This is a genomic window from Paenibacillus sp., assembly GCF_048976745.1.
GTDB lineage: Bacteria > Bacillota > Bacilli > Paenibacillales > Paenibacillaceae > Paenibacillus.
The window spans coordinates 1-57,671 of record NZ_JBHGUU010000013.1 but is presented as its reverse complement, the minus strand read 5'-3'; the positions used below and the strand labels follow the sequence as shown (position 1 = coordinate 57,671).

The following is a 57,671-nucleotide window of genomic DNA, read 5'->3' as shown; positions in this document are numbered from 1 at the left end:
CGTCGGTGCTTCTTCCACCATGAGTTCCTGATTCGCACCAATCAGGGCATCCAGCCAACTGCTAACACTGTAACCGTTCAGAGGATAGGACTTTGGCTCAACCATCTGCCATACGCCATTTTCAAGCGTCAGGATCGAAGATGCTGCTGTACCGGATGTCTCCGCCGTTGTGTCATGTATCGTGATGGATTGAATATCCCCGGTTTGAATACCGAGCAACTTGGCTTGCTCTGCTTCTTCTTCGCGAAAATAATTTTGATTGGCTGCGTACACCCAGCCTACAATTAAAACGATGACCACCAGAATTGTTGGTACCCATTTTCTCATACCCGTCTGCGCCTCCACCATAAGAGTACACCGATTATAACAAAGATGAGTGGGAACGCTACTATAGCCACGAAGAAAATCGTTCTGGCCTGTTCGCCATTCAAATATGCCGTCTCATACCCGGCTTGTACCCGTGGGCGAATCGTCAATCCATTTTCTTTCTCACTCAAATAGTTCACTGTATTCAAAATAAAGTCCCGATTGCCGCCATTTGCAATTTCCGAATCCTGCATGAAAATGGACGAGCCCAGAATAACCGCCTTTGGTTTGCCATCTGTCGTATCGGCTGCATATCCTAATTCCACGGGTCCCTGAATGTCCTCTTCAGCATCATTGGTTGTTTCATTTTGCAATAAGCCGCCAATATTCGTCTCCCCATAACTGTCATTCGAAGAATGAATTAAAGGTGAAAGAGTATATTTATCCTGTTCTTTGCTGGTCAACGCAATCGACAGCGACAACATCGGGTACAATTGGCTCGCAGCAAGTTTATCCGTGATTGCATGTGTACCATACTCCGGCACCACCCATAGTGGTCCCATCGTACTGGCTTGTTGATTATCCACCATGACTGCATGCTCATCAACGACACCATAGTCTGCCATGAGGGCATCGATGTTTTTCCAACTGGATTTCATATCTTCTACAAATCCGAGGGATAATAACAGCTTGCCTCCATTACTCAGATAGGTGCGAATGGCCTTCATTTCTGCATCACTGAGATCACGTTGTGGACCTATAATGGCAAGCACATCTGCATCTTCCGGAACCTTCCCGGCCTGATTCAGCTGCAACTGTTCCGTTTGCACATTATTTTGTTCCAAGGAGGATTTCAGCGTAGTCATCTGATCAAGACTCAGCTCTTCATGTCCGGTCAAAAAGACCATTTTATGCATCTCGGTGGATGACATATTCATGAGCGCCTGTGTCAGTTTTTCCTCACCTGTGAATTGATACGATCCGTCACTGCCGTCACCTGTCGCGGTGAACAAACTGGCGATATCAATCACTTTGTGTTGATCGCCCTGCTCCAGCACAATGGAGCTGCCTGTTATGCCGTATTTGGATGCAAGTGCAGGTTCCTGCGTCAGATTATACTGTTTTAGCTTCAACTTGCTGTTACGTTTCGTATATTCCTCTACCATATCCGTGACCTCACGGTTCAGCACGGTGTTGTTGGCATTTTCAACGGTTAACACCAGAATGTTAACGTCATCCTTCACATCTTTGATCGCAGTAAGGGACTGGTCAGACAACGTGTATTGTTTGTTCGAGGTCAGATCGAGCTGGAAGCCGCCAAGTGAATTCAGGAACAGTGTTAGCAAAATAAAGATGCCAATCACCGCTACAGACAGCACGGTACTGTTGGTATGACTTAACCATTTTTTCATCTTCTCACCTCCACCGTTTCCGTTCCACAATTTGAATGCTTAACAGCAGAAACACACCTGAAAGTGTGACATAGTACAAAATATCCGGTCCACTAAGCACGCCTTTCATGAAGCTGTCAAACCGGTTAGTCAGGGCAAACGGATCCAGCCACTGCTGTAAAGCAGACCCTGTATTACCTGCGAATGAATCAAGCATCCACAAAACGAGCAAGATAATAAAACCCGCCACCGCAGACACCATCTGATGCTGGGATAGTGTGGAAGCAAATAGTCCAATCGCCATCATACTTCCACCCAGGAAGAATAAACCCAGCGCAGACATCCATACCGTTGTCATATCCAATGTTCCATAGAACGACATGATGAAAGGGTACACCAGACTGCATAGGATGAGCACGACCAGAATGGCCAGAGAAGCAAGATATTTGCCAAAAATAATTTCGGTTACACGTGCCGGAGAAGTCAGCAACAATTCATCCGTTCCCTGTCTGAATTCCTCTGCAACGAGTCGCATCGTTAACAAGGGCACAACAAACAGCAGCATGGATAACGTATCCCCCAGCACGAGTCGATAATCGACAATACTCGGCTGGTAATATACGAAACTGGAGTAGAACAGCAAACTGGTCATCAGTACATATACGGCAAAAGCAAAATAGGAGGTCGGAGACAGAAAGTAAGCTTGCAGCTCTTTGTTACATACCGCCATCATTCGTCTCATTTGGAGCCCTCCTCTTTGCGCGATTGGGGCGAAGTGTCCTCTGATGTTTCCGATGTACTCGACGAGTCGATGTCCGCAGTTACGTCCTGATCCATCTCTGTCCCAGCAACCCTATCCACATCTGGCGAATTTGTATCTGTATCTGTTGTCTCGGTTGTGGTCAGCTTCAAGAAAATCTGCTCCAGGCTGAGATTCTCCTTTTTCATCTCCAGGATGGGTAATCCTGCACCAGACAAAAGGTAGAATAGCTCCTCCCGAAAATCTTCCGAGTTTTCTCCAGTAAGCAGCATTTTAACCGTATTCGCTGAATTTGAAGTAAGTGAAGTATCTCTGGTTGTATTCACATCCGACGCCTGAATGACTTCACTCCGCACCTTCTCCCATGGTGTCAGCACATTATGTAATTGCTCCGCAGTGGCCTTCACTTCAATCGACACCTTGAACTGATCCCCCATTGCTGATCCAAAATGCTGAGGTGAACCATCCAACACGAGCTGTCCCTGATTAATGATCAACATTCGATTACAGAGCGTGCTCACCTCAGGCAAAATATGTGTACTGAGCAGCACCGTATGGTTCTCCCCCAGTTCGCGAATCAGATCTCTGATCTCGATAATCTGATTGGGATCAAGGCCCGATGTTGGCTCATCCAGGACCAGCAGATCCGGCTTATGAATAATGGCTCCTGCCAATCCAAGGCGTTGCTTATATCCTTTGGATAACCCACGTACCATTTGCCTTTCTCGACCCTGAAGTCCCAGTCTGCTAACCATCTCACTGACCCGCAACTTAACCTCACGTGCCGGGACATCTCGCAAATTGGCTACGAATTTAAGATAGGACTGCACCGTCATATCCGGATACAGTGGCGGAGTCTCAGGCAGATACCCAATCTTGGAACGAACACGCTGACCCTGCTCATGCACCGACACCCCATCGACCATAATGGAACCCGCGGTTGGATGCACATAACCCGTAATCATACGCATCGTTGTTGTTTTTCCGGCACCATTCGGACCGAGAAACCCAACAATCTCACCACGTTCCATGGTGAAATCCAGTTGATGTACGCCCCGTTGCCCTTCGTAAACTTTGCTGACCTGTTTCACTTCGAGCACATCCTTCATCCTTTCCCGTTAAAATACCCATGCACCATCGTTCAGGTTAGATGATAGACACGGGAAGTTCCTTGTATCTTACGTGAGCTATCCTAGCCTCAGCTTAATGTCACTTAAAAGCTAGCTTAAAAATATTTGTCCAAAATGTGAACAATCCGGTTAACACCCACACCCTGTACTTAAAGCCAACGTAACATAGAGTACAGGAGAATGTGCTCCTGACCAAAAGTCAGAGGGTGAATCGTGTGAAAGTATTATTCACGTTTTATATTCCAAGCGGGGGCGTGGATACGTTAAATCGACTGCGCACCGCTGTTCTGAAACGTCATGGCATTGAAGCGCATCTATTGTATCTCAACACAGGGTCAGGATTGCAGAACAACAGTGATACGCCCATTTTCACCGCGTCCAGTGACGAGGATATCCATCATTTAATTCATACTCAACATTATGACGCCATCATTGCCACTTCAGACATCGCTATGCCCGGCCGCTTGAGAGCGCTTGGTTATACAGGAAAAATCATTTTTGAAGCGCAGGGACTTGGAACACGCGATCAGGCACTGGAAACGATACAGATGGGTGTACCTTACCTTCAAGCCCATTGCGATGCTGCCGTTATACCTCCCACAGACCATCTGCTGGATATGTTCATTCATATCTGTCCTTGGCTTCATCGGTTTGTTATTCCCAATATGCTGGATACAAACACCTTCGCACCCATTTTGGTGGATACCCCACCCTATCCGGTGCTGGCTTGGGTAGGACGACTTGAACACAACAAAAACTGGCGTGAATATTTAATCATCTCCAGTAAAATCGTCAAAAAAAATCCGAAAGCCAGACTATGGTTATTCCACGATCCAACTTTGGCTAATCCAGAAGATGAGGTCATGTTCCGGCACATGCTGGTAGAATACGGGCTTGAGGATCGGATTGGCATCTTCATCAATGTTCCACATTCTCAGATGCCTGCATACTATTCCATGATTGCCGAATCAGGGGGGATCATGTTATCCACTTCCCTGCTTGAAGGATTCGGCTATGCCGTCGCTGAAGCCATCAGTTGTGGCTGCCCGGTGCTCAGCACAGATTCGGATGGTGTACGTTCATTTATCACACATAATAAGACTGGAAAGTTTTATCCGATTGGAAATGTAAAGGCGGCTGTAGCCGAAGCAAGGGAGCTCATGGATAACAAGAAACTGCGGGACTATATTCGCATTCAGGGCAGACAGCATATGAGCTTGTCTTTCTCACCCGATCGATATGCCATTTCTTTCCGTGAAATGATGACGGCACTGCGAATTTTCCATTGAGCAGAACAAAAAGGCAGTTCAGCAAAATTCTCTGAACTGCCTTAGCATGGTTTTTTAAGAAGTCTTAGTGACCCATCATCATCGCTGGATCAGGCTTGTCGCCATTTTGAAGTTCTTCTTCCGGCATCGGTTTTGGTTTGCGCAGAATCAGACTGAGCAAACATCCAAACAATGCAATACAAGCGGCCAGGAAGAACGTATCATTGAAACCAGCCACCAAACCATGAACGATGGCGGTCGGCTCTTTACTTGTTGTATTATCTGCAATTCTTGAGGTAAGGAAGCCCGTAAGTCCGGCAACGGCGAAGGACACAACCACTTGCTGTGCAGCAGCCGTGAGCGGTGTAACCCGTCCAACCAACTTACGCGGTGCAGCATTCAATACATGCGTATTGAGTGGCATCATGGACAAGCCCATACCCAGGCCCATCATAATCAGAGCCGTTATAATCAGGCCAAGACCTGTCTCTGCCGTGATGGAGGACAGAATAAACAATGCTCCCGAGATAATACCCAGACCCACGAAGGCCAGAGGTCTCGCACCGATTTTATCAAACAACCGGCCGCCAAGCGGCATACCCACTCCGGAAGCCAGAGCCTGTGGCAACAGAATCAATCCTGTTTCCAGTGCAGTGTATCCTTTGATCTGTTGCAAGTAGAGCGGGATCAGGATCATCGCACCGAACAGTGCTACTTGTGACACCCATGCGAGTACAATCCCCCGTGAAAAATCAGATGATTTGAATACCCGGAGTTCGAGCAATGGATTCTGATGACGAAGTTCTACAATAATGAATAAGATGAGCGCCACACCACCTACAATTACACCAGTCAGTGTTGTTGTAGATGTCCAGCTCGTTCCACCCTCGCTCACACCATAGGCAAGCATCGAAAACGCAATTGGTGCCAGGATCATACCAAGCAGATCCAGTGCAGGCGTACGTCCACGATCTGTATCAGGCAAGAACTTGATACATAGAATGAACGCTGCAATACCTATTGGCAAGTTAATCAGGAAGATCCAGTGCCAACTCAGTGATTCAATAAACCAACCGGACAATACCGGTCCCAGTGCAGGAGCAAGCAACATGGGAATTCCGAGCATGCCCATGATGGAACCTCTTCGTTCAGGAGGAGCCAGACGGAAGACCATTGCCATACCAATAGGAGCAACCATGCCTCCGCCAAGACCCTGAATGACACGGTAAATAATTAATTGCTCAGGTGATTGGGCAATCGAACATAATACAGAACCCAAGGTAAACATGGCAATCGTGAACAAAAATACTCTTTTGGCACCAAACCGGTCCGTTAACCAGCCTGCCAGTGGAATAACCGCAGACAATGCCAAGGTGTAACCCGTAACCGTCCATTGGATCGTCTTAAGATCCGTCTCGAAATATTGAACGAGATTCGGAATGGCCACATTTACAACCGTGCTGTCCAGAATAACCATAATCATTCCGACGATAATAGCCAGGAGTGGCAGTATGATCGTTTTGATTGAAAACTCTGCCGCCTCCTGGGGTACTGCTGTTTGTTCTTTCACGTTCTCCACACTCTTTTCCGGCAGGAGATCACAGATTTATCCATGCGTCTCACTCAGCCTTATATTGACGACTAATTTCAAACTATCGTTTTAAATTGTCGTTTTAAACTTTCGTTTAATACTGATCTAATTTTAATGAAAATACCTTTGCTGTCAAGCTATTTTTTCAGACATTCCTACTATGGATGCAATACAAAAAATGGAGCAGGCACTTCCCTGCTCCACACGTTTGATAATCATGATTATTCAATTATGTCCATATCAATCTGCAAGTTTCATCATCTGATATTCTGACAGTATGCCCAATGTCTGACCGTGAATACTCCTGCAATACATTCGAATAACCAGATGATTCGCTGAAGAGCTGTTACTGATAATTCTCAACTCATAAGGCTCGGAAGATACACCCAGATTACGAATGACCTGATTACCGCCCGCTCCCCCCGTATGTGACCTTATATGAAAAAGATGTCGGTACAGTTCTCCGTGAATACTGGCTCCGCCAACAAATACATCCGTCCCTTCCTCGCCCCCTACATAGGCCAACTCCACGTCCATGTACTTGACTGGAACCGATGTCTGCAACAAATTTTCATGAATATTGAGTAAATATACGGCCACTGTTGATCCCTCCTTCAGCGCATGAGCCTTTCTATACATAGGATATGCTCCCTCTCGTCCATTGCCATTTGCATTTACCCATTTTCGACCAATTACACGGAAATGCCCGACCTTCCGGTCCTCTTTTTTCATAGAATAAAAGCATGGAAGCTCGGTCGGTGCAGGCCGTGACAAGGAGGTAGCTATGAGAGTTCTGCTCGTTACGTATTGGGAGCTTACACATATGGGAGGTATATGGACATATGTTAAACAACTGGCTGACAGGTTAATCGCACTTGGTGTAGAGGTTGATATCATGGGTACAAATGGTGCCAATAACGAAGTATATGTTCGTAATCTGAACCGCGCTTTCTCCAAGGATACAGTGTGGCCCATGCTGCAAGCCAAACTCAATCCAATGGATCTGCCACAATTCACTGCCGATCCTCTTCTCGCTTTTTATGAACTGAATAGATATGCCTTCGAGATGGCCGCCGCTTATCTGGGGGTAGACCACTATGACGTGATTCATGCGCAAGATCCGGTAGCCGCCGTAGCGATAAAACGCATCTTGAACCGCAATATCCCACTGGTTACAAGCTATCATGGCGCTCTTGCACGCGAAGCCTTTTACGATGCTCAAAATTCCAACCCGCAGCTGACTCTCCCTTCTTATTTGCAATCCAAGCGTGGACGTTATTTTCTCTCATTGGAAAAGCGAAGTGCAGCACAGTCCGAGCTCATTCTTGTGTCAAGCCACTGGATCAAGAGTACCCTTACAGAACTTGCCGTTCCTGAATCAAAGTTCAGACAGATTCCCTATGCTGTGGATCTTCCAGCCTACCGTGCCTCAGCAGCTGTGAAGTTCCGCCAGCGACCGCCTGCGGGCAAGAAAGTCATTGCCTTTACTGGAAGGCTTGAATACATCAAGGGTGTTCATGTGTTAATCAAGGCTCTGGCCAGTCTGAAAAGTAAACGTTCCGACTGGGTATGCTGGATCGCTGGAGAAGGTAACCTGCTCGATGAATTGCGCGCACAGACTACGAGTGCCGGGATTGGAGCGGATGTTGTGTTCTGGGGCAAGCTGGACAATATTCCTTCATTCCTCCGCCATGCAGACATTTATGTCCAGCCCAGCCTGCAGGACACTCAGCCGTTCTCCGTTACCGAAGCGCAACTGGCGGGTGTACCTGTTATCGTCAGTGGTACAGCCGGCATGCCTGAGATGGTTGAACCTGGGCGTACGGGATGGGTTGTTCCTCCGCAGGATGTCGACTCGCTCCGTGAACTGTTGGATGCACTACTCGAGGATGATGTTACCCGGAGAACAGTGGGTGCGGCGGCGAGAGCCTGGGCTGAACAACACCGTTCACTGGAAGTGATGGGATTTCGTACATTTCAAGTCTACCAGGAAGCCATTTACAGAGGAGGACATCCAATATGACGTTACTTGTACCGAGCGATCTATACAATCGCTGGTTTTCGACTCCAGTTTCCACACCTCACATCAACGTGGATTACGCTGTAATGAACGAATTGATCCGGAAGCTGCCTAAGGGCTATGTATTTCCCGATCCTGCATCAATGGCGATCATGAATTCAAAAGATTAAGTCGTCCAATGATATGTCATCTTCATACAACCTGCCGGAATATAAACAAGGGCTGTCCCACATGTCATACAAATGACTGAGGACACCCCTTGTTCGTTGTAAAGGGTTCTAACGGACAGAGAACACGCTAGTGACTGGGATTTGTTAGGATTTGTTTTTCGTGGTAATTCCCCTAATAAGACGTGGCAGATTCGTTAGCACTTGGAGCTGGGGGGAACTCCATATTTTCCTAATCTGTCGCCAACCTGGAGTACATATTCAGATCGTTGAACGTTTCGCCTGCCCTCTCGTATGCTCGAAGGGTCCCTTCGTATGTGAAATTGAGCTTTTGTAATAGCTTGATGGAATTCACATGATCGGGGTCCACCTTTGCTTCTATTCGATTCAGCTTCATAGTCGAGAAGGCGTGAGCTAACAAAGAAGAGATCGCTTCCGTAGCATATCCTTTTCCCCAGTGTGATCTGGCAATGTCATACCCAATTTCTGCTTTAAGATTGTCAAAATCCAGCGAATTATAACCGCATGAACCTATAATTTCATTGGACTCTCGCACAATGATACAGAATCGAATAGCCTTGTTTTCCTGAGAAAGATCATTCAGAAGATTAATCATCGCTATAGCTTGATTCTCATCTGTAAAATGAGTGATATTCATAAATCTAGTCACATCTGGATCAGACCAAATTTTAAACAAACTGGCAGAATCCGATACGTTCATTTTTCGCAAATATAACCGTTCTGTGTGTAACTCTGTAATCAATACTTTTACCTCCATTAGTTTATTAATAGTTAGGTTTAAAATATTGATATCTGCGCATAGTCCAGTCCCTTCCGTGTATGAATCATTTTATTATACAGAGACTTCAGCAACCCATCTACCTTTCTGTCCAAGGATCGTCCATGGAACAAAAAAGAGCTCCCCACTTATAACACTTAAAAAGTGCTTCATAAGGGTGCTCTCCTGCCATTTTAAAAACTCATCCATTCAGCCCTCATTGCCAAATCCATCTACTTCCAATATCCACCCACCTGAAGCAAGTTGAACAGAATGGGCCGATGTTTCGCCTGAACCCGTTCCATCTCGGCAACCAGTGCCTTGAAATGGCGTTTGGTTCCCATCGACTCATGCAACCGATAGCACATCAGAGGTTCATTGTAGTAGAACAGCTCATACATCGGAAACAGTCTCATCCACATCTCATAGTCATGTGTATAGCGAAAATCGGTATCGAACAAGCCAAACCGCTCAAAGGCATTCATCTCCAACATGACCGTGCAGCCGTTGATCGGACAACCTTCAAGCAGTACCTGCAACATCTCCAGACGACTGCCGACTTCCGGCTGCACCGTATCCAACCATTCACTCTTCTCATTCACATAATGATAGGCACCATGACAGAATGAAGCCTTAACCTCTCGCATAAACTTCAGTTGTTTCTCCACCCGATCCAGCAGCATCACATCATCTGAACTGAGCCAGACGAAGTAATCGCCTGTTGCATGCTTGATACCCTCATTTAATGCTGTCGCGGTTCCACCGTTTTCTTTGCGAATATAGTGAATAGAATCCATGAATGGTTGTAATCGCTCCACGTGCTCCGTTGACCCATCATCCACCACGATCACTTCAATATGCGGATACGTCTGGTGAATGGCGCTGTGAACCGCCTGCTCGATATACGCACAATTATAAAAAGGAATGACGATCGATACTTTCGGCTCCATTCGGACCTCTCCTTCCTCTTACTGCCTTAGGTAAAATGCTGCACAAAGAGGGCGTTAATCAGCCATCTCTTGGCTTTCATAACTGCCCTCACTACGCTAGCTACCCGCCAAGTGCCGCTATTCGCTGTAACAGCGGTTCCCGATATCTGGACCATACCATGGATGCCTCTCTGCCGATGACATCAGCATGACGAAGTGAACCCATACCCCCATGCCAACGATACGCAGTAAGCGGCTCATTCAGGTATGGAAAACGATGACCGTTCAGAAGAATACGCAGCCAGAGATCCAAATCGTGCGTGTAAGGCAGAAGCTCATCGAACAGCCCCACTCCGCTAAAGAGATCCTTGCGAATCATGACCGTGCAGCCATTGACCGGATTGCCGTTAACAAACCGACGAAGTAAGTCCAGATCCGACATCGGTTCAGGTCCACCATGCATTTGCGTAACAGCTGAATGCTCGTTGATATAGTGGAAGTTCGTGTACGAGACGAGTACATTCTCGCGCTGCATAAACTCGAGCTGATAACGGATTTTATCCGGGTACAGATAATCATCCGAACTGAGCCAGGCTATATAATCACCAGAGGCATGACGGATGCCATGATTCAGTGCCGAAGCCGTCCCACCATTGCTTTTGCCAAGCACATTAATGTAAGGAAGATAGGGTTGAAGCAACTCTGCATGCCGGATGGAACCGTCATTCACAACAACGATCTCCACATCAGAATACGTCTGGTTCAGCGCACTCTGAATCGCCTGAGGTACATAGGGGCAGTTATAGAATGGAATGACAATGGATACTCTCGGATTCAACTTGTCGTCCTCCCTTGCTGAGCACGAACATCACTTAGGATATCCTGAAGCGATGTGGCAAATGGAATCATCGGCTGCCAGCCAAGCTTGCGCAGCAGTGATAATTCCTCCTGTTTTCCCGAACCGTCCGGACCAGAAGAGGCCCCATCCCAGCGAACAGGAACATCCGCTTCTGTCATGGACAACAGCAGATCTGCAATTTCGCCAAGACTGCGCTCGACTCCAGACACCACCGGGTATACTGTACCGCTGGACCCCTGTATCAGGAGGGTCGCATACGCTCTGACTGCATCCCGCACATCGAGAAAGTCACGGGTATTGTCCCGTCCGGACAGCCGGAAAGCCTCGGTTTTGCCACCCTGCTCACAGGCAACAACATGGCGCGCAAGCAGTGAACAGATGCCTGTGGAAGGACCCGCACCAACCAGGTTGCCCGGTTCGGCGAGCATGATCTGTTGTCCGAAGAGCGACATCCACGACAAGGACACCATCTCTTCCAGCGCTTTGCTGAGGCTGTATGGATGTGGAGGATGGGGAATCTGTCCAGGTTCCGGCGTATATTTTAACCTCGATCCTACAATAACGGTTCGTGCTGCCGGACAACTGCGAAGCGCATCCAGCAAATACAGCACGGCCATCACATTGGTCTCCAGGACCAGTAACGGATCAGACCATGAATCAGGCACTGAATTTTTGCCAGCGAGATGCAGCACATAGTCGGGCTGCACCTCGCTGATCAGATGACGCACTTGCTGTTTATCATTCAGATCACAGACATGGACCTGAATACCTTTACCAAACGAGTGCACATCCGGTCTCCGAACTACCGCTGCAACCACTGCACCAACTTCCTGAAAATAGGATACAGCATGTCGCCCGGTAAAACCGGAGGCGCCTGTAATCAGTACTTTCTTGCCTGTCAGCTCTGCTCCATCCATAATGCCAACTCCTTCAGCATTGTAGAATACTCCGGCAGGTCTGTCTTCACATCCTCGCGAGTGGACACCAGCGTACGGTCCTGCACTACACTGTCATTACGCACAATCGTCACATCCTGCTTATCCCAGGTCTGCTTGAACAACACAAGCAGGTCATGTTTGCTGACAGGTGCCGGATGAGCCAGATGGATCAGACCACTAACAGATGAGTCCAGGTAATGATCAACCCATTTCGCCAGCTCAAGCGTGGTCACACCGTTCCAGAATACACGTGTATACCCGCCAACTTCACCTGTGCTGGACATAAACCATTGCATCAGACCAATGCCACCCTGCCGAATTTCGGGTCCAATGATGGACGTACGGATCGTCAGATGACCTTCATCCTGAATTTCACCAAGTGCTTTGGTAATGGCGTATGCTGAAGTCCCATCCGTAACATCATCTTCCCGGTATGCTCCCCGTTCCCCGCTGAATACACAGTCCGTGCTGATATGAATCAAACGTGCACCAATCGTATCTGCAACCCGCCGCAGACGATGCGGCAGGAAACCGTTAATATGATATGCGGTAATTTTGTCCTCTTCTGCGAAGTTGTTCAACACACCTACAGCATTAATAATCACATCCGGGTGCACCGCTTCTACCAATCGGTCAACCATGAAGCTGTCGTTCACATCCAGGAGCAGACCATTGGGGTCCGTGACATCCCGAGATGTGTAGAAGACGCTGTGCACACCTTGACGGCGGAAATAGTCGACCAAAATATGGCCGGCCATTCCGTTTCCACCAAGTATCAGCAGTTTCATGACAGGAATCCTCCGCGTTTCAGAATTTCACGAATCTCCTCTTTGGTCATGAGTTGGTGTTCAGAGCTGAAACTGTTAAAGGAGACTGGCGGACAATGGGTATAATGCTCACGCAGACCCGGTATACCCAGGGTAGGAAGAATAACCAGGTACTGCTCATCGTAGACAACGGTAGTCATGCTCTCGAATTCACTCATCAATATTTCATGGATTTTCTCACCTGGACGAATGCCCCGTTCCACAATGCTCACATTCTCTACACCGGAATCCTCAATCAGCACTTCCGCGAGATCAACGATTTTGCAGGTTGGCATCGTCATGACAAAGATCTCTCCGCCGACACTTTCCACCGAAGCTTTGAACAGCAGGGTAATTGCATCCTTCAGTGTGAGAAAGAACCGTGTCATACTCATATCCGTGATGGAGACCTGCCCTTTCTGGCGGATCTGATTCTTGAACAGATGTACCACACTGCCGTTTGTTCCCAGGACATTCCCGCCCCGTACTGTAACAAACTTGGTATCACTGTGTAACAAGTTGGCATATACAATTAATTTCTCGCCGATCGCTTTGGTCATGCCGTAGAAGTTCGACGGATTGGCAGCCTTGTCAGTCGAGATATAGATGACTTTTTCCACCTTGTTCTCAATCGCAGCCTCAATTACGTTCTGTGTACCAATCACATTGGTTTTGAGTGCTTCGTACGGCTGATCTTCGCACACCGGAACATGCTTGAGCGCCGCCAGATGAAATACATAGTCCACATGCTGGCAAGCCGCCGTCAAGGCATCCTTGTCACGAATATCTCCAATCCGGAAATGAAGACGCGGGTCTTCGAATTCACGACTCATGGCCACTTGGCTGGACTCGTTCCGGGAATATACAATAATTTCTTTGGGCTGCTGGGGCAGCAGTTGAGCCACAAGTTCATAACCCCATGATCCCGTACCGCCAGTCACGAGTATACGCTTATTTTCAAACATGCATTTTCCCTCCAAGCAGAAATTTAACCACTTTACTGGATACATCTGTTGCTTTGTAACCTTGCGGGCAATCCCAATCGGCAGGCATCTTTGTCATGACTTTTACGCAATCAGCAATCCGTGCCGCATCCAGACCGGAGACTACATTGCTGCCGCAATCCACCGTTTCCGGCCGCTCCGTAGTTCGACGCATCGTTACGGTTGGCACACCCATAATGCAGCACTCCTCCTGTACGGTACCGCTATCCGTAAGTGCACAACGTGCATGACGTTCCAACATCACAAAGTCGAAGAACCCAAACGGTTCGTGAAACTCCACCAGCGGATTCATCTCCAGCTGCAGATGTTCTGCAATCCGGATCGCTGTACGCGGATGGATGCTGCAGATGACACGTAACCCGTGTTCCTCCGCGACTTGGTTCAGCCCTTTCATAATCTCCAGCAAATGAGGAGCATGATCCACATTCTCGGCTCGATGGGCTGTAACCAAAAAGTACTGCCCGGACTTCAACTTCAGCTTCTTGAGTATTTTGCTGGAATTTACCTGTGCGTCATAGTGCTGCATCACTTCATAGATGGGATTGCCCGTGAGCACGATGCGCCTGCTTGGTACCCCTTCGCTGACCAAATGTTTCTTGCTCTGTTCCGTGTAAGGCATATTCACGGTAGAGATGGCATCAATCACTTTGCGATTCTTCTCCTCAGGCACATCCAGGTCAAAGCAACGATTGCCTGCTTCCATATGAATAACAGGAACACCCATGCGCTCAGCCAATATTGCACATAATGCGCTATTGGTATCACCGAGCAGCAGCAATTTATCGGGCTTCTCCTGCAATATCAGATCTTCCATCTGCGTAAACATCGAGGACAGCTGTCGTCCAAGAGAGGCCGCTTCATCCTGAAGAACGTAATCCGGTGCGCGCAGGCCCATTTCCTTGAAAAAGAGACCACTGAGACTTTCCGTGAAGTTCTGTCCCGTGTGCACCAGAATATGGTTGGACGCGTACTGGTCCAGCTTGGAGATGATCAGGCTGAGCCGTATGATCTCAGGTCTCGTACCCAGCACCGTCATGATCTTCATCGTAATCCCTGCCTTCATCTTGTATTGGAACCCTTGCGCCCTACTCGGCTACGTCCCGTCTTGGCAGATTTGCGTCTGCGACTAGCCGATTTTCCCCTATGCGGACGCGGTCCCTTCGTTGTACGGGGTCTCCCCTTACGTCTGCCAGTTCCGGAAATACGTTTCAGCCCCTCGCGGTCTCGGCGAGAATGAGGTGTAAGTGACTTGCGACGACGTTTCCGCGTTTTGCCTCTCTGTTGAATCAGCTTGGCAACTGGGCCAGTACCTGAGGCAACAGGGGCATCGTGACCCAATGCGATCGGAGGTAATGAGGAATGTGGCAACGCCTGTATGACCGTCAGCGGGAATAACAGTGCCCGAACCGTAGCCGGCTCCAGAATCAGTACAGTGCGTAGTCCTCCCTCCCCATGGGTATACACAGGTCCATTCGGAGGTTGGATATAAGCAAACCATCCGGGAAAACGCAATAACCACTGTGTCACCATCGTATGCAGTTTCGTTCGGTAGGTTTCAATCCCGTAGAGCCTTTCCGCTTCTGTACGATTGCGCCACCCCGTATTCGAAGCCAGCTCTGAATCATTCAGCAAGGTTGTCGTCAAGGTGACAAGCGCTTCCGTATCGCCCGGTGGGGCCAGAAATGCACCACTGCCTACGGATTCCATTAATTCCTTCAGTCCACCCTGAGCGAAAGCAATGACCGGTTTGGCAAAATAGAGACCCTCCAGTGCGGTCATGCCAAATCCTTCTTTGACCATGCTTGGGATGACCACGATATCCATGGCGGTATACGCCAGAGATATGTTCTCTTCAAACGTAGTGAAGGTAAATCGGCGTGAATACCCTGATTTTTTCACCCGTGATACACACTCGTCGTAATACTTTTTATCCGATGGTGCCCCAATGATCCAGAAGCGACAGCGCGAATGCGCTTCACAGATCCTCAAGGCCATATCCACAAAAGGTTTCAACCCTTTGGCATCATATATAAATGAAGAAATATAACCGATACAAGTCTGCGAAGATTTGAAACCGAGTTCCTTGCGCTTGCGTTCGCGCAGCTGAACCCAGCGGTCCGGTGCAGGTAGCGCGGGTTCCCAGGTCGGGGAAATGATCGTCAATTTGTCACCCATACCAGCTGATTGGAATGGGGCCACCGCTGTCTCGGATATACCGATAATCCAGTCGGCGTAATGGCCAATCATCTGGATCGCCTCGGATGTATGTTCATTCGTATGAATGATCTCGGTAATCTTCCAGATGACCGGAATCTGAAGCGACTTTGCTGCTACAGCCGGCATCACATTGACGCAGGTGTTGGTTAACACCATATCGGGAGCAGTCTCCCGGATTAGGGAGACCGCCTCCTGATACGCTGGTGTATGGCGAAGATGCTCCGCATCATTTGCAATGCCCAGGTAAGGTGTGTACACACCGTGAAGCATCGGCAGAGTGCATATTTTGACCTGAATGCCGAATCTTCGTGCAAGCCCCGCAAGCTTCCCCTCCTGGGGAACAACGAGCACACATTCAAAGATCGTACCGATCTCTCTCATAAAATGAAGCAGCAGTTTCTCTGCACCTGTAATGCTGCGAGTATTGCACACATGTGAAAATAACAACATCTTTGGTTTCGTTGCCATGGCCGCACGGACCCTGTATGCGGATATCCGATACAGGGTACTGTGCACACCTCCTCCCGGCCAGAATTAAGGGAATATGATGGTTAACATTTCATTAATTCTTTTGCCATACGTGTGGTCTTTCAGTGTACGTTCGAGTCCACGAAGGGCAATCTCACGGCGTTCCTTCTCATGAGTAAGATAGTATTCCACCTTGTCGAGCAACTCCTGCGGCGAGGAATATGTCTCAATCTCCACACCCGGTTTGTAGAAACGCGCAATGTCATCCCGTGCGTCGGTCAACTGTAGCGTCGTGGACGCGGCAATTTCAAACGTTCTCGGGTTCGGTGAGGCTGGCGGGATTTTGAGGTGATTATTATTGACGGAATCATCTTCGTGGGATCGATGCAGGTTGATGACAATTTTGGTCCCATTGTACACATCATTGGTCTCCTGCGGACTCATCCAGCGGCCGAGTTCAATCTTCTCGCCGTAGGCAGTATAGTCAGGCAGACGGTCCCACCAGATTCCGTTAAATACGGTATTGTGTGACATCAACTGAGGCATGATCGGATTGAAGAAGTACACCCGGTTCCAGTAGGCCGAGCCGATAAAGCTGACATCCCGTTTTAACGGGGAAGGGGTTGTAATCGGAAAATAATGATTGGTGAATGCGGCAAATGGGAGGTAGTGAACCGACGCGCAGCCGTTTTGTCGATATAGATCGATACAGTTCAGTTCCAACGTGAAGATATGGTCAAAATGTTTTACGATATCAAGTGTCATGTCTGTATAGTACGGGTCATCGGTCAACCAGATCGCCGTCTGAATGCCAGCTTGGCGAATCGCATCGATATGCTCGATGGGAATATCCATTCCATCCAACACAAGCACCAGATCAGGACGCGTCTGCAATGCAATTTCAGAAACCGGTTGACGTGGATCAGTGAGGGTTACCTGAGCTACCATGCCCTGTAGCGTGGCCATGATGGCCTCATCCAACGGGGAGTAAGGGAAACCTTTACCCGAAGATACATACAGCACGTGAACTTGCCGGAACGGCAACGGTTCCTGTGCACAATTCACAATATAGTTGGCGCGACCGCGCAGATATCCCTCTTCCTTACCTGCGTCATATCCGGCATGTTGCCCATTTTTGCGCGCTTGATCAGCCAGGCTCAGTACGGGTGCATGAACCTTTGTGGTTTTACGGTGTTTGAGAGACATACCGCCACTCCTTTATTTTTTGGGATAGGTACTCTTTGGTGCTGTACTTCAGATGGGAATTACAAATATTCCAGCAACTGACCGATGCGGCGAGTGAACGTGTGCTGGTTCATCGTGGTGAGAAGTCCCCGCCACGCCATCACCTGTCGTTCTTCTTCATGCTTCAGATAATAGTGGATCTTGCGCTGCAGTTCTGCTGCGTTGGTGAACGTTTCGATGTCATATCCCGGCTTATAATAACGGGGTAAATCCGCACGTGCATCCGTAATCTGCATGGTGCCGCAGGCGCTAATCTCATACGTGCGTGGATTAATCGAGTGACCTTGCAGATGATGTGTGTTGCGATTGTCTTCCCCATTCTCACAAGTCCGGTGAATGTTAATGACAATCTTGGCGCCGTTGTAATAATCTACTGTCTCTCCGGGAGCAATCCATCCTTCGTGGATGAAACGGCCTAATACATCAAAGCGCGCCAGCCGGTTCCACTGACTACCTGCGATGAACACCTTTTTGTCCGCAAGAAAAGGAGCCAGCTCATCAAACAAGGCAATCCGGTTCCAGAATCCAGTACCGATAAAACAAATGTCGTGCTGATGCTGCGGTGCCGCACGGCGCGGCTGAAACATACCCGGATTCACCGCAAGTGGCATATAGATAACCCGGTTCGCTCCATGTCCTTGATAGAATGGCACAGCGGCCTCTTCATGCGTGAACACGACATCATAGTGTGGACACAGGGACACTGTATCTTCGGTGAAATACGGATCATCCACAAACCACACCGCTGTTCGAATACCGAGTGCACGTATGCCCTTCACCTGCTCCAGATGATCTGGGGGAAACACATGCAGACCATTCATGACGAGCACAACATCTGGCCGATGCTGACTGGCTTCCTGCAACATCGCTGCTGGCGATCCAACAACGCATTCACGTACAGACTGCTGCAGGGCCAGGGTGACACCTTCATCGATGGCATCGAACCCTTGCGGAATATACAGCACCTTCATGTCCCGCAGGGTCGGTTCAAACATCTGCACACGCTCCATCATGGCTTGACAGCCACCAAATCTGCGGCCTTCTGCATATCCGCCGCGGTAAGCTGTCTCCGCTTCAGTTAGCGGACGGTGTCTTTGTTTTGCCACATTCTTCACCCTGTCTTCCTTCAGGAGATCTCACTTCCAGACTCTCCCCGTGATTGGTCTTCCCTCTAAAGGATATGCCTCGGGGTCAGATGCATCATGGACGGGTGTCCTGCAAGGCGCAAAATTGGCGCTTGCCCTCCACATCCGCCTGTACGGGCATGTCCGCTTTTGCGGTGATACAAATAACCCGGAGGGATCTGTCCCCCGGGCTACATCATTTGTTAGAGGTTGTCATAAAGTTCGCTTTTGATTACGAAGGATGCCTAACGGCATCACCAGCATCGAATAGGGAATTCAGCCGTAATAAGCGGGAGGCTTACGAAGTATGTTTCCTTTGGAAACATTGTAGTTGCTCACGCAGTCTTCCTTGCGCTCCGCTACTCGGTTACTGTGCTTTGTACGCCAGCTGATGTCCGTCCTCGAATCCCTTGGCGAAACCCGCGTTGAATCCCTCGTTGTACGCCTCGTTGTATCCCTGGCTGTATGCACCGTCCGGATTCGGATCGGTAGGGGTAGCCGGGACGACTGGTTGTACGGGCTTCGGACTCCGGTGCCGCCGTACCGTACGTTTCTTTTTTTTGAGCCACGCTCTGCGTCCTTTAAGTGGGCGTTTGTGAAGAAGACGTTTGGCTCTGAGGGCACGCAGCTTGCGAATTTTGCGCAGACGGGCTCCACGAGTGACCAAAGCTCTTTTGGTTCTCAGTCGTATTTTCTTCTTTTTTAACATGTCATCATTCCTCCTGTATGTCCCGAACGATACGTATCGCACACCCGGGGTCTTTGAGCCATGGCAAGCCAGGCTCCCCATGCTGGATTCGGGCCAGCCTGATTCCCGTAACCATACGAGACATTTCTTCCTGATAGCGACTCAGCAGACGAATGTTCTCGGCCAGACTGCGGGCGGATACTTCCGAATGAGCGGTTACACTGGCTACACTGTCCAGAATGCGTGCCAGCGCCTGCTGACTGTGTGCAATGGATTCAATGAGGGCCAGTTTAGCTTCCTGCTCACGCCGCATCAGACTCATTTTCCCATGTCTCCCAGATCCATGCCGCCAAACATGCCACCGTCCAACCCGCCGCCATCTTCGCTGTCGTTCTGTACCATCACCGCTTTGAGGTTGTTGCACAGTCCGGTCTCCATCCGGGTTAACCCTTCCAGCAATTCCACCAGCTGATCATGCATTTTGAGTGGCTCGCCTACCTGATCCCCATGCGTCAGAAAGGTATCCCCATTCAAATGATTCAGTGTCCAGTTCCGTACCTTCTCGGCCTCAACCGCTTTTGCCTCCAGGATCAGGGCAATATTCCACTGCATCTTGGCTGCTGCGTCCAGCATCAGAATGAGGCTCTGTTCTCTACTCATGTTCCTTCACCCGCCTTCCGGGCTTATTCTTCCTCTTGAACCGCGATCTCCCGCATGACTTGGGTCAGCGTTTCGGCTACAGCCTCTTCCAGATCTGCAAGGCCTCCCAAGTAAGAGATAATGCTTTTGTTGATTTGCCCAGAGCTATCCAGCAGACCGTCAACGCCATCCAACTCCGGTTCGATATCTGGCAAATGATTGATGATTTCAGACATGCGTACAGCGACTTGGCGTTTGGCATCCAGCACACGTGCGATCTGCTGGTGAGAGTGTGCAATATGTGTGATGATTTCATCGATTTTGCTCTGCATGGTCCTCCTCCTTACCGTCACGGCCTGCTTCACCCATAGAAAAACCCGGCCTATCAGCATTTGCCTGTTACAGCATATGCCGGGCCGGGATCGTCAGTTACTACAGCTTGCGCCTATATCGTCAGATGACATAACTCCAGTCAGAAGAATACCGACTGAGGAATTGGCGAGTACGTTCCTGCTTGGGACGCACAAATACCTCTTCCGGGGTTCCTTCCTCTACAACGGAACCTCCATCCATGAAAACAACCCGATTGGCCACCTCACGGGCAAACCCCATTTCATGGGTGACGACAATCATGGTAATTCCCTCTTGAGCAATGGAGCGGATGACAGACAACACCTCACCCACAAGCTCGGGGTCCAGCGCTGAGGTCGGTTCATCAAACAAAATCACTTCGGGATTCAGTGCCAATGCTCTGGCGATACCCACCCGTTGCTGTTGTCCTCCGGACAGCATACTCGGATACTCATTGATTTTGGCAGACAATCCGACTTGTTCAAGCACACGCAAGGCACGAGTGCGGGCATCGGCTTTGGACATTTTCTGGGCAATAATTAAACCTTCCGTGACGTTATCCAGCACCGTCTTGTGTTTGAACAGATTATAATGCTGGAACACCATCGCTGTTTTTCGTCTCAATTGCACAATGTCATGTTTGCGTGCATGCTTGCAATCTACGGTTAACCCACTGATCTGAACCTCGCCCTCATCGGCACGTTCCAGAAAATTGACGCAGCGCAGCAACGTTGTTTTACCTGATCCACTCGGTCCAAGGATTGCAACGACATCGCCTTGTTCCACGGTTAGATCAATCCCCTTCAATACTTCCTGCTTGCCAAATGTTTTGTGTATGTTCGTTAATGTAATCATGACACGCCTCCTTTGCTGTACACGGCAACCCGACGCTCAAGCACAGCGGTGATCCGCTCGGCAATGATGGTCAGCCCCCAGTAGATGAACGCGGCGGCGATAAAGGCCTCCAGAAATTTCAGACTGACGGATGCCACCACATCCGCTTTACCAAGGATGTCCATCTGCGACACGGTAAAAGCGAGTGTTGATCCATGCAGGAAACCGACAAACATGCTGCACAGGTTAGGCAGTACCGCTCCGATTGCTTGAGGGATGATGATGCGCCTCAAAGCCTGGAATGTGCTCATACCCACAGCGTGAGCGGCTTCCATCTGGCCAATTTCCACAGCAAGAATGCCTGAACGGATAATCTCGGACATATAGGCACCCGCGGTGAGCGAGAAGGCAATCAGTACAAATACGAGAATGGGGATCGACGAGGATTGGAAAGCCCAACCGTAACGTTCCGCCAGCTTGTCGATGATCATCGGAATACCGTAATAGATGAGGAATAGATGCATCAGCATCGGCGTTCCACGCAGGAAAGAAACGTAGAAGTCAGCAATGCGGTGAATCCACCGCACACGATAAATACGGATCAGAGCCGTAGCCAGACCGATTCCGAAGCCTGCAATCAACGGAACAATCGTAATGACGAGTGTCAGTGGCAATGCCTTCAGGATTTGAAAAAAAGAGGTATAGATAAACTGGAGATCAATCGACATATGCTCACCCCGCTATTCGTTTCAATGCAAGTTCAAAAAGTCTGGTTTTCAGTACCGAGAAGATGGAATGAAGTTAGAAATGGAGTAGCGGAGCGTAGGGAAACCTACGTGAGCAACGGACATTTCGGCTGAATTTCATCTTCGATGCTGATGATGCCGCCAGGCATGATTCGTAATCAAAAGCGGACTTTTTGAACAACCTCTTTCAGGCGTTTGGCTCGAATTGCCGGTTTATGTACGACTCTTTTGCGTTCATGACGCTGGAGTCTGCGTTCGGCAACGGCAAATCCTTTTTCGAGTACAATGACAATGACATAATAGACCACAGACAGACTGATATACACCTCAAGTGCGTGGGACGTGGCGGAGATTAGTGTCTGCCCTCTGCCCACCATATCCATAACACCGATGGAGAAAGCCAGAGACGTATCTTTTAATGAACCGATTAACGTATTGGCCATGTTTGGAAAAGCAACAATCAGTGCCTGCGGAACGACAATCCGCCGAAAAGACTGGAATGTCGTCATCCCCGCAGCATAGGCTGCTTCCGTCTGACCTTTATCCACACTGCGCACCGCTCCGCGAAAGATCTCGGCAAAGGATGCCGCGTCACTAAGCGCATAGGTCACAATGACAAACAGCAACGGGTCGGTTCTCGACAGGTCGATGCCAATCGGTTTTAGCAACTCGGGAAGTCCGTAATACACAAGGAACAATTTGATCAGGATCGGTGTGCCCCGCATGAATGAGACGTACAGGGTGGCCAGCTGGCTTACTACCGGAATCCGATACAGCCGGGGAACGGCCAGAAGCACGCCGCCCACCAGTCCAAGCATGATGGAGCCACCCAGTACAATCAGTGTTATATGCAAATATCGTAGCAGTTCCGGGATGAAATCCAGAACCAATGACAGATCAAATGATTTTCCCATTACCGCTGCACACCTTTCTCAGACTACTCTTCAACCGTATAGTCAGCTCCAAGCCACTCTGTGCTCAGTTTGCCTAATGTTCCATCTTCTTTGATCGATTTGAGCGCTTCGTCCACTTTGGTTTTGAGCTCCTGCTCATCTTTGTTCAGAATGAAGTACACTTTGGAGTTGGAGAGGGCATCTCCCACCGTTTTCAACTGAGCATCAACCGCTTTATTCTGATAATCAATGGCAAACTGAGTGCTGATCGTTGCATCCACACGTCCTGTTTTGATCTGGGTAATGGTGTCCTCACCTGCGCCGGAATAGACGATATCAATCCCGTTACCGTTCGCTGCATTCCATTTCTCAGCAAGTACAGCCGCATTACTCGTAGCACCAACGATCAGTTTTTTACCCTTCAGATCCGCAATCGATTTTACTTCCTCATTTTTCTGACTTACGACAATTTTATTTGGGAAAATATTATAGGCTTCATCATTAAACAGGAACTTGGCCTGTCTCTCTTCGTTCACTTCCATCTGGTGCGCGATCAAGTCAATTTTTTTCGTTTCCAGACTCAGCAGCAGGTTTTTGAAATCCATGGTGCTGAATTCGAATTCATACTCAGGCAAACGTTTGTCGATCTCCCGAATCAGTTCCACATCATAACCTGTTAACTTGCCATTCTCATCAATGAAGCAGACATTCGGGAACTGTGTACCTGTTCCTACAATGATTTTTTTTACCTTTGTGTCGCCTGCTGCTGAAGCAGATTCTGACTCATTGCCTGCAGTACCTGTGCTGCATCCAGCCAGGACCGCCAACATTGTAATGAACAGCAGTGCTGTCCGGAATTTTTGAATCCCCCGTTTTTTAACCATTCCCAATCTCCTCCACAGGCTGTTATCACAGCAAATATGATGTGTACTCCCATTCCTCTATCTCATTAACAAACCATTCTTACTTGTATAGTCGGAATTAGGTTGAACAAAGAATATCATTACAAGTCATCTTTGAGCAATAACTTAACTAATAGGACATCCTGATATGGTTATAGAACTTCTCTATAGTACACGAAAAAGCCATCCCCAATATCCATTGGCGGACGGCTTCTTCATGTATGAATCTCGTTCCATTATATCCTGTTGGCGTTACACCACGTCGTGCTTTTCTCTCTCATCTATCTGCGACTTGCCCATTTAATTTTACGCGCAACTTCCACTCGCTGTAATTGCAAGAGACCGATCCGTTCCTCGAACTTCTTGCGTTCATCCATGGAATGAGCGGCATGAATCTGATGGCACAGACCTGTTAATTTGCTGTTAATATAATCAAAGCGTGTCCATAATTCCTCTTCAGGTGTGCGCTGCTGCTCCGTCGCCGTCTGAAATATTTTGAGTTGGTGGATTAAGGATTGCTGCCATTCCTGATCTTGAATTTGGATGGCAAAATGCAAAAGATCCAGATAGTCATCGATTTGCAACGAAACGCCGCAATCAGGTTTAGTGTTCATCGTCGTCTCTCCTTATTTCAGTACTTGGCTGGAATCAATTACTTCTATCTTACAGGAACAAGCCCACTGAAAGCGAGTGCTGAATGATTAAATTTTGGTATTTTTTTTATTTTTTTATGTTAAAACAGCTTTACATTTCCATTAGGGCCAATTCGGTTAACTGTTTGATATTGGTGCATATGAAATTGGCAATAAAAACCCGCATGAAGGAAGTATCACTTTCCTTAACACGGGTTTTTCGTCATGTTTTTATATAGTATGGATGCGTGTAAAATCAATCATGCTTACCATCGCGTTGCTGTCTGGTCATCAATAACATGATAAACGAGATGATGATAATGGAAACCGTCCATGCCCAGGCCATGGTCTGATTGCCTGAATCCACAGCGACATAGATTGCGGTGGGTACCGTTTGTGTTTTGCCCGGAATATTGCCTGCAATCATCAACGTGGCTCCGAATTCCCCAAGTGCCCGGGCAAAGCCCAGGATGAAGGCAGTCATCAAGGCTCTGCCTGCGAGCGGCAAGGAAATGTAACGAAAGACCTGCCACTCATTCGCCCCAATCGAACGTCCCGCATCTTCAAGATCCCGATCCACACCGCCGAATCCCGATTTCATGGTCTGATACACGAGTGGAAAAGCAACCACCACCGAAGCAATCACCGCAGCCCACCAGGTGAAAATAACCGGCGCGGAGAATAAGGCTTCAATCCATTGTCCAAACAGACTTTTACGTCCCAACATGACAAGTAACAGAAATCCAACCACCGTCGGAGGCAGTACAAGCGGTAGCATAAATGCCGTCTCCAGCAGAATCTTTCCCCGAAATGAAGTACGTGACATCTTCCAGGCTATCGCAATGCCCATTATGGCAGCGACTACACTGGATAACAGCGCAACCTGAAGCGACAGGCGCACTGGTGACCAGAATACGGACCAGTCTATGGCGTTCACATTCATTGCGGAATCGTGAAGCCGTATTTCGCGAAGATATCCAATACTTCAGGGGTTTGCAAATACGCATAGAATTGTTCGGCCTCTGTACGGTGTTTTGTTCCTTCAATAATGCCTATGGGATAATTGGCGGGTGTGTAGCTGTTCTTGTCCACCTCAAACGCAATGTTCACCTGGTCTGAAGTAAGAGCATCTGTTTTATATACAAATCCTGCATCTGCATTGCCTGTCTCTACATATTGAAGAACCTGTCTGACATCTTTCCCCTGCACAAGTTTGCTCTCCAGTTGATCCCACAGCTTGGCATTCGTCAGAGCTTCCTTGGCATAGGTTCCCGCAGGCACACTTTCCGGAATGCCAATCGCTACCGTCTTGATGGAGTCGCTGGTGAGATCCGTTTCGCTGGTTACGGTATGGGTCCCATCTGCTGGCACAATCACCACCAGTGAATTCTGTAGCAGATTCTTCTGATCTCCAGATGCAATCAGGTTCTCATCCACCAGCGCATTCATATTTTTCATTGCCGCCGATACAAAGATATCAGCCGGGGCACCCTGTTCAATCTGCTGTTGCAAGGCACCTGATGCACCAAAGTTGAAATTAAGTTCTATATAAGGATTAGCTCGCTCATAATTGGTTTCAATCTCTTTCATCGCATCGGTCAGACTGGCAGCCGCAGAGATCGTCAGATCTACCGTTTCCTGAGGTTCACTATTTCCCGCTGATGAACTTTCACCTGATGCCGCTGGCGTTGAAGTCGTTTGTTCTGCACTTGTGGATGTATCCGTAGAGTCCGTACTTGCACCACAACCAGCCAATACAAGAGCCAGTCCCAGTGACATGCTCCCCAATACATATCCGATTCTCTTTCTCATTCACTTCTCCCCTAACGTTATATTCAGATATAACTAGTTATAATTAATTATATCTAATTATACACAAGACCAAAAAAATGGGAAGGTGATTTCAATTACATTTGATTTTGTTACCCGATCCTATGGGTTTCTTCCGCGTGCTCAGGTTTATGCCATCCCTCAATTAATGGTATAGTACAAGAAACATAGCAATACATTGAATGAACTATTCACATCAATTACATCACCTACATGATATTACGCTGATGTAATCCAACCATAGTTGCTCTATACCCTTGAAGGAGGATCTTCACTTATGACGGAGGAGCAATCCTACACAACCGAAGAAATATCCAAGCTGCTCAAAATATCGAAACTAACGGTCTATGACCTGATCAAAAAAGGAGATCTCGTCGCATACCGCGTGGGTAAACAAATGCGGATTGATGCAACGGATCTGGAGGCATATAAACGTCGCTCCAAGCAACTTCAATCTTCAAATCAACGCATCCCGGCTTCGGATCAAACCTCGGCATCGGCTAATCAGCCAGGTCATGGTGATTCTCACGGAACTTCCTTACTGTCAGCCACCCCCGCCGGGTCTGCGCATGCAATTCCTCCAGCGAATTCTATCCATACCATGACTGCTGCACCACGGCATCTGGTTATCACAGGTCAGGATGTCAGTCTGGATATCCTAATGCGCCATATGGAAAAACAAACCCGGGACATCCGTCCGCTGCGCTCGTTCATGGGTAGTCTGGACGGGCTTATCTCGATGTATCGTGGTGAATCCGATCTGGTCAGTACCCATCTGCTTGACGGAGATACCGGTGAATATAATCTGCCGTATATTCGCAAAATCCTGACGGGACGCTCTTATGTAGTGGTGAATTTGCTGTCCCGACCCGCAGGATTGTATGTCGGGCGCGGCAACCCGCTTCATTTGCAGAATTGGACCGATCTGAGCAAGCCCGAACTTCGTCTGGCTAACCGGGAGAAAGGTTCTGGCGCGCGCGTATTGCTGGATGAGCAGCTTCGGCTGCATGGAATTCCTGCCGCGAATCTAATCGGATATGAAGCCGAAGAAACCAGTCACATGGGCGTGGCTGCCAAAGTCAGTTCTGGTGAAGCCGATGTCGGAGTTGGCATTGAGAAAGCTGCACGACTTGTAGGCCAGGTTGATTTTATCCCGCTTGTCCAGGAGCGCTATGATCTGGTCATGCTGAGGAAACAAGGCAATAAAGCCTGGACAGAATCGGTACTGCGAATTCTCCAATCGCCGGAGTTCAGGCAGGAACTGCAATCATTCGAGGGCTATGATGTATCGCGAACAGGTGAAATTTTGTACGAAGCATAGTTATATGATGTAGAGCTCTTCAGTCCGTCCATGCTAAATGTATGGCGCACATGATGCATATACCAAACGCCTTGCAATGGCTGCAAGGCGTTTTTTGGATTTTTTCTATATATAATCACTCATCAGATCGAAGGATGGGCTGCTCATTGCGGCAGATCGATCTCCAAGATAAATACACCATACGCGGGTAGGTTGACCTCATTATGAAGCGTTGTACCCGATAACAACTCTTTGGCTTCCTTTTTAAGCTGGATGGCCACTTCGTGGTCCGAGTAGTTGAGTAAAAATACATAAGCTTTATCCTTACCGGAACGGATCCCAAGCTCAACTTCGGACGGCACCTCTACCAGGTCATCCACAGGCGAGACTAGCCCGATCTCATCCAGAAGAGCATCTACGACCGGTTCATTATAAGCTGCACCATAATACCACACATGCCCTTGACCTACCGCGCGTTTGGTCATAGCAGGACTACCTGCATAATATTCGGATGCATACTCGGCTACGACCTGCACGTCAGGATACTCCACATGAAGGACTTCGTTAAATCCGGTCGTTGTTGTTCCCTCCTGAAGTCGCCCTCTTGTCCCGCTCCATTGCAACGTGGCTGCGGGAACGGTTCCTTTGATTAAGGTGAAATCCTCTACGGTTACACCACACAACTCAGCAACAGCGCCTGGGAATGGTCTCATATAACAATGTCCCTTAAGGTCCTTATAACCCGTGCGCGCACCGAAAAACAGGGTACCTCCTTGACTGACATAAGCTTGCATCAGTTCTGCTGTCTCGTCTGTCATGATGGCGGGGTGAGCATAGATGATCACCTTATATTGGGATAACGCCTCCAGTGTTGTCGTTGATTGCAGGGTAACCAGATCTGTCGGAATATGACGATACTGGAGCTGCTTATACCAGGAGCGTACGCTCTGCTGATGAAGCGGTCCGTGCCATTCGTCCAACTCTCCGTCCCAGATGTTATCGTAATCCTGCAGGATCGCAACGTCGGCTTGATAGGTAGTGCCCGCAATAACGCGCCCGATCTTGGCAAACTCCTCCCCTACTTGCGCAACCTCGCGTACCCTTCTGTTGGGTTGATTATGGTAATCATTGATGCCATGCCAGTACATCTCCGTGCCAAATGTTGCCGTCCGCCAGCGGAAATAGACGAGCAGGTCTGTTCCGTGAAGAACCGATTGATACGACCATAATCGGATCTGTCCCGGTCTTGGCGTACCCATGCCTATGCTGTCGACCCAGCCTCCTGGACCAGACTGTTGCTCCATCACGCAGAAGTTCGGTGACATGTTGCGTACGTTGGACAGTTTCATGCTCCAGGCCCGGTCTTGTAACGAATTATCATCTGTTCCCGGGAAGATCGTGGCAAACTGCGGATACGAATCATAAGAGAAGAAATCGAGCAGCTCCTCTGTCATTTCATGATTATCCAGGTGTCCAAACGTACCGTTCGTTGTGATCCAATGTTTCGGGTCCAGTTCCCGAATGACGTCCACCTGCAGCTTGGCAAATGAAATCGTATTGGCTGAGATGAATCGCTTTTCATCCAGTGCCAGGTGAGGATTGGGCGATGGACTGACCATATTTTGGGTAAGGTGAACTTGCTCCCAGTCGGTATAGGTCTGACTCCAGAAGACTGTCCCCCAAGCCTGGTTCAGATTCTCTAACGATTCATAACGATCTTTTAACCACTCACGGAAAGCGACATGGTCTGCCTCAGCGTAGAATACGTCCATATGACAATTGAATTCGTTATCAATCTGCCAGCCAATGAGAGCCGGATGATCTTTGTAGGCAATCACCATATTACGCACGATTTTCTCACATTGCTGTCTGTAGATTGGGCTGCTGTAGTTGGTATGGCGTCGCATGCCATGTTGATACAGTACCCCATCCTTATTCGCGTTTAATACTTCAGGATACTTGGATGTTAACCATGCGGGTGGAGTTGCAGTCGGTGTTCCCAAAATAACACTCAACCCATATTGATGCGCCAGATCCAGTGCCTTCTGGAAAAAACTAAAATCAAACTGGCCTTCTTCCGGTTCAAAAATGGCCCATGCGAATTCAGCCATGCGAATAACCGTAATATTCATCTCTTTCATCCTGCGAAAATCGTCCTCCCACAACGCTTCCGACCAGTGCTCAGGGTAATAACAGACCCCTAGTTTCAATTCATCCATATGTATAGACTTTGCCACCTTCAATTGCCCCCTTAACCTGCTATATTGCCTCCATTCTATTGGAACCTTCATGTATAATAAATGACAAGATTATGCGACTTATAATAAAATATTGTCATTACTATAGATTCAAATCACAGTTGTCTGAATCTATTTGGATTGATTACATAAAAATATTGCGTTCAAATGGAGGATGCACGTGAGAGAACACATCTTTCTCCCCAAGCCGATTTTCCCCAGACATGTATGCTTTCCCGATTTTATTGGAGGGTACAGTGACTTTCCGAAGCATCGTGTGCATCGAGAATATGGCACCACTGAAATCAACTTGGATCAATGTTACAATTTGCACCTTGTACTCAGCGGCAAAGGATTCCTGGACACCGGAACCACACGATATGAGTTAATGCAAGGACAGGGATTCCTCTACGGTCCCGGTCTCAGACAAACCTACTACTCTGATTCGGATGATCCTTGGAGTATTCGTTGGATTCATTTTTATGGCGTTCGTCTTGAAGAACTGCTAAATGGAAAGGGCGTGGACGAGCCTTGGCTGTTTCAATGTTCCAACTTTCCGATGGTTACCGCGCTGATGGATAGACTACTGGACCTAGGAAGAGGCTATCAAGTGGAGGACGAGCACAGCATGGCAGCAACTCTATATGAGCTTCTGACCCGATTGCAATCCGCAGCGAGCCGAATCAACGTTTCGCTCAATCACACTTCAGAGCGAATTCGTGAAGCAGGTAATTATATTCGTTCCCATAGTAACGAGCATATTACACTTGAACACGTTGCCGGGATCGCCGGATACAGTACAACATACTTTAGCCGCAAGTTCAGTCAAACGTTCGGCATCTCCTTCCCGGAATTCCTGATGGAATCCAGGTTATTGCATGCCAAGCAGCTGCTTGCGACAACCAACCTTTCCATTAAGCAAATTACGCTGGAAACGGGATTTTCACAGTCAAGCTACTTCATCCGATGTTTTAAAACCCAGGAAAACGTAACGCCTATGCAATTTCGAATGATGCACAATCATTCGTTATAGGCACAAGTTACTTCATCATGCTGACGCAAAAAGAAGACTCTGCATACAACATGCAGAGTCTTCTTCACTCATTTTAATAGATGTTCATTCGGATCTTCATCCTCATTAACCTCACTCACGCCAGAATACCCCGGCCTCATCCCGTTCGACCTGCTCGAGCACATCCTCAAAATCAGAACAAGGTGTAATCACATCTACCGGGTTCCAGCTGCTCTGTTCATCTCTGGCATACACCTTCCACCGATGATCTTCCCAGTAAAATCGGGCAATATGCATCTTGTCCCATTGATACCGTTCCTCGGCGGGTCTTTCTTCAGTGAGGATCAGTTCATTGTCATTCATCTCATACGTCAACTTCACCATCGTACGCAGTGGCGCGGGTACCTTCTCATGAATATAACCGTTCATTACGGACTGAATCCTTTGGAGTGTAAACAAGTCCAGCATGAAGATGCACATCCTTTCAGCAAAATACGCCCCCTTGATCCATTTACCAACTGGATTTTGTTACGCCAGGGATCTGCCCTTGATGAGCCAGTTCTCTGAACTTAATCCGAGATACCTTGAACTTGCGTAGATAACCCCGCGGGCGGCCTGTTACCTCACAGCGGTTCTTCAATCTGGTCGGTGACGCATTCCGCGGCAATTTCTGCAAGGCTTCGTAATCCCCTTTTTCCTTCAATTCCCGGCGCAGGTCCGCATATTTTGCCACGATGGCCTGACGCTGCTTCTCACGTACCACTTTTGATTTTTTAGCCATGCATTACAGCTCCTTTATCTCTTTAATTTATGTTTATAAATTGAACTAAAGAATATTTACACTGTACACTCCGTTTTGTGTAAATGTTTATTTCAATTTATATAGATGTGCTTATATCACGCTACTCCATCATCTTCAGCCTTATACAGCCTCCACAGGCCATGGCAGTGGATTGTCGAAATGACCCCAGTTGGCCAGCATTTCTTCATCACTGAGCAGACACTGGTCCAGCTCGTCTTCAATGCTGGCACGCTCCATGTCGATCCCGATCATGACCAGCTCCGTCTGGCGATCTCCCCACTGGGCATCCCATTTCTCCAGCACATCCGGCTCGTTACGTAAAATCTCTTCCTTGTCCGCTTCCGGCAACGCCGCGACCCAATGTCCCGCAGGACCGAACTGAATGGATGGACCCGCTTGACTGAGACTTGCAGCAACATCCCCATCAGCCGCAAGCCATACCAAGCCTTTGGCACGTACCACTTCTTCCGGCCAGTAACTCATGAATTCAGCCAGACGGGAAGGATGGAATGGTTTTCTGCGGCGATAGACAAAGGAAGCAATACCATATTCCTCCGTTTCCGGCGTATGCGATTCCTTCTCCAATTCCTGAATCCAACCAGCGGACATGCTCACTTTCTCGAAATCAAAGCGGCCTGTATTCAGAATCTCGGACGGATTCACCTGTCCATTCTCCGTGCGAATGATCTTGGCGTTAGGCTGTAACCTGCGAATAATGCCTTCAAGCTTGTTCAGCTCATCGTCATCGACCAGATCACATTTGTTGAGCAACAACACATCACATGTCTCAATCTGATCGATCAACAAATCTACGACGTCACGCGTGTCCTCAACTCCAGTCGCCTGGTTACGATCCAATAGACTCTGCCCTGATCCAAAATCATGCCAGAAACGATTGGCATCCACTACTGTTACCAGACAATCCAATCGGGCTAAACTTGTCAGATCAATACCCGACTCCTCATTGGCGTATGTAAAGGTCTGTGCAACGGGAACAGGTTCACTGATTCCAGTGGATTCGATCAAAATATAGTCATACTTGCCTTCGTTCACCAGCTTCTCAATCTCCTGCATCAGATCATCCCGCAAGGTGCAGCAGATACAGCCGTTCGACAACTCCACCAGCTTCTCTTCGGTACGAGACAAGGTTGCCTCCCCCTTAACCAGCGCAGCATCAATATTCACCTCACTCATGTCGTTGACGATTACAGCAACTTTGAGCCCCTGTCTGTTGTTCAACACATGATTCAAAACCGTCGTTTTCCCTGAACCGAGGTAACCACTCAGTACGGTTACCGGAACTTGCTTTTGTGTCATAGATCTCTACTCCTTATATGTGCAGTCTGTGTAATCCAGATTTAATAGTAATTATTACGATTAACAACAATGACTATAATCCTGTTAGACGGTCGTTGTCAAACTATTTTTGATATAACCTTGCAAAAAAAACAAAAAAGGCTGATGACTTCCCCCGCTCTTTCGCATCCTGAGGATGCGTTCTGGCAAGAAGTGAGTCATAAACCTCCTCTGTATATATTCGCAATACATGCGGGATAGGCTAGAAAGCGGACTGGGGATAACAGCGATCGGAAGGTAGTTCTGTCATCGGAGTGATCCCTATAAATGCTCTTTAGTTCAATCTATACAGACACCATAGATGCAGCCTTATTCCCCGCTTCCATCCGTTGCCTGAACACCAATACCAGAATCATCGCTGCAACAGACAGCAATGTGCAGATCATGAACATGGTCGAATATGAACTCACCTGCACAATGAACCCCATCGCCAGTCCACCCAGAGAGAATCCCAGGTCATAGGAGGACATGAATATCCCCATGAGTACATATCTGGAATCCGCAGGCAGCACAAAAGACAGATAGGTGGTTAATGTCGGGTACAACAATGCCAGGGCAAAACCGCTGAACACTGCAGAAAGATACACCAGTGGCCCGATGGTCTCCAGTAGACTGAGCAACTGGGTTCCCAATGCAGCACACAGCATTAACCCTGCCATCAGCCAGGTATTCCAGCTGCCGTCAGACGGAATTTTTTTACGCAAAACAAACCTGCACATAATCACAACCAATCCCTGAATTGTCAGAAATACGCCTGCACTCGCCATACCAGTGGATACCATATACAGGGGAAGGAAGGTCGCTGTTGCCCCAAACACGCAGGACGCAAACAGCATCACCACGCTGCTGATCAACAATGGCGTACTGCGCCAGATGCCGCCGAATGAACGCAGCATGTCGCGCAAGGTATACGATTTGTTCTGCACCGTACTCCGGGGCAGATCCACATTGTACCCAATCAGGAGTGGCAAAGCTGCCAGTCCGATCATCAGCAACGTAAATGCCAGATCACTGGCATTTTCCCAGATTTGGATGGCGAGGATCGGAATGACGAGAGAAGGAACCATCGTAAACAAGGTGTACATGGACAGCCCTTGTGCCCGGTCTTTGTCCTCCAGCTTTTCCACAATGCCCGCCTGCATCGTCATGGAGAAAAAGGCCGTAGCCACCCCCTGCATGGCCCGCAACCACAGATACGTCTCCACACCGAAAACAACAAATAACAGCAGCGTGCCCGCATGCAAAAGCAATAACCATTGCATCACTCGAAGTGGCCCATGCTTACCCAGCAGCTGCGCTGCAAAAGGTCTCAAAAGCATACAGGTGAACATGTATGCCCCCATCATCAGACCAATCTCAGCCTGGTTCAGTCCGGCGGCCTCGCTTCGCAAAGGCAGAATAATCGTCAAAGCTGAATTTGCTGCAAAAAACAAAAAGGCGAGCATATAAAACCGGATAAACGAAAAGGATACCGGATTTAATTTTCCATCAGATGTTCCCGTTACAGAAGACTTCAAACGTTCGTCCCCACTTTCTCTTCTGGCTATCAACTCACCGATGCACCTGTCACGGGCCTACGCCGTTCATAGGCAACAACGATCATTACCGCTCCTAGGATAGCACACATCATGTACATAAATGAATAGGAAGAGAAGTCAGCAACGGGTCCCATGATCACACCACCCAGAGAAATCCCCAGGTCCGCCATCGCGATGAATAACCCGATCAGGACGTTCCGATTCAGCTTAGGCAGTACAAAAGATAAATAGGTCGTGAGTGTCGGATACAGGATGGCCTGACCGATTCCCATAAATACAGCGCCCACATAGAAAAAGAGCACCCCGCCTGTCACGGCAAAACTGACACATTGGGCAGCTACGGCAAGCAGACACATGGTACCCATCATGAAAGGAGAATGCCAACTGCCATCAGAAGGAATCCTTTTCCGGAGCATGATTCGAGCCAGCACCACCGTTCCTGCCTGAAGCATCAGATATACGCCGGCATTCCCGTTGGGTACCTGGCTGGCGTACAGCGGAATGAAGGTTGTAATCGCGCCAAATACAACGGAAGCAGAGAGCATTAACACACTGCACCGAAATAAATGTGGATTCTTCACCAACTGCCCAAAGGATTCCCACATGCTCACATGCTGCTCCGATGGATCCACAGCAGGCTGCTCCTTGTTTGGTTCCATTTTGGCGGTATATCCGAAGACACCTGTACAGACGGCAATGCCGATCAGAACCACTGTAAAATAATCCATGCCTCCCGCCTGCCATATCCCTAATGCAAGCACAGGTCCCATGATCCCCGGTATATAACTGAATAGCGAATAATACGAAATCCCCTGTGACCGATCCTTCTCTGGAAGGGCATCAATAATGCCAATCTGCAAAGCCATCGAAAAAAACGCTGTCGATACCCCCTGCAAAATACGAGCAACCAAAAAACCATCAAGTCCCGTAAAGGTATATAAAATCAGCGCAAATCCATTGATAATCAGAATCAGGCGTAATATTTTGATGGGTCCGTGCTTTTGAATAATCCGACCGGCCCATGGTCTGAAGAACATCGTTGTGAACATATAAGCACCCATGATAAGTCCGATCGTTGTACCACTCGCACCCAAGGACTCGCCTTGCAATGGGATGATCACGTTAAGAATGGCATTAGCACTGAAATATAGAAGAACCAATAGGTACAAGCGTAGAAAAGGCCAAGACATCGCTCCACTCACAATGGGTGTTCCCCCTAAAATGGTATTAAATGCTTCAATAATTTCTTTGCATACTCTGACTGAACATTCTTTAGCTGCCCAATAGGAACGATCTCTACAACCTGCCCCTCTCTGAAAATAATTACCCGGTCGCAAATATAAGCTGCCGCCTGTATATCATGCGTGATAAAGACATAGCTCAACTTGTATATATCCTTCAGCTCTTTCAACAATTGCAGCACCTGAATCTGAACAGACACATCCAGTGAACTGATCGCTTCATCAAACACGATACATTTAGGGGCTGTCGAGATTGCTCTTGCAATGCACACTCTCTGAGCCTCGCCGCCGGATAGTTCATGCGGATATTTGGATCTATAAGAAGGGTCCAGTCCAACTTGGTTCAGCAACAGATCCACTTTCTCTGAGCCCTCCAGATCCTTTCGCAGCTTTTGCTGCGCTTGCATCGGTTCCATAATGGCAGCTTCCACCGTAAGAAACGGATTGATCGAGGACGTATAATTTTGAAAAACCGCGCTGAGATTGCCCATCCGTACACGTCGATCCTGTAAATCTTTCCCATCGAGCGAGATCGTTCCACGATCCGGTCGTTCAATGCCCAGAATCAGACGGCCCAACGTAGATTTACCGCTTCCGCTTTCACCGATGATACCGAGACACTCACCCTGCTGGCATTCAAAGGTAACCTGTTTCAAAACTTGTTGTTTGTGCTTGGAGAACAGTCCGCCTTGCTTATATGATTTTTCAATACCTTCCACCTTTAACATCTATAGATCCTCCTGCATCAACGCCTTAAAATGATTGCTCAGCTCCAGCCGGGTAGAGACCAGATACTGCGTATAGGCATGCTTCGGCTCTGTCAAAACGGATCTCATACTGCCGCGCTCTACGATGTTTCCGTCTTTCATGACCATCACGTCATCTGCAATCTTCTGGACGACGCCGAGATCATGGGAGATGAACATCATGGAACAGCCCATGCGTTCGCGTAATTGAATCAATTGCTCCACCACTTCATATTGAGAGATCGTATCCAGTGCCGTTGTTGGCTCATCCGCAATAATCAGATCAGGCTCCAGCACCAATGCCAGTGCAATCATGATTCGTTGCAGCATGCCACCGGACAGTTGATGTGGATATTGATTCAGAATCTCGCGTGGATGTCTGAGCATGACACTTTCCATGGCATGCATGATTTTTCGTTCAATGTCGCGGGTATTCCAGCCAAAATGCTGCCGAAGTGTCTCCCGGATATGTACACCAATGACACAGGAAGGATCGAATGCACTCATGCCATTTTGCAAAATCATACACAGCTGTTTACCCCGCTTACGACGCATCTCCAGTTCCGAAAGCTGGTTCAGGTCTTCGCCCTGAAATAACATCCTGCCCGATTGGCGAATCCATGGCTTGTTCAATCGCATCAGTGCCCTGCATGTGACGGACTTTCCGCTTCCACTTTCCCCGACGATGGCCATACAACTTCCCTGCCTGACTTGAAATGAACTATTATGAATGATCACTTTGCCTGTATTGGTGTCCCATACTTTCAATTGTTCAACCTCGACTATATTCATAAGCGGTCTTTCTCACCTCACTTTCGTAAGACTTGTCAGACTTGCCTTGAGAGTTCATCAATTTGGGGTCCAGAGCCACTTGAAGCGCATCCGATAGAAAATTAAAAGCAGACACGACCACCACAATAGCCAGTCCCGGTGCCAACATCAATTCAGGTCTGGAGAACATAACTTCCCTCGCCTCATTGAGCATCATGCCCCACTCTGCATGCGGAGCCTGAATGCCAAGCCCCAGAAAGGAAAGGCCGGAGATCTGCAGCATCATTGAACACATGGAACCACTCGCAATGACGGCAATATCGGCAAAGGCAACCGGAACAATATGTTTCATTACGATTCTCAGATTGGGCGTGCCGGTAGCTTTGGCGAATTTCACATAATCCATATCAGAGAACTGCATCACAGAGGTGCGAATAACGCGGGCAAACCAGGCCCATTTCATGCAGACAAAGGCAATCAAAATATTCTCCAGTCCTGCACCCAAGATGCCGACCACTGCCAGTGTCATCACGTATCCGGGAAAAGACAGCATTATGTCACAGACCCTCATGATCCAAGCATCGACGTTCCCCTTGAAGTAACCCGCGATGAATCCAACAATGGCCCCGATCAGAACAGACAGCGTTAACGCAACCAGAACCCATAACACACTTGGACGGATGCCATAGATAAGCCGGGATAATACACATCTGCCCAGATGATCATTGCCTAATAGATACTCCCAGGACGAAGAAGCATAACGAAGCTTCATATTCACTTGCCCAGGGTCATGCGGTGCAATGAGAGGGGCCAGAATGCCCACCATAAGCGTGACGATAATCACCACCAAAGAGGTCATTGCAAGCTTGTCTTTGCTCCAATTTTTCAGTATTCGCATCAGAATTCCTTTCTCAACCGGGGATTCATCGCCGCGTTAATGATGTCGGATAACGTGTTAAACAAGACAAAGGTGACAGCCAACATCAGAACATACCCCTGAATAATGGGAAAATCCCTGCTTAAAATGGATCTTACGCTGAGCCTCCCGAGTCCGGGCCAGGCAAATACATTTTCAATAACCACCGTACTGCCCAGCACAATCGGGATCGCCATGCAAAAGATGGATACAGCCACCTGTAAGGAATTTCTTAGAATATGCAGGGTTACTTTTCTCTCGCTCAGACCGCTTGCCCGTGCATATAACACATAGTCCTCATTCATATTGCTCAGCATGGAACTTCGCACTGTTCGAAAATAAATGCCTGTATAACTCACCGTGATCACAATCACCGGCAGAATGTAGCTTCGATACGAGTCCATGCCACTGGTAGGCAGCAGATCCAGCTTGACGGAAAAATACCAGATCATCATGGCTGCGAGCCAGTAGGATGGCATGGCTGTGAGGAAAAAGGAAATGCCTCTAACCGATCGATCCAGCAGCTTGCCTTCTCTCATGGCACAGATCACACCCAGCAGGATGGACAGCGCAATAATAAATATCGATGAGACGAGCGTTAACTTTAATGTGTTCATAAAAGCCGGCCCCATCAATGACCATACGGGTTCACCCGATACATATGAGTTGCCAAAGTCCAACTGTAAAACAGCCATGAGCCAGTTCGCATACTGGATCATGAACGGCTGATCAAACCCTAATGCCCGGTTGGTCTGGGCGATCAGTTCATCCGTAATCTGCGGAACTTCCTGTGCCTGTAACACAACAACGGCCGGTTCCAAGGGAGATAGATTAATCAGAACAAACGTTATAAATGAAATGATAATCAATAAAGGGATGGTTAACAGAATCCTTTTGACGATATAACTTCCCATATCCATCTCCGCTCTATTTAAAATTCATTTTTTCAAAAGGTAGTTCATATTGGGTCTGCTTGAATGAGATTCCTTCGAGATTCTCGGGAGCGACTACAGTGACACGTCCGTTGGTAATTGGGATGAACACCGCTTCATCATGGACGATCTTCATAATGTCGGCATACAGGGATTGGCGAGATGCCTCATCTGTGGAGACCATGACCGCTTCGATTTTCTGGTACAATTCATCTGCTTCAGCAATTCCGCTTGTTGTATGCTTGTATGCCGAATCTGATGTAAATGCAGCGATGGTACTCTGTGGATCATAGGCCAGTCCCCAGGTTTGATTGAATAACAGATCATATTCCCCTGTGGCTCTCCGATTCGCGATGGAAGTAGACTCTTCGCCTATGATTTCAAGCTGAATCCCCAATTCTTTCATGGAATACTGGATCAATTCGGCCTGTATTTTCTGTGAAGACGAGTTGCTGTCATAATATAGTGTCATGGCTAAAGGCTGACCGTTCTTCATTCTCACCACTTGACCGTCTGCCCATGTCCAACCAGCTTGGTCCAGAAGTTTTCCGGCCAATTCCGGATCATACTCCCTTTTCTTCAGGTCCACCTTGGCATAATTGACATTGGCTGAAAATAACGTGTCCGCTACGGTTTGTGTACCATTGAAAATATCCTTACTGATCGTTTCGCGATCAATGCCAACCCAAAGTGCTTCCCGAACTGCCGTTTCCTGAACCGGACTATTCTGGCGACTGCTATTGGCTACGATCATATTCGTATTCATCGCTTCACTTCGGACCACTTGATAATCCCCGGATTCAGCCAACTGGTCCATGGCTTCCACATCAATACTGTCTGCTCCCCGGTCATCCGTGAACACAAAGTTGATTTCTCCCTTTTGTAATGCAAGGAATGTCGTTTCACCAGCCGGAAGAACTTTGGATGTGATTTTCTTGATTGCAGGTGCACCACCCCAATAGTCTTCATTGGCTTCAAACGTGGCATTTTCTTCGACTTTATGAGCAGTAAGCATATATGGTCCTGTGCCGTGGAAACCATTTACCCCGTCCTTGGTTCCTCCATCCTTGAAATCGTTGGGTGATATGAAGACATAAGGTCTGGTCATGGACAGTTCCACTAGCGCCGGATAATAGGCTTCCGACAGTGTCAGCTCCACCGTGTGTTCATCAATGACCTTTACACTTGTGATTTTGGTGGATAGCTTGATCCAGGCATGTTTTTCGGCATTGGCCTGAACGGCATCGATATTTTGTTTGACCGCCTCTGCATTGAACGGCTCCCCATCATGGAATTTCACATCTTGTCGCAGATGAAAGGTATAGGTCTTGCCATCCTTCGAGATATCCCATGATTCCGCCAGTAATGGCTTGATCCCATCAGGTGTGTTTTCCACCAGAGACTCATATACCATCCCTTGTGCAGGCATGGAGCCTGTGTACAGATGGGGGTTCATATCATTAATATCTTTGGCAGAAGCATAGATAAGCTCGGTTTGTACCTGGCTATTGGCAGGCTCCGTTTGGGTGCTCTCTTTCTCTTTTGTGCTCTGAGCGCATCCGGTTAGTAGCGCAATAGCAGACACCAGCAATAGTATGGATGTAAAAGTAGGACCTTTTTTCACAACATTTCCTCCTGATGATTAAGTTACAAGCAGACCTTGTAGGTTACATCGGACCACTCCGATTGCAGTACCATCTTCCGATCGCTGTTATCCCCAGATTTTTTTGATCCTCTTTTTCAATGAGAAAATCCGGGGATAAAGGCGACCGCTTCGCTTCTTCAGATTGGTTCTGCACTCTTCGTTATGATGTAAACATCAGGTTCAACTTGAATAATTTGAGATGTAATTAGACCCTTAAAAGTCCCGTGCAGATCATGCGGATGTCCTCGTCAAAGGATTGGATCACAAAGGCATTGGACAAGCGCTGATCCGGCTGTGCGTCAGCCACTTCCTGAATCTTCGCCTCATATCTGGCGATGAATTGATCAATCGTGGGGCAACTCACATCCAGATGTCTGGCGATGCCCTGAATGATTTTGATGCGATAGTAATCTTCCTTGGGCATCCGCGGGATGTCCAGCTCTCCTTCGCGGTTCATGAACGTTTGACGAAATGGCACTGCTGAAAAATCGAAATATTTGCCTTCCGAATCAGGTTCCGAGAATGGATCAATCAATAGTGAGGTGTACCGTATGTATAATAAATACTCTTGATGAATGACCTGCAGCTGATTGAAATTCTCGATATCCTGGCGTGATATACTCTCTAATTGAACCGGATAGTTGTCATCCGTCATGAATTGAAGCAGGTTTACTCCCTGGATATGGAGCCGGTCCGTAATATTCATAATCTCCTGCCACTGTGCCCGCATTTCTCGAATCAAAACTTGTGTAATCGGACCTTCAGGATACATCTTGTATACGTATTTCTGAATATCTGATGCTCCAAAGATGGCTTTTAATGAGAACTCGTTCATGAACAAGGGCGGGTGTACGTACAACGAAATATTTCTCGTTTCCGCTTCCAATGGAGATCGCATCACTTCCAGTGCAACACCCAAACGTTCATACACTTGGCATAGTCTGCTAACCTGTTCAGACGGGGATTGAGTGGAAGCGATATAGACCTTTTTCTTGACCCCTGTTGTGATCACATGATTGGACGGATATTCGTGCATCCAACGGGTATCTCCGAGGTAGGTAGAGAAACTGATCACTTCCGGCGCAGCATTCCGCTCTCTCATATAATGGCTCACTAGGCGATTCGAACCGAACGTTGGAGAAACCAAAATAACACATTTCAGTTGTTTGACGAATTCTCTATTCATTTGTTCCAAAACATCGATATATGCATCTGTGGTGACAGTCAAAATAAGTGTGTCCCATTCCCCCTGGATGGTGTCATATCCCTTGAACACATGATCAACGAAGCACTCACCTGCCAGCTGCTGATGCTTCTCATTTTGAATGCTGACCCGGACATGTCCATTACTCTGTTCGAGGGCTGCAAATACGGATGCTGAACGAACCGATGGTCTCCCTGCAATGCCTATGCAGCAGTTGAGATGATCTGTGAGTGTTACCGCAAGCTGAATGGATGCTGGGCCGGTTCCAAGTATCAGAATTCGCTGAAGATTGCGCATATATGCCTCCTTAATTCAAAATTCAACCTGGAGTCCATTTGGATGTACTTGAGATGTACTTGAGACCTACTTGAGACGTACTTGGATGCACTTGCATCCTATGCTTTCTGGTATAACGCTATATCGAACACATCATCCGGGCGCAGGATCTGGTCCACCAGCTTCCATTTGCTAGGGTCCGTCTCCTTCATGGGATAATTGAACAGGGACTTCAATTGGTCACCATATCTCATGGCTACAACGACCTGTGCATTCGTCAGGGCATGCAGTTGATCAAGCAACTCATATTTAGGAGCCACGGTAGAGCTGAAAATGATATGTGTTGCTTCCTGGGTATACGCCAGATTTTCCAGCAATGTTGACTCCAAACGAATCTTCAAGTCCGCGCCCAGCGTCTCCACCACCTTTTGCCCGAGTGTTATGGATTCTTCATCAATATCGATCCCGACGACCTCTGCACCTGTTCGCTTGGCGATGAGTAATGGTGTCATGGGGAATGAACCGGAACCTACCAACAACACTTTCGAATCAGGGGTGACATGGAAGCTGCCAAATTCTTTATCGATGCACTCTTCAATGTTTTTGAAATAATCGGCAATCTGCACATCCCCGTTCTCTAACTTCAATGCACGATATTTCTCCATGATCGCCACACACTGGGCTGACTTATTTCTCAACTGCCATATAAGCGAATCCAGTTCTTCAAGCTCCGTCTGCTCCAACTGTTCCCAGGCTGCCTTATTCTCCTGATTGGTCACAAAGTGGGCGTAGTCATTGATCACAGCCTCCAGCTCCGCACTATGTTGAATCGTATGATCATACTTGTTCGCAAGCTGGTTGAATTTCTCTGAAAATTCACTCAGACAAGTCTGAAAATGGACCAATGTGATCATTTCTATTCCCCCTATACGTTGTCTTGGTCTTGTATCTCATGCATTCACACCACTCCACTCCATTGGAGCATCTATGTAGGCTTTTCCCTGTGCCACGATGCCTACCGATCCCTCAATCGTAATGCCCCCAAGTTCTGTGCCATTCCAGTCGGCTATCACTTTGATCGCACCACCGGGCTGCTTGATGTACTGCGTAATCTCCCTCTGCTGGCTCCATGCAAGATAAGCTCCCACAGAAGCTGTACCTGAACCACACCCTCTCTCCCAGATCAGACTATCCAGCTCCGAAACATAGATGAGCGGGGCCATTTCTGCGGAGTGTGATTGATATAACAGGATACCGATCAGCTTATCTCCCAGTGTTAAACCCAGTAATCTTGCAAGGGTCTGTGCCCTCTTTTTCATGATATCGTCGAAGTCATCCACTTCGATCACGATATGGATGAACTCAGCGTACCGGATGATCACCAGATCCAGCTCCATGCCTTCGTAGCGAATGGTTCGCTGCTCGATCTGTCTTGGAACCGGCATGGTTACCTGGCAGTTGTATTCATTCTGCTGCTTCTTCACATGGCACATGATCAATTGATCTGTTCCGGAAACATCAAGCGCGATATCCACGCAATCCTGTTGTGCCAACCCTGCCTCAGTTGCGAGGTGTGCTGCAAGTGCCATGCAAGCATTACCACAGAACTCTCCTCCGGCCATTTGCAGATGAGCAGCAGCTTCCGGTCTCGTCGTTGGTTCAATGAATCCCACTTGCTCAGCGTAAACGTTATCATACGACATTAGACGGGTAGCAATATGACTGTATTGCTCGGCTGCATGAACCGTTTTAACCAGAATCGTCATGTTTTGAGTGGGACTGAACTTGATAAAATCGATCTCCTGTTTCATCGCAGTAGCTACTCCTGTTCTTATTTTGTTATCTAATAGTAATTATTACGATTAAAGGTCGAGAAAAATATAGCACATCCATTTGGGAAGCGTCAACAAATATTTCCATTTCAAAAAAACTGCACCTCATTCGCTCCTTCATCCCCTCCTGTAAGCAAAACCAAACAGAGCTGACGCTTATGCGCCAGCCCTAGCCATACCTACACCATCTGATAAGGTTCAACAATTCGTCATCCCTACCTCTCTCTTGCTACAAAAAGAAATACGAAAAACGGTTGCCGCAGAGCGGAACCGTTTCGATCTGGATATGATCCAGAGGCTCACTGTACCTATCCCTCCTGTTGTGCTTGGACATGGTGCAGTGCCTGTTCAGCCAGTGCAGCCAGGAGATGTGCTCCGAGCGGCAATGCCCGTTCATCCACATCAAAGCCTGGGTGATGCCACTCATTCGGGCCAGAGGTGCCCAGGAAGAGGAACAGGCCCGGAACTTCTTTTTGATAAAAAGAGAAGTCCTCACCTGCTGGAGAAGGCAGCGGTCTAACGCTATTCAGCCCAATCTGACCTGCGACTTGTTCCGCCGCAGATGCGAGAGCTTCATCGTTGACCACGGCAGGTGGTCCCTGAATCCAGCGAACCGTAGCCCGTGTGCCATAAGCTGCCGCCACGCCGGCGACTACCTGATTGAAACGTTCACGAATCCGTGCACGCACTTTCTCATCAAAGGTACGCACTGTGCCATCAAGGATCGCTTCATCCGGAATGACATTCCAGGCTGTACCGCTGTGGAGCTTGGTAACGCTGATTACAGCACTCTCCTGTGCTCCTACATTACGACTCACAATCGCCTGAAGAGCGGTAACGATATGTGCGGCAACCACAATCGGATCAATGCCTGCTTCGGGTACGGCCGCATGGGTGCCTACCCCTTCCACTTTGACAACAAAACCGTCTGCCGCCGCCATCAATGCACCTTCCCGAATGCCCACAGTACCTACTTGGAGATCAGGCTTGTTATGCAAACCAAATACGGCCCGAACATCGGACAATGCGCCGCTCTGGATCACTTGCCGAGCACCCGTTGCTTTTTCCTCCGACGGCTGGAACAACAAGCGTACTTTCCCAGGAAGCGTGGACTCGCGCTGTTTCAGTAATCGTGCAGCACCAATGAGAATAGCGGTATGTGCATCATGTCCACAGGCGTGCATCTTCCCAGCCACCTGCGAGGCAAATTCCAGCTTTGTCTCTTCCTGAATGGGCAGCGCATCAATATCCGCTCTTAGGGCAACCACAGGGCCGTCCCCTTGACCTACTTCAGCGACTAACCCTGTCCGCAGCACATATTCGTCTGCAATACGGACGCCTTCCTCTTCCAGCCAACTGCGGATGGCTGCCGTCGTCTCCCTTTCCTCGCCGGACAACTCGGGATACCGATGCAGGTGTCGCCGAATAGTGATTAAACGTTCCGCGAATTCTTCCGCCCGCTCACCATGAATTTCATGCTTGGGGCCCTGTACTTGTTGCTCAGAATGCTTCTTGGGCTGTTCCAGATCACTTTTCATCACATGGCCTCCCATTCGTACATATTCACTGTCCTAATTCTATCCGATTGCGGCTTCCTGTTCCTTGGATTCCAGTGCAAATTCGCTTAATCCCTGCTCTGCCAGAATTTCACGCAACAGTTCGAATGAACGAATCCGCTTGGCAAAGTCCCGTGTCGCTGTAGTCACAATGAACTCATCCACGGCAAAATCCTGCTGGAATTTCAGCAGTGCCTGACCTACGGTTTCTTTTGTACCCCGGGTCACGCTTGGTTCAAGAATTTCAAGTCGGTACTTTTCGTTCGATTGACGTCCGAATTCTTCCGCCTGTTCCACAGAACCAACCGTCAGCACCTTACCACTCTCCAGATGGATCTTCACCAGCATATGCTCACTCGCAAGTCCTTCCGCTTCTTCCTCACTCTCAGCCACAATCAGGGATATCGCCAGTGCAGCGTAAGGCTCCCGCCCCGGGGAACGATTGAATTGTTCACGATATACACGGATGGCCTCAAGCGCGACCTCGATATTACTGTTAATGAACAGGGAAAAGACATATGGTAGTCCCAGTTCCGCAGCCATACCTGCACTATCAACACTGGCTCCAAGCACGTACAGCTCCGCTGGAATGTCGGACACAGGCGAAGCAGTGAGCCCAGCAAGTGCATGAGCTGAATCTGGATGTGGTTCATTATGGATGTATCGTTTTACCTGAACAATTTTCTCTTGCAGAGATGCCGCATCCTGAATACCTTCCTGTAACGCCTGTGTCGAACGAGGTAAACCACCCGGCGCACGACCAATACCCAGGTCAACTCTTCCTGGTCCGAGTGCTGCGAGGATATTGAAATTCTCGGCGACTTTGTATGGACTGTAATGCTGGAGCATCACTCCGCCAGACCCCAGACGAATGCGCTTTGTATGTGCAAGCAAGTGGGAGATGAGTACCTCCGGGGAAGAACCTGCAACATGCCCGGAATCATGGTGCTCCGATACCCAGAACCGATGGAATCCAAGCTGCTCAGCCCGCTGTGCCAGCTCAATCGTATGCCGAAAAGCATCCACCGCCGTTTCCCCTTCATAGATTGGGGTCTGATCCAAAATGCCCACACGAATACTCATATCCTTCTCCTCCTTGATTGTGCTGAACCGCTGTTCTTACATAACACTCTATAACTGTCGCAGCAGTTCCCCGAAGGGCTCTGCCAATGGCGAATATTCTTCCTTTAACGTGACAACGCTGATCTGCAACGATACACCTGCCACCTCATGTACCTGAATGGGGAATAACTCCTGATTCTGCACTTCCTTCTTCACCGTGAGTCCCGGGAGAAAAGCAATGCCTGCCCCTTGCATAACCAGTTTCTTCGCTGTCTCCGAATTATCCACATGATATGTAATATTCGGCGGATGTTCCAGCGAGTCGAAAGCCCGGTGAATGCGAAGCCAGTCCAGTGAACCACATTCGAAAAAGACCAGTTGCTCGTGCCGGATTGCTTCCATGCTGACATGCCCGCTCTCAATGAATGGATGTCCTTTGTACACATAGAGCTGGATCGGATCTTCATAAAAAGCAACCGTACGGATCGCAGGATGCATGACCTTGCGTACAAAAGCAAGATCGATCTCCTGACCAAGCAATTTGGCAATCAGCTGATCCGTCGTTGCCGTCGTCAATTTGATATTAATCTCGGGGTAAGCTTCCTTGATCTTGGGTAGAAAATCGGGAATGACATAATTCGATACCGATACGGTACTACCCAGTCGAAGCGCATCCGGTGTTGTACGGCGCTGCTGAATCTTCTGTTTGCCCTTCTGAATCACTTGCAGCACTTGCTGCGCATATGGCAGGAATTTCCGACCTTCTTCTGTCAGCACGATTTGCTTGCCAAGCCGATCAAACAACTTGCAGCCCAGCTCCCTTTCCAGTGACTGAATGCGAGCTGTGACCGAAGGTTGGGACAAGAAGAGTACTTCGGCAGCCTTATTGAAGCTTCCATAATGATTGATATATACAAATGCTTCAATATTCTCGATATTCATGAGCGCCTCCGTATCCACGTCCGCAGACGATTGATCTTATATTGATTTATCCAATGAACTTACTTGGTTTTATGATATCGTAATGCCATCCTTTTCCAGTGTCAATATCAATTCATCCAGTGAGCGATCCAGACGGGTTGTAACATCCGCCGAAAGTATGAATTGTCCATCATCCAGTCGTTCGATTCCTTGGTCCACAGCATATACGCCTCCCAGGATATGTCTTCCACCTAGTGCTGCCAGTACAGGCTTCAATGCATAATCAATGGCGAGCAGATGAGCAATGGAGCCACCGATAACGAGTGGAAGTGACAACTTACCCCGTAACCCTTCTTGCGGAATCAGGTCCAGGAACAGCTTGAGTACTCCCGAGTACGATGCCTTGTATACCGGTGTAGCTACAATGACTGCATCAGCCGCTTCCACGACAGCAAGTGCATCACGAAGGAATGAACTGTCGAATCGGGCTTGAACCAGGTCTTCAGCCGGCAGATCCGCAACGTGAATGACTTCAACGGTAACGCCTGCTTCCGTTAATTTCTGACTACTGTAATCCGTCAGACCTGTCAAACGCGAACGTTTGGAAGGTGATCCGGCAATAATGACAACATGTGACATCAGTTATTCCTCCTCAAGCGTAAACGGCTGTCGCCGACCTCTGGTGGCACAGCTACCGTTTCGCAGTGAAATATAAAAATGGATAGGGTGAAATTTATGAATTCTTATATTTTGGTATGGCGGTCAGGCCGCTCCTTTTACTTTGGGGTCCAACCGATCGCGAATATCGTCTCCAATCAGATTAACCGCCAGTACAAACAACGTGATCGCCAGCCCCGGGAACGTACAGATCCACCAGGCAACCGTCAGATAACCTCTACCTTGTGAGAGCAATGCACCCCAATCCGGAATTTCCTTCAGTACCCCAAGTCCAAGAAAACTGAGGCCGGAACCCGTCAAGATCGACGTACCTACGCCCAGCGTAGCCATAACCAGCAACGGTGACAACGAATGTGGCAGTACATGTTTCCAGAAAATACGGGTATTGGAACCGCCCAGTGAACGTGTCGCTGTGATGAAAGGCAGTCCTTTAACCGATATGACCTGCCCACGCATGACCCGTGCGTATCCCGGAATGGAGGAAACGGCAACAGCCAGTGCAATATTCATCAGTCCTGGCCCGAGAGCAGCTGCAACAGATAATGCCAGGAGCACCCCGGGTACCGCCATCAGAATATCAACAGCCCGCATGGTGATTGTGTCGACAATGCCTCCGGCATAACCGGAGATAATTCCAAGCGCACTACCGACAATACCGCCCACAAGAACCGAAGCGAATCCAATGAGCAACGAATCCCTGCTTCCATGCACGACCACACTGAAGATATCCCTGCCAAAATAGTCCGTCCCGAACAGGTGCGCAGCAGAAGGAGCCTGCAGAATGGCATCCGTCATCATCTGAGTTGGATCATAGGGCGCAATCCAGCCTGGCACAATCGCACATGCCACGGTAAAGACCACCACCAGCAATGCTGCATAAAAGAAAAATCGGGATACCGCGAATGAGACGCGATAACGCCAAGGGCGGCGATTCCACAGACGGATACGTCCTACACTGCCCGCCCATGCTTTTTTGTCACCAGCCAAAGGTTTCATGCTCATGAGCTACAACGCCTCCTTCCATACTCCGTATCAGGACACTTCCGACTGTTCCAGCGGTCATTATGTTCGGACTGCACGCCGAACCCGGGGATCAATATACGAATACGAGATGTCCACCAACAGGTTCAAGACAACATAGATAATGGATGTGAAAAAGACGACACCTTGCACCACCGGCAGATCCTTGGCCATTAGCGCATCTGCAATAATTCGGCCGATTCCCTGTCTGGAGAAGACGGTCTCCACCACAACCGTTCCAGCAAGCAGATCACCGATCAGCATGCCGATTACTGTTACAGCAGGGATTAGCGCATTACGCAGTGCATGACCATACATGATAGCTCGTTCCGAAAGTCCTTTGGCCCGTAAGGCCACGATAAACGGTTCATTGATCACTTCCAGCATGCTGTTCCGCACCATTCGTACGATAAATCCTGCACCCACGAGACCGAGTGTGGCTGCAGGAAGAACCAGTGAGCTGAATCCGTCGGACCCCATCGCCGGGAACCAGCCCAGCTGTACCGAGAATAACAGGATGAGCAGGATCCCCGTCCAGAAGGTTGGCATGGAGATACCGAATAGTCCAACGAGCCGGGCGACGAAATCAATTACGCCATTGCGATGAATGGCAGACAATACACCGAGTGTAATTCCGATTGTAATGGCAATGATTGAGCTGAGAGCAGTCAGAGCCAGTGTAGCTGGAAAATGTTCCAGTATCTTCGGCAAGACCGGATCCGAATTGATCATGGATTTGCCAAAATCCCCACGCAGCATATCGCCGAAATAATTCGCAAACTGGATGTAAAACGGCTGATCCAATCCAAGCTGCACCCGCAGATTTTCAATCATCTCCGGGGTAGCCGAGGATGGGTCCAGCATGAGCAGAACCGGATCACCCGGCAGGAGATACATGATGCAGTACACCAGCACCGAAGCTCCGAATATAACCAGAAGCGATGTTGCAAGTCTCGACAGTATCGTTTGAACCATACCGGGATATCTCCTTCCTGTATCTGGATTGGTCGTTACTATAGTGCGTGTTCAAAAAGACCAGTTTTCAGTACCGAGAAGATGGAATGAAGCTAGAAATGGAGTAGCGGAGCGTAGGAAACTACGTGAGCAACGGACATTTCGGCTGAATTTCATATTCGATGCTGATCATGCCATTAGGCATGACTCGTAATCAAAAGTGGACTTTTTGAACAACCTCTGTTAGGGCTGAATGCGGACGTCGTTGAAGAGCGGATAGCCCAGTGAATCGAACTTGATGCCTTCGACCTTTTTGGATGCTGCGACCGTATATGGGAATACATAGATCGGCAAAATGACCGCTTGCTCAATCAGGTATTGTTGAATCTGATTGTAGATCTCGACACGTTTATCCGGGTGACTCTCCACGGCCCCCTGCTCCAGCAGTTCATCGATCTTCGGATCAGACAAACCGGATAAGGTCGGACGCTGCCCCTCTGCACTCGTATGATAAAAGGCGTACAAGGCATTTGGATCGGAATTGACCTGGCTATTGCCATAGAGATCATAATCCCAGTTCTGATAAATGACCGTTGCAACGTCTTTGGTAATTTCCACTTCAACGGCGATGCCTACCTGTTTCAACTGTTGCTGAATAATGGCGGCAATGTCATTACGTTTCTCCCGATTGGGCGAACCATCGACATAACGCAGGGTGAGCTTCTGGCCGTCTTTGGCACGAATACCGTCAGCACCTTTCACCCAGCCTTGTTCGTCCAGTAGCTGATTGGCTTTGTTGATGTCCGGGTTGATGCTTCCTTCCAACGATGCATCATAACCCAGGATTCCAGGAGAAAGTGCAGACCACGCTCGTTCGTAGTTGCCCAGATACAATGTTTTCACAATTGATTCCACATCTACGGCAGATTGTACCGCCTGTCTTACTTTCACATCATCCCAAGGCGCTTTGCGCAGATTGAAAAAGAGTGTGTACGGCAACCCAACCGTATTGGCCTGCAACAATTGCTGGTTCGGATCGTTCTTTAATGCAGCGATATTTTGCGGCGGAACAGTCTCGGCAGCGAGTACCTGACCACTCTGAACACTTCCGATACGCGTCGCTTCTTCCGGTACGATCTTAAATGTGATCGTATCCACATGAGGTGCGGCTTTATTTTCAACCGTCTCAGGTCCCCAGTTGTAATCCTTGTTTTTGGCAACGACGATATCCGCATTTTCATCCCATTTCACAAAGGTATACGGACCTGTGCCCACCGGATTTTTACCCAGCTGATCACCATATTTTTGGGCAGCTGTAGGGGATACGATCCCCAGAAGTGCCTGACTCAGATTGCCGAGAAAAGCTTGCGATGGTGAATCCAGATTCACCTTGATGGTATATTCATCAATGACCTCGGAGGAGCTATAGGGTCTAATCAGGGCTAAAGAATTGGCAGCTTTGGTGGCCGGATCAATCACTCGGTCCAGATTGTATTTGACGGCTTCCGCATTAAACGGTGTACCATCGTGGAATTTCACGCCTTCACGCAGCTTGAACGTATAACTCTTGCCGTCCTCGGATACGCTCCATTCCGTAGCAAGCCAAGGTTTGATGGAACCGTCAGGCAGCTGCACGACCAGATTATCGTAGATCGTCCGGATCGCACGTACAGCTACGGCAAGCCCACTGCGATGAGGGTCCAGCGAATCCGGGGAAGTCGCGAGTGCAAAAGTCAGGTTGCCTCCTTCCGCTTGCCCGGCCTGACCCCCGCCTGATGCCTGTGCTGAACCATTCGTGTTGCCTCCCGCCGCGGCTCCGCAACCGGATAATACCATCACCAATACTGCTGCCAATGCCATATATTTCATCCATGAGATAGACCTGTTCATATCGCTTCCCCCTCTGTGTATACAGGTGTCATTAAATTGATGCTTATACCAATAATCTATATTTCCTATGAATTAAGTCGGTTTTAAGATAGTGCAAATGGTTGAGCTCATGGCTTATAAGTTAAACGCTAGCCTTTACATGCTAACGAAGGGATCAGAACCAATCCGAAGAAGCAACGCGTTCGTGTAAATTGAATAGGGCTCATCTCAATTATGCCAAATCAGATACAACTTGCTCCCTGGCAGCTGTATAACGGTTAACCGGAATTTTCACCCCAAGGTTCCCCCGCAATGTATCGTGCTCATACTCCGTACGATAAAGGCCGCGCTCTTGCAGAATCGGAACAACCAGTTCTACGAAATCAGACAATCCACTTGGCAGTTCAGAAGCAATAATGAAACCATCTGCCGCTTCCGTCTCAAACCATTCCTGAATTTTGTCAGCGACCTGCTCCGGTGTGCCCAGGAATTTGCTGCGTGGTGTTGCTGCCCGCAGAGCCACTTCACGCAAGGTCAATCCCTGCTCCTTGGCATCCTTCTTGATCTTGTCTGTGCCACTGCGGAAACTGTTGCTTCCAATGCCGTTCAGCTCCGGGAAAGGCTCATCCAATGGATATTGGGAGAAATCATGATGTTCGAAGAAACGTCCCAGGTAATCCAATGCCTTGTCAATTGTGACCAAGCTTGCGATCTCCTGATATTTCTGTTCAGCTTCTTCCTCTGTCCGTCCAACAATAGGATTGATGCCTGGCAGAATGACAATATCCTGTGAAGAACGTCCATAGGAAGCTGCCCGCGTTTTCACATCCTTATAGAATGCCTGTGCATCTTCAATTGTATCGTGTCCGGTAAAAACAGCATCCGCTTCTTGTGCAGCCAGATTTTTGCCATCTTCCGAAGAACCTGCCTGAAAAATTACCGGCTGTCCTTGCCGTGAACGGGCAATATTGAGCGGACCCTGTACGGAGAAGAATTCTCCTTCATGATTAAGGGTGTGCAGTTTGGAAGGATCGAAGAAAACACCGCTCTCTTTGTCTCTTACAAAGGCATCATCTTCCCACGAGTCCCACAATCCTTTGGTTACCTGCAGATATTCCGTAGCGATGCGGTAACGTTCCGGATGTGTTGGATGATTACTCTTGCTGTAGTTTTTCGCTGTACCTTCCAGTGGAGAGGTCACCACGTTCCAGCCTGCACGACCGTCACTGATCTGATCAAGGGAACCGAACTGTCTGGCTACGGTGAACGGATCACTATAGGATGTCGAGAGGGTACCCACCAGTCCAATCCGTGAAGTAACGGCAGCCAAAGCGGACAGGATACTGATCGGTTCGAAGCGATTCAGGAAATGAGGAATGGATTTCTCGGTAATATACAGACCGTCTGCGATAAATACCAGATCGAACTTGCCTTCTTCCGCTTTCAGCGTCTGACGCTTGTAGAACTCAAAGTTAACGCTGGCATCTGCCTGAACTTCCGGGTGTCTCCATGTGGTATTGCTGCCTCCAACGCCGTGTACAATTGCTCCGAATTTCAAACTGCGTTTCGCTGTCATCTGCATTCCGCCTTTCTTGGATTAAAATCTTCAAATGAATGTTCAGGGGACAATCTGAACTGATTACGTATGCGAAATAACTTAAAAGTTAACTATTCCTATGAGTTTGGTTTGTTTTAATTTCACAAATCTTATCACTGCCCCGTAAAAGGGTCAACAGCGCGACTAATAGATTTTTTCTATATGTGTATTGAAGATGTGAATTAGAACTTTTTACATCTCATTAAGCGTTCAGTTATGAACGTTCCACCTGCTGTACAAATGCGATCTTGCATCATACAGCAGCCGGAACGACTTGTTCCAAGGGGTTATAACAACTCCTGTCAGACCGCTGCTGCTTCGTCCGGTTGTGCCAGAAGTTCAGCCAGCTTCTCCAGATCAGGTTCCAGCAAGGCTTCAAACTTGCCGTCCCCTCCCACTTCAATAACGGGTACATGCCGAATGCCATATTTTGCTTCAAGTACATCTCGGAGCACGTCATTCCCCTGCACTTCAATGTTCTCAAAAGGCTGGTTTCGCTCTGTCAGAAATGCTTTCACTTCCCCGCAGAAATGACAGCCTGTTTTGCTCCACAGCACGACTTTTTTGGTTGATGATGACATCGACATACCTCCTGGTAGGTTTATAAATTATGATCCGGGTGATTACATCTGGACGCCCTAGACCTTCAATTCCCATCTGTTAAATAAGAATTATGGCTATAAATGTACTCCTGCGCCCTTCATGCGTCAATGGATCTGCTAATAGAATAAACCTATAGCTAAATAGAAAGATTAAATTTTAAATTTGAAAGATGCAGCATTTAACTGGAATGAATCACTCTGCTTCAGTAGTCTAGCTACCCGCTCATATGTAATATTCGGATGCGGAATGAATCAGAGCGATTACACAGGATATCGCTGCATCTTCCATTCCGCATCATACTGCTGCTCCGGATAAACAGATCGCCTGACATTACAGATCTGGGTTAAAGAGCTGAGGTGGTGCGATAATGGGCCATCCTTCTTCCATCGAATTCAGTTGGTCCGCAGACACGCTGATCATATGCCCGGAACGTACGCCCCAACGTTCTGAGGCATAAACCGATACAAATCGTCTGCGCTTACCTCCGCTGATCTGATATCGAACCTCGGGTGCATCCACTGCGGTAACAATACTTCCTTCTGTCAAGACATGGGGAGAACCCTGAATCCCTTTGTTCTGCACCTGTTGTGCCTCCATTGGCCAGCCGTGCACTTCCCCCGCTGATATCAGTGCTTCTCCGGCAGGAATGGCGAGCAGGTCCGGTTTGGCCACCTGAACAGGAGATATTCCACGCGGTACAGGGATATTCAGCTTACGCCGCCGACCGCCAGTTAATGTATAGACATCTCCTTTGGCATCGGACAGGAACGAGCCTTCCGGGTAGAAGTCATAACTGTGTCTGAACTGTAATGCTGGATCTTGGCTGCCCTGCGTTGAAATTTGCTGACGCGGATCGATTGTGCTTGTGTCTCTATCCTCTTGTTGACCGGATAAGGTACCCGAGGTTTGTTGCTTCGCCAACCGGGATGTCTCGGCAACCAGCACATGGGGATCTCCCCACTTTTGCCTATAAAACTGTTCATTATCCTTGTTCACCACAGCAAAGTCCTGCTCCCCCAATGCTTTCATACTGACACTTCCGAAGTGGTGGATAAAAGCATCCCCGGCTACCGCTAGCTGGTATCCTGCCAGCTTCACCCGGATGATCCAGTCATCATCTTCAAAATTGCCAACCGCGTACCCTTCGTCCAGATAACCCACCCGTTCCAGCAGCTCCCGTGAGAACAGCCAGCAGAATCCGACCAGGCGATCGGTTATTCGATGTTTGTCTGCATCCGGACGATTATGTGTGGCGGCAAAAGACCACATCTCTTCTACCTCACGATACGGAACCTCAATCTGCTGATCCCCGCCAATATAGTTGGTCACCGGACCCACCACACCAATCTTTGGATCACTGGCAAGACAAGTCATCATGTTATCCAGCCAGCCCGGCGTAACCAGGGTATCGTTGTTCAGCACGATGATATGTCTTCCTCTCGCCATCATCAGCCCATGATTGACACCTCCGGCAAACCCGCGGTTCTGATCCAGGACAGCAACCCTCACCATGCCGCCTTTGCGGAGCATGGCCTTGGCAGTTCCATCCTTGGAGGCATTATCCACGACGATAATTTCGAAGGGAGCAGGTGTATGCTTTTCGATACTGGACACACATTGCAGCACATACTCCCGCTGATTGTACGTGGGAATAATGATGCTAACTCCTTCAAAAACAAGCCCAAATGAACTCTGTCCTTGGCGGACACCTTCGTCGTAACCTCTATGATAACCCTGTTTGTAGAGTCTGGCTCTAGCATTACGGCTGCTTTTACCTTTGCGTCTGGATTTCCGCGTTGAGCGACGACCTGCTGCATGCAGAACTGCCATCGCAGGTCGCGAGATATCGCGCTGTGTGGCACGGCAGACCGCTTTTTTTTCACTGCTTATGCTGCCATTCCGATTATTTTCACTGCGGCTGTTGTCACTACGAGGGCTGATATTTGGCGTGATGTTGTGATGACTGTGACCATTTCGACGGATGACGTTTCGAGCATTAACCTTGTTGCTGCGGCCATGACGTTCTTCCCTGCGCTGTTGATTAGGTGTGCTCATATATATCGCTCCCTCCATTTCCACTTGTCCGTGAGGCCAACGTGCACATAACCAGCCCCCGGACGGCCCACTAGAGTTGAAGCTCTCCTTTTACCAGTTTGTCAGCCAAATGTCCAAAATCAAAAGCGACCTTGCCGAGTTCACCTGCGATTCGCCGACACAGAATAACTGCCGGAATACCCGCTGCCACCAATGCGATATCAAAGGCATGTTCTGCGGTTAGCTGCATCACTCTCGGAATGTCCATCACTCCCGCCACAGAACCAATGATACCTGTGACATGAATCCCCCGGTCATGCAGCAGTGCCCCAAGCTCGGCAGCCTGACTGCCGATAAGCAGAACCCGCCGCCCTTGCAGCATCGGCAGCACCAAGCCGGACTGGTGCAGACTGTAATTGATCGTGGAGCTGGTCAACTTCAGCCGGGACCAGTCGATCCCGAAGTGGCGCAATACAGGGAAGAGCAACCCCTGAAATGTGGGCGCCCGCGAGATCGGGACGCCAACCCAGTCGGCGGCCTGTATGGCTTCCGCAAGCATCGCGCGGATGTCTGGCGTTGAGCATGGCACCCCTGCATAGGGCAGAAACGGTGCCAGCTCCTGCACTTCCTGGCCGGGCAGCACCGTATCGGCTGCCAGGGTGAGCAGTTCGCCATCTCCAAGGCGAACGACAGACAAGGGGCGCTGCGCATCCAGCGCCGCCACGATGTGTCCAGCCATCTCATGAGGGCTGGACAGCCGAGTCAGGCTGGGCGCGTATTGGCGGAAGCCCGCCGCGATCAGATCTGCCGCCGCCACGGCTGGCAGAATGTGATCCGGCGGGATGTGCTGCGCCACCAGCGCCTCCCCGCCGGCGAATACGCCGTCGCGGTAGCCCTCGGCGTAGCCGCCGGGCACAGCCGCCGCCTGCACTGCGTGCTCCGCAGGCGGCGGCAAGCCCTTCGCGCTGCCCGCATGCGCGGCGGCAGCGCCTCCCCGCCCCGCGGGCGCGTGGGCGACACCCTTCTGGTGTGTCGCCTGGCGCGGGGCGGGGG

At 48.7% G+C, this 57,671-nt stretch carries 58 protein-coding genes (1 of these 58 running past the window's edge); 6 read left to right on the top strand and 52 right to left on the bottom strand.

The window, feature by feature from the left end; genetic code table 11:
• The 4 genes in view from ACE3K2_RS20760 to ACE3K2_RS20745 are tightly spaced (at most 4 nt apart) and all read right to left on the bottom strand, a layout consistent with a single transcriptional unit that may run on beyond the window.
• Window positions 1–327 carry the start of a DUF4340 domain-containing protein gene (locus ACE3K2_RS20760; protein WP_421894474.1) on the bottom strand. 717 nt of this gene lie to the left of the window's left edge, so 327 of the gene's 1,044 nt are visible here — the first part of the coding sequence; the start codon lies at window positions 325–327; its stop codon lies off the left edge, out of view.
• On the bottom strand, window positions 324–1,718 hold the full coding sequence (locus ACE3K2_RS20755; RefSeq protein ID WP_421894471.1) for a GldG family protein: 1,395 nt from the start codon (window positions 1,716–1,718) through the stop codon (window positions 324–326). Before ACE3K2_RS20755 ends, ACE3K2_RS20760 begins: the two co-directional genes overlap by 4 nt.
• A 4-nt stretch (window positions 1,719–1,722) precedes the next feature.
• Window positions 1,723–2,439, bottom strand: coding sequence for an ABC transporter permease subunit (locus tag ACE3K2_RS20750; RefSeq protein WP_017692528.1), 717 nt, complete (start codon window positions 2,437–2,439; stop codon window positions 1,723–1,725).
• A complete protein-coding gene (locus ACE3K2_RS20745) occupies window positions 2,436–3,557 on the bottom strand; it encodes an ABC transporter ATP-binding protein (protein ID WP_421894466.1) in 1,122 nt (373 codons plus the stop codon). The genes ACE3K2_RS20750 and ACE3K2_RS20745 overlap by 4 nt, the downstream gene beginning before the upstream one ends.
• A gap of 245 nt (window positions 3,558–3,802) precedes the next feature.
• Here ACE3K2_RS20745 and ACE3K2_RS20740 point away from each other — a divergent pair, with 245 nt between their 5' ends.
• On the top strand, window positions 3,803–4,876 hold the full coding sequence (locus tag ACE3K2_RS20740) for a glycosyltransferase family 4 protein (protein ID WP_421894463.1): 1,074 nt from the start codon (window positions 3,803–3,805) through the stop codon (window positions 4,874–4,876).
• A gap of 64 nt (window positions 4,877–4,940) precedes the next feature.
• Here the strand turns inward: ACE3K2_RS20740 and ACE3K2_RS20735 are convergent, their stop codons facing one another.
• Window positions 4,941–6,425 carry a DHA2 family efflux MFS transporter permease subunit gene (locus tag ACE3K2_RS20735; protein ID WP_421894460.1) on the bottom strand — a complete coding sequence of 495 codons (1,485 nt, stop codon included), beginning with the start codon at window positions 6,423–6,425 and terminating at the stop codon, window positions 4,941–4,943.
• A 261-nt stretch (window positions 6,426–6,686) separates the two neighbouring features.
• Window positions 6,687–7,046 (bottom strand): hypothetical protein, encoded by a 360-nt coding sequence (locus ACE3K2_RS20730; protein ID WP_421894457.1) that lies wholly within the window; start codon window positions 7,044–7,046, stop codon window positions 6,687–6,689.
• A gap of 184 nt (window positions 7,047–7,230) precedes the next feature.
• Here ACE3K2_RS20730 and ACE3K2_RS20725 point away from each other — a divergent pair, with 184 nt between their 5' ends.
• Both ACE3K2_RS20725 and ACE3K2_RS20720 read left to right on the top strand, forming a co-directional pair.
• On the top strand, window positions 7,231–8,469 hold the full coding sequence (locus ACE3K2_RS20725) for a glycosyltransferase family 4 protein (RefSeq protein ID WP_421894454.1): 1,239 nt from the start codon (window positions 7,231–7,233) through the stop codon (window positions 8,467–8,469).
• Window positions 8,466–8,636 carry a hypothetical protein gene (locus tag ACE3K2_RS20720; RefSeq protein ID WP_421894451.1) on the top strand — a complete coding sequence of 57 codons (171 nt, stop codon included), beginning with the start codon at window positions 8,466–8,468 and terminating at the stop codon, window positions 8,634–8,636. Before ACE3K2_RS20725 ends, ACE3K2_RS20720 begins: the two co-directional genes overlap by 4 nt.
• A gap of 229 nt (window positions 8,637–8,865) precedes the next feature.
• On the opposite strand, the gene ACE3K2_RS20715 is transcribed toward ACE3K2_RS20720, so the two are convergent.
• The 21 genes from ACE3K2_RS20715 to modA all read right to left on the bottom strand — a co-directional run bounded on the left by ACE3K2_RS20715 (window position 8,866) and on the right by modA (window position 26,498).
• Window positions 8,866–9,396: a GNAT family N-acetyltransferase gene (locus ACE3K2_RS20715; protein WP_421894448.1), complete on the bottom strand. Its 531-nt coding sequence runs from the start codon at window positions 9,394–9,396 to the stop codon at window positions 8,866–8,868.
• A gap of 248 nt (window positions 9,397–9,644) precedes the next feature.
• Window positions 9,645–10,361 (bottom strand): glycosyltransferase, encoded by a 717-nt coding sequence (locus ACE3K2_RS20710; RefSeq protein WP_421894445.1) that lies wholly within the window; start codon window positions 10,359–10,361, stop codon window positions 9,645–9,647.
• Between the two features lie 100 nt (window positions 10,362–10,461).
• Window positions 10,462–11,178: a glycosyltransferase gene (locus ACE3K2_RS20705; RefSeq protein ID WP_421894442.1), complete on the bottom strand. Its 717-nt coding sequence runs from the start codon at window positions 11,176–11,178 to the stop codon at window positions 10,462–10,464.
• Window positions 11,175–12,116, bottom strand: coding sequence for an NAD-dependent epimerase/dehydratase family protein (locus tag ACE3K2_RS20700; RefSeq protein ID WP_421894439.1), 942 nt, complete (start codon window positions 12,114–12,116; stop codon window positions 11,175–11,177). The genes ACE3K2_RS20705 and ACE3K2_RS20700 overlap by 4 nt, the downstream gene beginning before the upstream one ends.
• Window positions 12,098–12,925: a dTDP-4-dehydrorhamnose reductase family protein gene (locus ACE3K2_RS20695; RefSeq protein ID WP_421894436.1), complete on the bottom strand. Its 828-nt coding sequence runs from the start codon at window positions 12,923–12,925 to the stop codon at window positions 12,098–12,100. Before ACE3K2_RS20695 ends, ACE3K2_RS20700 begins: the two co-directional genes overlap by 19 nt.
• Entirely contained in the window at window positions 12,922–13,908 is a 987-nt protein-coding gene (locus ACE3K2_RS20690) for a polysaccharide biosynthesis protein (protein ID WP_421894433.1), read from the bottom strand. The genes ACE3K2_RS20695 and ACE3K2_RS20690 overlap by 4 nt, the downstream gene beginning before the upstream one ends.
• Window positions 13,901–14,992, bottom strand: a complete 1,092-nt coding sequence (gene wecB / locus ACE3K2_RS20685) for a non-hydrolyzing UDP-N-acetylglucosamine 2-epimerase (protein ID WP_421894430.1) — start codon at window positions 14,990–14,992, stop codon at window positions 13,901–13,903. Before wecB ends, ACE3K2_RS20690 begins: the two co-directional genes overlap by 8 nt.
• Window positions 14,993–15,006: 14 nt before the next feature.
• Entirely contained in the window at window positions 15,007–16,632 is a 1,626-nt protein-coding gene (locus ACE3K2_RS20680) for a glycosyltransferase (protein WP_421894427.1), read from the bottom strand.
• A 66-nt stretch (window positions 16,633–16,698) separates the two neighbouring features.
• Window positions 16,699–17,838: a CgeB family protein gene (locus ACE3K2_RS20675; protein ID WP_421894424.1), complete on the bottom strand. Its 1,140-nt coding sequence runs from the start codon at window positions 17,836–17,838 to the stop codon at window positions 16,699–16,701.
• Window positions 17,839–17,897: 59 nt separating this feature from the next.
• Complete coding sequence (locus tag ACE3K2_RS20670; protein ID WP_421894421.1) at window positions 17,898–18,992, bottom strand: CgeB family protein; 1,095 nt, start codon at window positions 18,990–18,992, stop codon at window positions 17,898–17,900.
• A 376-nt stretch (window positions 18,993–19,368) separates the two neighbouring features.
• Entirely contained in the window at window positions 19,369–19,710 is a 342-nt protein-coding gene (locus ACE3K2_RS20665; protein ID WP_421894418.1) for a hypothetical protein, read from the bottom strand.
• A 4-nt stretch (window positions 19,711–19,714) separates the two neighbouring features.
• Entirely contained in the window at window positions 19,715–20,011 is a 297-nt protein-coding gene (locus tag ACE3K2_RS20660; RefSeq protein ID WP_421894415.1) for a hypothetical protein, read from the bottom strand.
• Window positions 20,008–20,349, bottom strand: coding sequence for a restriction endonuclease subunit S (locus tag ACE3K2_RS20655; RefSeq protein ID WP_421894412.1), 342 nt, complete (start codon window positions 20,347–20,349; stop codon window positions 20,008–20,010). The genes ACE3K2_RS20660 and ACE3K2_RS20655 overlap by 4 nt, the downstream gene beginning before the upstream one ends.
• 23 nt (window positions 20,350–20,372) lie before the next feature.
• Window positions 20,373–20,660 (bottom strand): hypothetical protein, encoded by a 288-nt coding sequence (locus tag ACE3K2_RS20650; RefSeq protein WP_017692509.1) that lies wholly within the window; start codon window positions 20,658–20,660, stop codon window positions 20,373–20,375.
• Window positions 20,661–20,781: 121 nt separating this feature from the next.
• Window positions 20,782–21,534 carry an amino acid ABC transporter ATP-binding protein gene (locus tag ACE3K2_RS20645; RefSeq protein WP_017692508.1) on the bottom strand — a complete coding sequence of 251 codons (753 nt, stop codon included), beginning with the start codon at window positions 21,532–21,534 and terminating at the stop codon, window positions 20,782–20,784.
• Window positions 21,531–22,241, bottom strand: a complete 711-nt coding sequence (locus ACE3K2_RS20640; protein ID WP_421894407.1) for an amino acid ABC transporter permease — start codon at window positions 22,239–22,241, stop codon at window positions 21,531–21,533. Before ACE3K2_RS20640 ends, ACE3K2_RS20645 begins: the two co-directional genes overlap by 4 nt.
• Before the next feature lie 176 nt (window positions 22,242–22,417).
• Window positions 22,418–23,173, bottom strand: coding sequence for an amino acid ABC transporter permease (locus ACE3K2_RS20635; RefSeq protein ID WP_421894404.1), 756 nt, complete (start codon window positions 23,171–23,173; stop codon window positions 22,418–22,420).
• Window positions 23,174–23,196: 23 nt separating this feature from the next.
• Window positions 23,197–24,018, bottom strand: a complete 822-nt coding sequence (locus ACE3K2_RS20630; RefSeq protein ID WP_421894528.1) for a transporter substrate-binding domain-containing protein — start codon at window positions 24,016–24,018, stop codon at window positions 23,197–23,199.
• A 317-nt stretch (window positions 24,019–24,335) separates the two neighbouring features.
• Window positions 24,336–24,668, bottom strand: coding sequence for a hypothetical protein (locus tag ACE3K2_RS20625; protein ID WP_253440509.1), 333 nt, complete (start codon window positions 24,666–24,668; stop codon window positions 24,336–24,338).
• Between the two features lie 274 nt (window positions 24,669–24,942).
• Window positions 24,943–25,629, bottom strand: coding sequence for a molybdate ABC transporter permease subunit (gene modB / locus ACE3K2_RS20620; protein ID WP_421894401.1), 687 nt, complete (start codon window positions 25,627–25,629; stop codon window positions 24,943–24,945).
• Window positions 25,626–26,498 carry a molybdate ABC transporter substrate-binding protein gene (gene modA, locus ACE3K2_RS20615; RefSeq protein ID WP_421894398.1) on the bottom strand — a complete coding sequence of 291 codons (873 nt, stop codon included), beginning with the start codon at window positions 26,496–26,498 and terminating at the stop codon, window positions 25,626–25,628. The genes modB and modA overlap by 4 nt, the downstream gene beginning before the upstream one ends.
• Before the next feature lie 295 nt (window positions 26,499–26,793).
• Between modA and ACE3K2_RS20610 the strand changes: the two genes are divergently transcribed.
• Complete coding sequence (locus ACE3K2_RS20610) at window positions 26,794–27,837, top strand: substrate-binding domain-containing protein (RefSeq protein WP_421894396.1); 1,044 nt, start codon at window positions 26,794–26,796, stop codon at window positions 27,835–27,837.
• Between the two features lie 143 nt (window positions 27,838–27,980).
• On the opposite strand, the gene ACE3K2_RS20605 is transcribed toward ACE3K2_RS20610, so the two are convergent.
• Window positions 27,981–30,053: a beta-galactosidase gene (locus tag ACE3K2_RS20605; RefSeq protein ID WP_421894393.1), complete on the bottom strand. Its 2,073-nt coding sequence runs from the start codon at window positions 30,051–30,053 to the stop codon at window positions 27,981–27,983.
• Between the two features lie 181 nt (window positions 30,054–30,234).
• Here ACE3K2_RS20605 and ACE3K2_RS20600 point away from each other — a divergent pair, with 181 nt between their 5' ends.
• Window positions 30,235–31,086, top strand: coding sequence for an AraC family transcriptional regulator (locus tag ACE3K2_RS20600; RefSeq protein WP_421894390.1), 852 nt, complete (start codon window positions 30,235–30,237; stop codon window positions 31,084–31,086).
• 111 nt (window positions 31,087–31,197) lie between these two features.
• On the opposite strand, the gene ACE3K2_RS20595 is transcribed toward ACE3K2_RS20600, so the two are convergent.
• From ACE3K2_RS20595 to ACE3K2_RS20480, 24 genes are all read right to left on the bottom strand, one after another.
• Complete coding sequence (locus tag ACE3K2_RS20595; RefSeq protein ID WP_339305878.1) at window positions 31,198–31,533, bottom strand: DUF3024 domain-containing protein; 336 nt, start codon at window positions 31,531–31,533, stop codon at window positions 31,198–31,200.
• A 43-nt stretch (window positions 31,534–31,576) separates the two neighbouring features.
• Window positions 31,577–31,846: a 30S ribosomal protein S14 gene (gene rpsN / locus ACE3K2_RS20590; RefSeq protein ID WP_036605831.1), complete on the bottom strand. Its 270-nt coding sequence runs from the start codon at window positions 31,844–31,846 to the stop codon at window positions 31,577–31,579.
• Window positions 31,847–31,987: 141 nt separating this feature from the next.
• A complete protein-coding gene (locus tag ACE3K2_RS20585; protein WP_421894384.1) occupies window positions 31,988–33,184 on the bottom strand; it encodes a GTP-binding protein in 1,197 nt (398 codons plus the stop codon).
• 323 nt (window positions 33,185–33,507) lie between these two features.
• Window positions 33,508–34,773 (bottom strand): staphylopine family metallophore export MFS transporter CntE, encoded by a 1,266-nt coding sequence (gene cntE / locus ACE3K2_RS20580; RefSeq protein WP_421894381.1) that lies wholly within the window; start codon window positions 34,771–34,773, stop codon window positions 33,508–33,510.
• Window positions 34,770–35,963 (bottom strand): staphylopine family metallophore export MFS transporter CntE, encoded by a 1,194-nt coding sequence (gene cntE / locus ACE3K2_RS20575; RefSeq protein WP_421894379.1) that lies wholly within the window; start codon window positions 35,961–35,963, stop codon window positions 34,770–34,772. The genes cntE (ACE3K2_RS20580) and cntE (ACE3K2_RS20575) overlap by 4 nt, the downstream gene beginning before the upstream one ends.
• 14 nt (window positions 35,964–35,977) lie before the next feature.
• A complete protein-coding gene (locus ACE3K2_RS20570) occupies window positions 35,978–36,730 on the bottom strand; it encodes an ABC transporter ATP-binding protein (RefSeq protein ID WP_421894375.1) in 753 nt (250 codons plus the stop codon).
• Window positions 36,731–37,540, bottom strand: coding sequence for a staphylopine uptake ABC transporter ATP-binding protein CntD (cntD, locus tag ACE3K2_RS20565; RefSeq protein ID WP_421894372.1), 810 nt, complete (start codon window positions 37,538–37,540; stop codon window positions 36,731–36,733).
• Entirely contained in the window at window positions 37,521–38,417 is an 897-nt protein-coding gene (gene cntC, locus ACE3K2_RS20560) for a staphylopine uptake ABC transporter permease subunit CntC (RefSeq protein ID WP_421894369.1), read from the bottom strand. The genes cntD and cntC overlap by 20 nt, the downstream gene beginning before the upstream one ends.
• Window positions 38,417–39,349, bottom strand: a complete 933-nt coding sequence (gene opp1B, locus ACE3K2_RS20555) for a nickel/cobalt ABC transporter permease (protein ID WP_421894367.1) — start codon at window positions 39,347–39,349, stop codon at window positions 38,417–38,419. The genes cntC and opp1B overlap by 1 nt, the downstream gene beginning before the upstream one ends.
• Window positions 39,350–39,362: 13 nt before the next feature.
• Window positions 39,363–40,991, bottom strand: coding sequence for a staphylopine-dependent metal ABC transporter substrate-binding lipoprotein (cntA, locus tag ACE3K2_RS20550; protein WP_421894364.1), 1,629 nt, complete (start codon window positions 40,989–40,991; stop codon window positions 39,363–39,365).
• Between the two features lie 226 nt (window positions 40,992–41,217).
• Complete coding sequence (locus tag ACE3K2_RS20545) at window positions 41,218–42,513, bottom strand: opine metallophore biosynthesis dehydrogenase (RefSeq protein WP_421894362.1); 1,296 nt, start codon at window positions 42,511–42,513, stop codon at window positions 41,218–41,220.
• A gap of 98 nt (window positions 42,514–42,611) precedes the next feature.
• Window positions 42,612–43,406 carry an SAM-dependent methyltransferase gene (locus ACE3K2_RS20540; RefSeq protein ID WP_421894359.1) on the bottom strand — a complete coding sequence of 265 codons (795 nt, stop codon included), beginning with the start codon at window positions 43,404–43,406 and terminating at the stop codon, window positions 42,612–42,614.
• A 36-nt stretch (window positions 43,407–43,442) separates the two neighbouring features.
• Complete coding sequence (locus tag ACE3K2_RS20535) at window positions 43,443–44,303, bottom strand: diaminopimelate epimerase (protein ID WP_421894356.1); 861 nt, start codon at window positions 44,301–44,303, stop codon at window positions 43,443–43,445.
• Between the two features lie 329 nt (window positions 44,304–44,632).
• Complete coding sequence (locus ACE3K2_RS20530; protein WP_421894353.1) at window positions 44,633–45,862, bottom strand: amidohydrolase; 1,230 nt, start codon at window positions 45,860–45,862, stop codon at window positions 44,633–44,635.
• Window positions 45,863–45,901: 39 nt separating this feature from the next.
• Entirely contained in the window at window positions 45,902–46,963 is a 1,062-nt protein-coding gene (locus tag ACE3K2_RS20525) for an LLM class flavin-dependent oxidoreductase (RefSeq protein WP_421894350.1), read from the bottom strand.
• A 48-nt stretch (window positions 46,964–47,011) separates the two neighbouring features.
• Entirely contained in the window at window positions 47,012–47,884 is an 873-nt protein-coding gene (locus ACE3K2_RS20520; protein ID WP_339305856.1) for a LysR family transcriptional regulator, read from the bottom strand.
• A 69-nt stretch (window positions 47,885–47,953) separates the two neighbouring features.
• Window positions 47,954–48,502 (bottom strand): NADPH-dependent FMN reductase, encoded by a 549-nt coding sequence (ssuE, locus tag ACE3K2_RS20515; protein WP_421894347.1) that lies wholly within the window; start codon window positions 48,500–48,502, stop codon window positions 47,954–47,956.
• A 123-nt stretch (window positions 48,503–48,625) separates the two neighbouring features.
• Complete coding sequence (locus tag ACE3K2_RS20510; protein WP_421894344.1) at window positions 48,626–49,543, bottom strand: ABC transporter permease; 918 nt, start codon at window positions 49,541–49,543, stop codon at window positions 48,626–48,628.
• Window positions 49,544–49,603: 60 nt separating this feature from the next.
• Window positions 49,604–50,536, bottom strand: a complete 933-nt coding sequence (locus ACE3K2_RS20505; protein WP_036605816.1) for an ABC transporter permease — start codon at window positions 50,534–50,536, stop codon at window positions 49,604–49,606.
• 222 nt (window positions 50,537–50,758) lie between these two features.
• Window positions 50,759–52,405, bottom strand: a complete 1,647-nt coding sequence (locus tag ACE3K2_RS20500) for an ABC transporter substrate-binding protein (protein WP_421894340.1) — start codon at window positions 52,403–52,405, stop codon at window positions 50,759–50,761.
• A gap of 211 nt (window positions 52,406–52,616) precedes the next feature.
• Window positions 52,617–53,960 carry an LLM class flavin-dependent oxidoreductase gene (locus tag ACE3K2_RS20495; protein ID WP_339305848.1) on the bottom strand — a complete coding sequence of 448 codons (1,344 nt, stop codon included), beginning with the start codon at window positions 53,958–53,960 and terminating at the stop codon, window positions 52,617–52,619.
• A 323-nt stretch (window positions 53,961–54,283) separates the two neighbouring features.
• The gene (locus ACE3K2_RS20490; protein ID WP_253440555.1) at window positions 54,284–54,562 is read right to left on the bottom strand and encodes a glutaredoxin family protein; all 279 of its coding nucleotides are present in this window, start codon (window positions 54,560–54,562) and stop codon (window positions 54,284–54,286) included.
• 352 nt (window positions 54,563–54,914) lie between these two features.
• On the bottom strand, window positions 54,915–56,639 hold the full coding sequence (locus ACE3K2_RS20485) for a glycosyltransferase family 2 protein (protein ID WP_421894335.1): 1,725 nt from the start codon (window positions 56,637–56,639) through the stop codon (window positions 54,915–54,917).
• Between the two features lie 70 nt (window positions 56,640–56,709).
• Window positions 56,710–57,357 carry a GT-D fold domain-containing glycosyltransferase gene (locus tag ACE3K2_RS20480; protein ID WP_421894525.1) on the bottom strand — a complete coding sequence of 216 codons (648 nt, stop codon included), beginning with the start codon at window positions 57,355–57,357 and terminating at the stop codon, window positions 56,710–56,712.
• A 39-nt stretch (window positions 57,358–57,396) separates the two neighbouring features.
• Between ACE3K2_RS20480 and ACE3K2_RS20475 the strand changes: the two genes are divergently transcribed.
• Window positions 57,397–57,671 (top strand): hypothetical protein (locus tag ACE3K2_RS20475; protein ID WP_421894537.1); only part of this gene is annotated, 275 nt, incomplete at its 3' end.

What these genes read in the sequence shown, in the direction of transcription:
- ACE3K2_RS20755 (WP_421894471.1), bottom strand. Translation starts at nt 1,718, where the DNA reads ATGAAAAAATGGTTAAGTCATACCAACAGTACCGTGCTGTCTGTAGCG.
- ACE3K2_RS20750 (WP_017692528.1), bottom strand. Translation starts at nt 2,439, where the DNA reads ATGAGACGAATGATGGCGGTATGTAACAAAGAGCTGCAAGCTTACTTT.
- ACE3K2_RS20725 (WP_421894454.1), top strand. Translation starts at nt 7,231, where the DNA reads ATGAGAGTTCTGCTCGTTACGTATTGGGAGCTTACACATATGGGAGGT.
- ACE3K2_RS20720 (WP_421894451.1), top strand. Translation starts at nt 8,466, where the DNA reads ATGACGTTACTTGTACCGAGCGATCTATACAATCGCTGGTTTTCGACT.
- ACE3K2_RS20710 (WP_421894445.1), bottom strand. Translation starts at nt 10,361, where the DNA reads ATGGAGCCGAAAGTATCGATCGTCATTCCTTTTTATAATTGTGCGTAT.
- ACE3K2_RS20700 (WP_421894439.1), bottom strand. Translation starts at nt 12,116, where the DNA reads ATGGATGGAGCAGAGCTGACAGGCAAGAAAGTACTGATTACAGGCGCC.
- ACE3K2_RS20695 (WP_421894436.1), bottom strand. Translation starts at nt 12,925, where the DNA reads ATGAAACTGCTGATACTTGGTGGAAACGGAATGGCCGGCCATATTTTG.
- ACE3K2_RS20690 (WP_421894433.1), bottom strand. Translation starts at nt 13,908, where the DNA reads ATGTTTGAAAATAAGCGTATACTCGTGACTGGCGGTACGGGATCATGG.
- wecB (WP_421894430.1), bottom strand. Translation starts at nt 14,992, where the DNA reads ATGAAGATCATGACGGTGCTGGGTACGAGACCTGAGATCATACGGCTC.
- ACE3K2_RS20680 (WP_421894427.1), bottom strand. Translation starts at nt 16,632, where the DNA reads ATGGCAACGAAACCAAAGATGTTGTTATTTTCACATGTGTGCAATACT.
- ACE3K2_RS20675 (WP_421894424.1), bottom strand. Translation starts at nt 17,838, where the DNA reads ATGTCTCTCAAACACCGTAAAACCACAAAGGTTCATGCACCCGTACTG.
- ACE3K2_RS20665 (WP_421894418.1), bottom strand. Translation starts at nt 19,710, where the DNA reads ATGTTAAAAAAGAAGAAAATACGACTGAGAACCAAAAGAGCTTTGGTC.
- ACE3K2_RS20660 (WP_421894415.1), bottom strand. Translation starts at nt 20,011, where the DNA reads ATGAGTCTGATGCGGCGTGAGCAGGAAGCTAAACTGGCCCTCATTGAA.
- ACE3K2_RS20655 (WP_421894412.1), bottom strand. Translation starts at nt 20,349, where the DNA reads ATGAGTAGAGAACAGAGCCTCATTCTGATGCTGGACGCAGCAGCCAAG.
- ACE3K2_RS20650 (WP_017692509.1), bottom strand. Translation starts at nt 20,660, where the DNA reads ATGCAGAGCAAAATCGATGAAATCATCACACATATTGCACACTCTCAC.
- ACE3K2_RS20645 (WP_017692508.1), bottom strand. Translation starts at nt 21,534, where the DNA reads ATGATTACATTAACGAACATACACAAAACATTTGGCAAGCAGGAAGTA.
- ACE3K2_RS20640 (WP_421894407.1), bottom strand. Translation starts at nt 22,241, where the DNA reads ATGTCGATTGATCTCCAGTTTATCTATACCTCTTTTTTTCAAATCCTG.
- ACE3K2_RS20635 (WP_421894404.1), bottom strand. Translation starts at nt 23,173, where the DNA reads ATGGGAAAATCATTTGATCTGTCATTGGTTCTGGATTTCATCCCGGAA.
- ACE3K2_RS20625 (WP_253440509.1), bottom strand. Translation starts at nt 24,668, where the DNA reads ATGAACACTAAACCTGATTGCGGCGTTTCGTTGCAAATCGATGACTAT.
- modB (WP_421894401.1), bottom strand. Translation starts at nt 25,629, where the DNA reads ATGAATGTGAACGCCATAGACTGGTCCGTATTCTGGTCACCAGTGCGC.
- modA (WP_421894398.1), bottom strand. Translation starts at nt 26,498, where the DNA reads ATGAGAAAGAGAATCGGATATGTATTGGGGAGCATGTCACTGGGACTG.
- ACE3K2_RS20610 (WP_421894396.1), top strand. Translation starts at nt 26,794, where the DNA reads ATGACGGAGGAGCAATCCTACACAACCGAAGAAATATCCAAGCTGCTC.
- ACE3K2_RS20595 (WP_339305878.1), bottom strand. Translation starts at nt 31,533, where the DNA reads ATGCTGGACTTGTTTACACTCCAAAGGATTCAGTCCGTAATGAACGGT.
- rpsN (WP_036605831.1), bottom strand. Translation starts at nt 31,846, where the DNA reads ATGGCTAAAAAATCAAAAGTGGTACGTGAGAAGCAGCGTCAGGCCATC.
- ACE3K2_RS20585 (WP_421894384.1), bottom strand. Translation starts at nt 33,184, where the DNA reads ATGACACAAAAGCAAGTTCCGGTAACCGTACTGAGTGGTTACCTCGGT.
- ACE3K2_RS20570 (WP_421894375.1), bottom strand. Translation starts at nt 36,730, where the DNA reads ATGTTAAAGGTGGAAGGTATTGAAAAATCATATAAGCAAGGCGGACTG.
- cntD (WP_421894372.1), bottom strand. Translation starts at nt 37,540, where the DNA reads ATGAATATAGTCGAGGTTGAACAATTGAAAGTATGGGACACCAATACA.
- cntC (WP_421894369.1), bottom strand. Translation starts at nt 38,417, where the DNA reads ATGCGAATACTGAAAAATTGGAGCAAAGACAAGCTTGCAATGACCTCT.
- opp1B (WP_421894367.1), bottom strand. Translation starts at nt 39,349, where the DNA reads ATGGGAAGTTATATCGTCAAAAGGATTCTGTTAACCATCCCTTTATTG.
- ACE3K2_RS20545 (WP_421894362.1), bottom strand. Translation starts at nt 42,513, where the DNA reads ATGCGCAATCTTCAGCGAATTCTGATACTTGGAACCGGCCCAGCATCC.
- ACE3K2_RS20540 (WP_421894359.1), bottom strand. Translation starts at nt 43,406, where the DNA reads ATGATCACATTGGTCCATTTTCAGACTTGTCTGAGTGAATTTTCAGAG.
- ACE3K2_RS20535 (WP_421894356.1), bottom strand. Translation starts at nt 44,303, where the DNA reads ATGAAACAGGAGATCGATTTTATCAAGTTCAGTCCCACTCAAAACATG.
- ACE3K2_RS20530 (WP_421894353.1), bottom strand. Translation starts at nt 45,862, where the DNA reads ATGAAAAGTGATCTGGAACAGCCCAAGAAGCATTCTGAGCAACAAGTA.
- ACE3K2_RS20525 (WP_421894350.1), bottom strand. Translation starts at nt 46,963, where the DNA reads ATGAGTATTCGTGTGGGCATTTTGGATCAGACCCCAATCTATGAAGGG.
- ACE3K2_RS20520 (WP_339305856.1), bottom strand. Translation starts at nt 47,884, where the DNA reads ATGAATATCGAGAATATTGAAGCATTTGTATATATCAATCATTATGGA.
- ssuE (WP_421894347.1), bottom strand. Translation starts at nt 48,502, where the DNA reads ATGTCACATGTTGTCATTATTGCCGGATCACCTTCCAAACGTTCGCGT.
- ACE3K2_RS20510 (WP_421894344.1), bottom strand. Translation starts at nt 49,543, where the DNA reads ATGAGCATGAAACCTTTGGCTGGTGACAAAAAAGCATGGGCGGGCAGT.
- ACE3K2_RS20505 (WP_036605816.1), bottom strand. Translation starts at nt 50,536, where the DNA reads ATGGTTCAAACGATACTGTCGAGACTTGCAACATCGCTTCTGGTTATA.
- ACE3K2_RS20500 (WP_421894340.1), bottom strand. Translation starts at nt 52,405, where the DNA reads ATGAACAGGTCTATCTCATGGATGAAATATATGGCATTGGCAGCAGTA.
- ACE3K2_RS20495 (WP_339305848.1), bottom strand. Translation starts at nt 53,960, where the DNA reads ATGACAGCGAAACGCAGTTTGAAATTCGGAGCAATTGTACACGGCGTT.
- ACE3K2_RS20490 (WP_253440555.1), bottom strand. Translation starts at nt 54,562, where the DNA reads ATGTCATCATCAACCAAAAAAGTCGTGCTGTGGAGCAAAACAGGCTGT.
- ACE3K2_RS20485 (WP_421894335.1), bottom strand. Translation starts at nt 56,639, where the DNA reads ATGAGCACACCTAATCAACAGCGCAGGGAAGAACGTCATGGCCGCAGC.
- ACE3K2_RS20480 (WP_421894525.1), bottom strand. Translation starts at nt 57,357, where the DNA reads ATGGCTGGACACATCGTGGCGGCGCTGGATGCGCAGCGCCCCTTGTCT.